A 47,593-nucleotide genomic window follows, 5' to 3' on the forward strand; every position below is an offset into this window, starting at 1 on the left:
CGAGCCAGCCTCGGAGCTGCCGGCGACGTCGATGGTCACGACGCTGGGGCTGGCCTTGGCGGCCGCGGCGGTGACCGCTGTGACGTTCTTCGGGTTGTTGATGACCACGTCGCCCTGCGGGGTGGTGCTCGACGAGGCCGCTGCCGTGGGATTGGAATTCATCACGTAGTTGGCGCCCACTGCGCCGCCCGCGCCGATGAAGGCGGCGGCGACCATGCCCACGATCAGGGCACCGGAGGTGAACTTCTTCGGCGCGTTGTTCCGGGCCGGGGGCAGCGGTGCACCGAAGGCGGAGGCGTGTTCCTCGGCGGTCGGGGTGCCGTAGGGCGAACCGCCCTGCGGCGCGGAGTTCCAGGCATGCGCCGGCTGCTGCGCCGCGGCCGGGGCCCCGTAGGGATGCTGCGGCTGCGCGCCGGCTGCCGGACCCTGGGCCGATGCGTCCGGTGCCGATGCGTCCTGGCCCGGGTTGCCCGAGTGGCGCGGCAGTGCCTGCGTCGGATCCGCGGCCCCCTCGATGCGGGAGACCGGCTGCGTGCCCTCGGTGCCTGCGGACGCGTCGCCCGATCCGTTGGCGGGGGTGCTCGGCGGGGTCGCGGGCCGCGGCGGCACGGCACCGGATTCCGGCTGCCGTTCCGGATCTCGCCCGGTGCCCGGCTGCTCAAACTGGTTCTCGCTCATGACTGTTCTTCCCATCCCTGACGGTGGATTCCTCTGCGTTTCCTGGTTACAACTATGCCCGCAAGGGCTGTGGCGGCGAAAAGGAGAACCTGAGTGTCGGCTGTGAGAAGGTGTGATTCGGAAACCGCCTGCCCCGTGCACCGGCGATTCTGTGGACTCGCGCGTTTCACCCACCTAGAATCAACATCGACAGCAGAAACCGGAGAGTTGCATGGAATCATGCAACGATACGCGCATTTTCTGCGGCCGACCATGCAAGGGTGAAGGAAAACCATGAAATCGCTCCCCCGGCGGATGGCACTTGTTGCCTCCGCAGGAATCTTGTCCCTGTTCATGCTTGCACCCCCGGCCCTGGCCGACTCCCCCGTGCAGATCCCTCCGGGGCAGTTCGTCGTGGACCAGGCCAACGTCCTGGGTTCGGACGCCTCCGAGGTCGAGGACGCGGTGAAGCAGCTGCAACGGGACACCGGCCAGTCGCTCTACGTCATCTACGTCGACACCTTCAGCAACCCGGACGACCCCGCGGCCTGGATCGAAAAGGTTGCCGAGTCCAAGAACATGGGCACCAGCGACATGGTGCTGGCCGTCGCAACGCAGCAGCGCTTCGGCACGTTGGTCACCAACGACCGCAGCGAACTGCACGAATTCCAGCAGGACATCTTCAACCAGATGGTCAAGCCGGAGTTGTCCGACGATGAGTGGGCAGCAGCTGCCCTGGGCGCGGTCACCGGCATCGAAAACGTCTCCAACGGCAAGACCCCCGACGGCGACGAAGCAGCCACCGGCTCGAACGGTTCGGGCTCCAACGGCGGATCCGGCGGCGGCACCGCCGGCTGGCTGCTGGTCGGCGGCGTGGTGGTCGTCGGCGGCGCGACCGCCTGGGCGCTGACGCGCCGCAAGAAGCTCCCCGCGCAGCTCCCGCAGGTGGCCACCGGTCCCGACGGCAAGCCGCTGGACCCCCTGGCGTCGCTGGGCATCCCGGAATTGCGCACCAAGGCCGGCAGCCTGCTCATTGCCGCCGACGACGCCATCCGCTCCTCCGAGCAGGAGGTCGGCTTCGCCCAGGCGCAATTCGGCGAGGCCGCCATCAAGCCCTTCGCCGAGGACATCGAGACGGCCAAGACCCACATGTCCGAGTCCTTCAAGCTGCAGCAGCAATTGGACGACGAGATCCCCGACACCGAGGAAGAACAGCGTTCCTGGCTCGGTGAGATCATCCGCCGCTGCGAGGCCGTCAACGAGACCCTCGAGCAGCACACCGAGGAATTCGCCTCGCTGCGCGAGCTGGAAAAGAACGCGCCGGAGGCCGCCGCCTCGCTCAAGGCCCGGATCGTGCCGCTGCGCCAGCGCGTCGGCTCCGTCCAGTCCCAGCTCACCGAGTTCGCAGCCCGCTACACCGACAGCGCGCTGAACCAGGTCCACACCAACATCGCCGAGGCCACCGAACGGCTGGACTTCGCCGACACCGCGGTGTCCACCGCCGAGGCGAAGATCGCCGCGGCCGAAACCGCCGAGGCCGCCGTTGCGGTCCGTGCCGGGGAGGACGCCGTGCACCAGGCCACCGTGCTGCTCGATGCCGTTGCGCACGCCGGGGACGACCTGGACAAGGCCCGCACCGACCTCGAGTCCCTGGTCTCCACCGCCGCCCAGGACCTGGCCCAGGGACGCGCCCTGGTCGCCAACGGTTCCAACCCGGAGCTGGCCGGATCCGTCGCCGCCCTGGAATCCGCGCTGTCCTCGGTCCAGGCGCAGGTCGGCACCGGACGGGTGGACCCGGTCGCCTTGCTGGCCGAAGTCGACGCCGGGCTTCGCCCGCTGAACGAGCAGCTGAACCAGATCCGCGATGCTCAGGAACGCAACCGCCGTGCGGCCGACCAGCTGCAGGCGGCCATCCGCTCCGCGCAAATGAAGATCAGCGGCACCGACGACTTCATCCGCGCCCGTCGCGGCGGCGTCGGGGCCACGGCCCGCACCCGGCTGGCAGAAGCCCAGCGAAACCTCGAGGAAGCGCTGCGCCTGGCCTCCTCCGACCCGGTCAATGCCCTGTCCTACGCCGAACACGCCTCGGCGCTGGCCGACCAGGCCGCCCGCGAGGCGGAGAACGACGTCAACGGCTTCGGCGGCGGGTTCGGCGGCGGCCGGGGCGGAAGCAACGGCCTGGGCGGCGCCATCCTCGGCGGCATCCTCATCGATTCCATCCTGCGCGGCGGCTCGCACTCCGGTGATTCCGGCGGAGGCATCTTCGGCGGCGGCGGGTTCGGCGGATTCGGCGGCGGCGGCGGAGGTGGCTTCGGCGGCGGATTCGGCGATGGCGCGGGAGGAAACTTCTAGGCGGCAGCACCCCAGCACCGGAACCGACCGCCCCGGTCGGTGCCACGGATCCCGGCTACCGACCGGGACCCCACAGATTGCAGTACTGCGTTTCCGGCACCGGAAGCGCGACAGAAATCAACCAGTCAGTCAACGAAAGGTCTCACCGTGGCAAAGCAGTCTATTTTTGGTCGTGTCGCCCAGCTGGCCAAGGCCAACATCAACGCCATGCTCGACTCGGCCGAGGATCCCCAGAAGATGCTCGACCAGATGGTCCGCGACTACACCGACAACATCGCTGAGGCCGAAACCGCCGTCGCCCAGACCATCGGCAACCTGCGCATGATCGAGGAAGACTACAACGAGGATGTCCAGGCGTCCTCCGACTGGGGCAGCAAGGCCCTGGCCGCCTCGGGCAAGGCCGACGATTTCCGCTCCGCCGGCGACACCGCCAACGCCGACAAGTTCGATTCGCTGGCCAAGGTCGCCATCCAGCGCCAGATGCAGGCCGAGTCCGAGGCGAAGTCCTCGGAGCCGACCATCACCTCGCAGCGCGAAATTGTGGAGAAGCTCAAGTCCGGCCTGGATGCCATGAAGTCCAAGCGCCAGGAACTGGTTTCCAAGCGCGACGAGCTTGTGGCCCGCGCCAAGTCCGCCCAGGCGCAGAACCAGGTGCAGGAGGCCGTGAAGTCCATCGACATCATGGATCCTTCCAGCGAGGTGGGCCGCTTCGAGGAAAAGATCCGTCGCGAAGAGGCCCGCGTGCGCGGCGCCGCCGAGCTTGCCTCCTCGTCGCTGGACGCGCAGTTCAACTCGCTGGAGGACATGGGCGAGCAGACCGAGATCGAGGCACGCCTGGCCGCGCTGAAGGCGCCGAAGACCGCGCCTTCGATCACCACCGGCGCGGACGAGTAACCAACCCCGCACCCACGCGCCGCGGCGGCCCCGTGTCCGCCGGCCAAAAGGACGGACGGGTGCCTTGCACACCGGGATGATTCCGGTTCGCAGGGCCCTCGCCCGTCCTTTTGCCGTCCCGCCGCAAACCCGGCCCGGGAGCCCCGACTGCGCCCCCCTGCCCTCACCGGCCACGATCCCGCATTCATTTTTCGGTTATCCACAGATTTGCAAACCCTCTGGATACGAACCCGGCGGATCGGGCATGCTCAAAGGCATGAACACCGAGCAGTTCACCCAGCTCCTGGGCCAAGGCCGCGGACACACCGGCCAGGGCTCCACGCCCGGCCAACCCATGTCCCGGGCCGATCGCTTGCGCCTGTTGCTCGCCGCCGAGGAATTCTTCGTTGCCACCGCCACCGAACTGGCCACCGGGTCAACCTCTCCCACTGAGGCCGCCATGGTCGCACTGATCGTCGAACGTGCCCACCGGCGCACAACCTACACCCAGATCCTCGCCGCACAATCCGCCCAGCGCACTCTGGCCCACGAGTTGCCGCTCGAAACCATGGAGCAGCTCTCCGCCATCGTGGCCGACCCCGCACCGTTCCTGGCGGGGAAGAGCTCCCTGCCCGCCGACCCGCTGACGGCGCCGATCGGGCGGCGGCCCCACAAGGACACTGCGGACTTCCTGCAGCACCTGTTGGGGACCGCATACTTCGAGGTCCGTGACCGGATCAATGCCGCCACTGCGCTGGCACCCCACGTGGACGTCAACGGGATCAGCCGCCCGGCCCGCTACCCCAAGCTCTCCGAGGACGCCCAGTCGGGGACGGTTGATCCCAGGCACGCGATCCAGCTGGCGAAGAAGATGGACAAGGTTGCACCCGTCATCAAAAAGCAACCCAAGGCCGAGGAACTCGCCACCACCTTGGAGGACAAGGTCCTGGATTCGTTGCGCACCCAGGGTCCCCAGGCGACCGGCAAGCTCGTCACCGCCTGGCAGCGTCACCTGGAGGAATCTGCCCCCAGCGAGCCCAGCGACGAAGAGATCGACGCCAAGACCGGAATCTTCCTGACCCGCCGCACCGAGCACTTCTCGTACTTCAACCTATGCATGCTTAACGTGGACGCGGAGATCTTCCTGTCGCACTTCGCCAATGCGGACAACGCGCGCACCGCTGCGGGCAACAGGGACGGTCTTGCCCGCGATGCCGCGGCCCGGGCCCAAGGCCCCGTAGGCCAGGACGGCAGCGCGACGGATCTGAACGACGCGCGTCCGATTCCCGCCTGGGCGGTTGCCCCGGATGCCCCGGATGCCCCGACAAACGATCGCTCCCAGGCCGCCGACACGGACCCAGGGTTCGCCGTCACCAAGGACGACAAGGCCAAGGAAGCCACCAAGACCACCATTGGCGAAGAGCAGGACGCGCCTGCCCTAGGGATTCCCGAAGAGGCCCCGACAGGGCAATGGCAGGAAGATGCTTCCCGCCTTGACGGATTGACACCGGCACGTCGCCACCTCCAATCAATCCTCAACGCGCTGCAAAGCGTCGGTGGTTCCGCCACGGGCGGCAAGGGCCGGGCCAGGGCGACTTTGGTGGTCCACTGCCAACTCGAAACACTTCTTGGGCTGGCCGAACGAGCCGGCATCAGCGCCCACGGGCTGGACATCAGCCCCGGGCAACTCAGACGGATGTTGTGCGACGCAGGCGTATTGCCAGCCACATTCAACGGCGAGAGCCAGATCCTGGATCTGGGCCGGGAACAGCGGTTCGTCCCGGATTACATGCGGGAGGGCATCCTCGCCAGGGACGGCGGATGCCTGGTTCCGGGATGTGCGGTGCCGCCGGAGCACTGCGAAATGTGCCATATCGACTCGTGGGAGGACGGCGGGGTGACGAGTGTGGAAAATATCGGCCCCGGTTGCAGCTCGCACCACCATGATTTCCACTCCGGGAAGATTCAACTGGTCCGGGACGGCGATGGCTTGCCCGCGGTCTTGTTGCCCAAGTACCTCGATCCGGAACGGATCCCGCGTCGCAACGACTACTGGCAGCACCGGAGGCAAACCAACCCCATGCTCTACTAGCCGCGGTCCTGCATGCCACCGCCTCGACTGGGTGCCAAGATTCGGAAAACCTTTCAGGCGCAAGAAAGGCCCTGCGGATCCGTGGATCTGCAGGGCCTTCGTTGTGGAGATGGGGAGAATTGAACTCCCGTCCGATGTGGTGTTGCCAGGTCTTCTCCGGGCGCAGTTTGCGTTGGATTTTCTCTGCCCCAGTCGTCTTGCAAACAAGCGGCTGGTCCGGGCACAGTTACCTAAATTATGCGGGTCGTTCCGGTAACACTAACTTCCCGCAGTGGCTATCTAAATGACGTAAGGAACAGGGGCGATAGCATCCCCTGGCTTACGGACTGTCTGGCTGCTTAGGCAGCGAGAGCGAAGTCAGTGCGCTTTGAGTCGGCACTTATTGTTTTGCAAAGATCGTTAACGAGATAACTTTGCATCCTCGGCCCGCTTCACATGTCGCGACTCACACCGTCGAAACCGATCATCCCCGTATTTTGTTGTCAATGAGCAGCTTGCGCTGCCCCAACCACACGGATCAACCGTGCATATCTAGTCTAACGCACATTCGCGTCAGGTCTATTCCTTTGGCACGGCCAGGCCTAGTCGCGCACCCCGCGGTTTCGTTCCCGCATGGTGCGCAGCGCTTCGCGGTTGTCCTGTTTCTCACGCAAGGATTGGCGTTTGTCGTATTCCTTCTTGCCCCTGGCCACACCGATTTCGATCTTCGCGCGCCCGTTCTTGAAGTACAGGCTCAGCGGCACGATCGTCAGACCGGCCTCGTTGATCTTCCGCTCGATCTTCAGGAGCTCCATGCGGTGCAGCAGCAGCTTGCGTCGCCGCCGTGCGGCGTGGTTCGTCCACGAACCGTTGAGGTACTCCGGAATGTAGACGTTCTCGATGTACAACTCGTTGCGGTAGAACTGCCCAAACCCGTCGACCAGCGATGCCTTGCCCTCACGCAGCGACTTGACCTCGGTCCCGCTGAGTACCATGCCAGCCTCGTAGGTATCGAGAATCTCGAAGTCGTGTCGGGCCTTGCGGTTGCTTGCAATGATCCGTTCTTGCGGGTCTTTCTTAGACACGTTGGCTTCTCCTCTCCGCGAGTGGTTTCTTCACTTGGCGAGCTTATAGCTTACCGCTAGAGAAGTCCCAATGGGTTTACGGCTGTACCGTTGACGATGGTCTCAAAGTGCATGTGGCAGCCGGTGGAATTGCCCGTGGTGCCGACGTAGCCGATGAGCTGGCCCTGCCTGACGTTCTGCCCCACGCTCACAACCACGCGCTGCATGTGGTGGTAGTTTGTCGCCAGGGCCCTGCCCTTGACCACGCCATGGCTGATGGTGACCTTGTTTCCGGAGGTTCCACCCCAGCCAGCCATCCACACTTCGCCGTCAGCAGCGGCATGCACCGGAGAACCACACTGGCCGCCGAAGCCCCAGTCGACGCCGGCGTGCACGTAGCCGCCACGGCCCCCGTAGTCGATCGTTCCGGACGGAGTGGGTCGCCAGCCAAAGCCCGAGGTCTGGCGTCCACCGGAGACCGGCTTGATCAGGCCCCACGAGCTACGTTCCTGGGGAACGGCTTGCGGCTTCGGGGCCACGTATTGTGGCTTGACGTAGGTGTCCTTCTTTTTCTGCCGCGCAGCTTCTTCCTTGGCCTTCTTGGCTCTCGCTGCTTCCTCGCGCTCCCACTTGGCCTTTGCCTCGGCGATGCGCTTGCGTTCGGCCTCCGCGGCCTTGCGCTTGCGTTCGGCTTCCTCACGGATCAGCCGTTCCTGCCGCTCCTTGATGTCCGCATTTACCTGTGCCTTTTCGACTTCTTCGGCACGCAGTCTTTGCTGGATTCGCGGACGCTGGGCCAAGAGCTCGGCACTCAAGGCGTCGGTCTGGGTGATGATGCCGTCGAGCGACTGCTTCTTCGATTCCGCATCGTCTCGGGCTACTTGTTCACGCGCCAGCGCAGCGTCGGCGGCGGACTTGAGGTCGGTGATTTCGGCTTCAACCGCCGCCAACCGCAACTTGGCGTTCGCGTCGGTGGCGGATTGCTCGGAGAGGGCATCAAGCGCCGCGTTCTGCGAACGCATGGCCTGGTCGGCTAGGTCCATCCCTGCTGCCAGGTTGCCGTCGGACGTCGCGTTCAACAGCAAGGACAGGTCGGACGAGACCCCTCCACGTTTGTAGGCCTCAGTGGCGATCTGGCCAATGATTTGCTTGGAGTCCTCCAGCTTCGCCTTGCCCTCGGCAATCTTCACGTTCAGCTGGTCGCGGGTTTCGCGGGCAGCCTGCACCCGACGGGCGAGGTCCGCCGCTTCGTCGGAAGCTCGGCGCACCCTGCCCTGGGCATCGGCCAAGGCTTGCTCGGCAGCGGGAAGCTGCGCCTGCAATCCACGGAGTTTTGCGTCGGTGGCCTTGATATCACCGTCAAGGACTTCAAGATCCTCGGAGAGATTGTCAATGTTCTGCTCTACCTGGACCTTGCGGTCATCTAGCTCATCGGCGTGGGCGCCTACGCCTCCGGAAACCAGGAGTGCGATTGAAAGCGCACCCACGGCCCCTGAACGCGCAATCCGGCACCATACTGCTTTGGCTAACATAAATGTCCTTTGAGTCCTATGGGAAGCGAGTCTGACATGAGGAAGCGACGCACTAAACCTTCAAGTAGCGTCGCAAGGTTACCAACGACGATACACCAGCCAGAACCACACCCAGCAGGATCAGCCATGGCGCGACCATGAATACCTCGCCGGTGGAAATGAACGCCGTGTCCTTGTAGTCCAGTGCCAGCTTGTCGTCGATAAGGAATCTCACCGCAGCCCACAAGACCCCGGAGGCCAGCAGCGCACCAATCAGCGCGGAGATAACACCTTCCAGGACAAAGGGTAGTTGGAGTGAGGATTTCGAGGCGCCAACCAAGCGCATGATGCCGGTTTCACGGCGGCGCAGGTAGGCCGATAGGCGAATCGTCGTGCCCACAAGCAGCACGGCACACAGGATCATCACCCCGGCAATGCCGATGGCGACGAAGGAAGCGATATTGATGATGGAGAAGATCTTTTCCAGTAACTCCCGTTGGTCTACGACCACGTCCACGCCGTCCATCGACGAGAAGAGTTCCTTGATGATCTGGTATTTCTCCGGATCGACCAGCGAAACGCGGAACGACTCGGGCAGTTGGTCCGCCGTGACCGTTTCGCTCATCGAGGAGTTCTCGAACTGTTCGCGGAAGTGGGTGAGCGCCTGCTCCTTCGATTCGTACTCGAAGTTCTCCACGTATGGCTTGACGGCCGCCGAGCCCAGCATGGACTCGATTTCGCCGCGCTGGCCTTCCGTGACCGCGCCCTCGGCGCAGTTGGTACCTTCGTTGTGTTCACCGCAGAGGTAGATGGCCACCTGGACCTTGTCGTACCAGTAGCCCTTCATCTGCGTGATCTGCATCTGCATCAGGGCAGCGGTGCCCACGAACGTCAACGAAATGAAGGTGACCAAGACGACGGATACGACCATGGAAAGGTTGCGGCGGAGGCCTGAGCCTACTTCGCCAAGAATGAATCCGAGTTTCATGGCATGTCGTCCTCAGTGTCGAACGGTGCAAAGGCCTGGTTACCTGTCGACGGTTTTTGCCATGTGCTGTGATCGGCCTGCCGCAATTCGCGCGTGCCGTCCTGGTTGATCACCGGGATCATCGAGGTGTATTCGCCGGCGCTTTCATCGCGCATGATCTTGCCGAGTGAAAGCTCGACGACCCGGCGTCGCATTGAGTTGACGATGCCGTCATCGTGCGTGGCCATGATCACCGTGGTGCCGTTTTGGTTGATCCGGTCCAGCACGTTCATGATCCCGACGCTCGTTGCTGGGTCCAGGTTTCCCGTGGGCTCGTCAGCGAGCAGGATCTGTGGTTTGTTGGCAATGGCGCGGGCTATGGCCACGCGCTGTTGTTCACCGCCGGAAAGTTCGTCGGGCTGGCGCTTTTCCTTGCCTTCGAGGCCTACAAGTTTCAAGACCTCGGGCACGTGGTCGCGAATGGCGCTTCGGCTTTCCCCGACCACCTGCATCGCAAAGGCGACGTTCTCAAACACGTTTTTCTGCGGCAACAGGCGGAAGTCCTGGAACACGACGCCGATGCCTCGGCGCAGCTTGGGCACGCGCCACGAGGGGATACGTGCAACGTTCTGCCCGGCAACGTGCACCGAACCACCGGTTGCAACGATTTCGCGAAGGATCAGGCGGAGGAATGTGGACTTGCCGGAGCCAGAGGCCCCCACAAGAAACGCGAAGTCACCGCGGTCAATCTCAATGGTTACGTCGTCGAGGCCAGGGCGCGCATTCTCCGAACCAAGGCGTGACTTTTGGTCATAGACCATCGTGACGTTTTCGAATCTAATCATCGCAGCTCTGCCCGCGGGATCGCCGGCGCATGATCCAGGCACGGGACTTGGTTGAAGGAAGTTGCAAAGCCAGCCCTTGAACTCTATCCGTCCCGGCGGCACACTTCCGGGACTAAAAGCGGGTGTGTCACGAAACTGTGAGTCCGATGGGCGCGCGCTGCGTATCCGATCCGTGACGGTCAACCGCGGACAGCGGGCTCACCACCGCGCTGGCAAGTCTCCCGCTAACGCAACGACGTGCCCGCTCCCGGCGCAGGGATCGATGACCTCGTGAACGACCGGGAACCGGCGCTATCCCAGCAACAACGGCGCTTCCGTCGCGGACTGGACCTGTTCGGGGGTGACACCGGGAGCGCATTCGATCAACCGAAGCCCTGCATCCGTGATGTCGATGACGGCGAGATCTGTGATGATGCGTTGCACCACCGCACGGCCGGTCAGCGGCAGGGAGCATTCGTTGACGATCTTCGCGCTACCGTCCTTGGCCACATGCTCCATCAGGACAATCACGCGCTTGGCACCGTGGACCAGGTCCATGGCTCCTCCTGGGCCCTTGACCATCTTGCCCGGAATCATCCAGTTGGCCAGGTCTCCGGCGGCGGAAACCTGCATGGCACCGAGGATTGCTGCATCGATCTTGCCGCCGCGGATCATCGCGAAGCTGGTGGCCGAATCGAAGTAGCTGGCGCCGGGAAGCACCGTCACGGTTTCCTTCCCGGCATTGATCAGGTCGGGATCGACATCTGCCTCGGCGGGATAAGGGCCAACGCCAAGGATCCCATTTTCCGATTGGAGCACCAACGTGCGGTCGGCCGGAACATAGTTCGGCACGAGCGTGGGCAGCCCGATCCCCAGGTTCACGTATGCACCGTCCGGCAGTTCAAGCGCGGCGCGTGCCGCCATTTCATTGCGTGACCAAGACATTGCCTAGGCCTCCTTCGTCAGCGGCCGGTCGCCCGATGCAGCGCTTGCTGCCTGCACGGTGCGCTTTTCAATTGGCTTTTCGATGTCGGTTCCGACCTCGACCACGCGGTGGACGAAGACCCCGGGCAGGTGGATTGCATCGGGATCGAGTTCGCCAGGCTCGACCAGGTGCTCCACCTCGGCAATGCAGATCTTCCCTGCCATCGCCGCTACGGGCGAAAATTGCCGGGCGGCCTTGTTGAACACGAGGTTTCCATGACGGTCTCCGTAGGCCGCATGCACCAGGGCATAATCGGTGACGATGGATTCTTCAAGGACAAATGTCTTGGTTTCCCCGCCCGGCGCAAAGTCACGCTGGTCCTTGGGTTGGGAGGCCTGGACGATTTCTCCGTCTGGCCCGTATCGCTGGGGCAGCCCGCCCTCGGCCACCTGGGTGCCGACGCCGGTGCGTGTGTAGAAGGCCGCAATTCCGGCTCCGCCCGCGCGCAGTTTCTCGGCGAGCGTTCCCTGCGGGGTCAGCTCGAGCTCCAGTTCGCCCTTGAGGTAGCGGCGCGCAAATTCCTTGTTCTCCCCGACGTAGGAGGACGTCATCTTCGAAATCCGGCCGGCACCCAGCAAAATCCCCAGACCGTGCTCGTCGGTTCCGCAATTGTTCGAGACGACCTTGAGGTCTCCCACCCCGCTTTCCAGTACCGCACGGATCAGTGCGTTGGGGTTTCCCGAGAGTCCAAAGCCTCCCACCGCGATGGAGGCAGATTCGGGAATGTCCGCTACTGCGGCGCCGGCAGATTCATAGGTCTTGTCTAACATTCCTGCACTCCTGGGATTGCGGATGGACGATACCCGGAGACCACATACCGGTTGGCGCGAAGCACCCCTGCTTGGTGCTTGGCATCGCATGACCTGCGTGTGGTTCCTTAGCCACATCGTAGGACGTCCAAGCGGGAAATTCACCCATAGGGCCCAATGGGCCGCCGAACGGGTCGGCCGGCCTCCCGAGATTGCGGCCAGGCTTTCGCCCATGCGCCCATGTTCCTGCCTCCAGGCAGACAACGAAGGAGGTCCCACAGGCACATGGTCAAAATGTGTCTGCGGGACCTCCTTCGCGTTGGTGCGTGTTTAGGCCCCCGGGCGGCGCTGCGCGGCGCGCCAGCGGATCCCGGCGTCGATGAAGTCGTCGATTTCGCCATCGAGCACCGAAGAGGTGTTTCCAACCTCGTGCTCGGTGCGCAGGTCCTTGACCATTTGGTAGGGGTTGAGCACGTAGGAGCGCATCTGGTCGCCCCACGAAGCCTTCACGTCGCCGGCCATCTGCTTCTTTTGTGCGTCCTGTTCGGCCTTCTTCACGAGCAACAGTCGCGACTGCAGAACGCGCAGCGCGGCCGCGCGGTTCTGGATCTGCGACTTTTCGTTCTGCATCGACACCACGATGCCCGTGGGGATGTGGGTCATGCGCACCGCGGAGTCGGTGGTGTTCACGGACTGCCCGCCGGGGCCCGAGGAACGGTACACATCGACGCGGATCTCATTTTCCGGGATCTCGATGGAGTCGTTTTGCTCGATCAGCGGGATGACCTCGACCGCGGCGAAGGATGTCTGGCGGCGGCCCTGGTTGTCGAAAGGCGAGATGCGCACCAGGCGGTGGGTTCCGGCCTCGACCGACAGCGTGCCGAATGCGTACGGGGCGTTGACCTCGAAGGTCGCTGACTTCAGGCCGGCCTCTTCGGCGTATGAGGTGTCCATGACCCGGGTGGAGTAGCCGTGCTTTTCCGCCCAACGCAGGTACATGCGCATCAGCATCTCGGCGAAATCGGCTGCGTCCACGCCTCCGGCCCCGGCACGGATGGTGACGACGGCCTCGCGCGAATCAAATTCGCCGGAGAGCAGGGTCACCACTTCCAAGTCGGCCAATGCCTTGCGCACCGACTTGAATTCGGTCTCGGCCTCCTGCAAGGTGTCGGCGTCGCCTTCCATTTCCGCGAGTTCGACGAGCACTTCCAGATCCTCGATGCGGTTGTGGATGACGGTCAGTCGCTCAAGCTCGGATTGGCGGTGCGAAAGCTTGGAGGTGACGACCTGCGCGGCGGCCGGGTTGTCCCAAAGATCGGGAACGCCGGCTTCCTCGGAGAGCATTTCAATGTCCGCACGGATGCGCGGCACATCGGAGACCTCTTCAATGGAGGCATAGGTGGAGCGCAGTGATTTGATTTCGGCAGAAAAGTCAGTTGAAGCCATGGTAGTTTCCAGCCTACGACATTTGCGGGGTCAGGCATTGCCCCGGCCGGCGATTGTGGCCAATGCGTCCGGGAACGCCGGAGCTGTGCCGCGGTTCGGATCCGGCCTGCTGGCGATCCCGGCGAGCGCCGTGGCCCAGGTCCAGCCGGCTGGCCCAGTACCCACAGCCCCGCACCCACAGCCCAGTGCCCGCGGAGCAGCGATTCAGCGCGAAAGCAGCGTCCGGGCGTAGGCGTCCACCCGGATATTCACGCCGCCCGGGACCACCCAGCCGATGATCGGCGGATGCACGACCGCACCGAGCCGCACATGTGCGGTGACTGCATCCGGTTCAACCCCGGCGGCAACGATGTGCAGGTTGGAAAAGCCCGCCCCGGCGTTGACGTCACCGAGGTATTTTTCCGCAGCGTGCCGGACCTCGGATGGCTGCAGGCGGAGCGTGGCGATGTCCTCGCCCCCGGCGGTGAGCTCGAAGTTGTCGGCCGCCGCAGCGACCGCACCGTCGGCCACCGACAGGAGCTTGTGCGCCTGGACGTTGACCGCCGTGGCGGCGAGCACGACGCTGATGGCTAGCAGGGCGATCGCTACCATTCCGATGATCAGCACCATGGACTGGCCCGCTTCGCGCCCCGGAGGAATCATGGTTCGCACCGTGCTCCGGTGGCCCCCGGAGGCTGGCCAGGGTGCGAGAGTGTCCCCCGGGCGGGGCTTCGCGCGTATTCCCGTGCGGCTACCCATATCGATCGACCCGCTGGGTTGCGTCGGATTGGACGCTGCCGGTGCGCCAACTCCAGCCCTCGGGGAGCAGCGGGAGGACCGTTTCAATGGACACATGGACCGTCACGGTGCTTCCCGCACTCAGGCAGGTGCCCCGGCAGCTGTAGGTGAAATGCGTGCGGCCGGGCCCGACCTCCATGTTGGCCGCGGCGCGTTGCACGGCATCGGCCGCCCTTGCACGGCCCTGGCCTTCGGTTTGGGCGGTGACGAAGACCTTGGCGGCGTGGTCCGCCGCTCCCACCGCGGCGTAGCTGGCCGCCTGGACGTGCGCGGCGCCCACCACCAGATAGACCAGCGGCACCAGCAGCAGCACCACCAGGAAGATGAATTCGATGATGGACGAGCCGTCCTGTGCGCCGCGGGAGGCCCGACGACGCAGGCAGGTTGCTGCGGGGCCGGCCGCGGTTGTGGCCCGGATCGGGGCGGCGGGACGGCATGCGTTACCCGGTCGCCGGTGCCGGGAACCGACCTCCCGGGGAACGGCGTGCCCTCGTGCCCTATCCATAGCGCACCGACTCCCCCCGGACCACGAACTCGCCCATGAAGGGGACCATACCGAAGAGCGGGATTCCTGCCCGCACGGTGATCCGCACGCCCGGTGTGCCGCCGATGTCGATGGGGGTGGCGTGCACATTGGAAGCGAACCGGTCGCTGAGCGCCCCGCGGATCAGTTCCTGGGTGCGGCGCACCCCGTCGCCGGGCCCGCGGTCGGCCAGGGTTCCGTATCTGGCGCCGGCCGCCGCGGCATCCATGAGCGTGTTGCGCACATGCAGCGCAAAAGTCAGCTGCAAGATGCCCATGAACACCGCGATCAGCAGCGCGGAGACCATCACGAATTCGGCGACCGCCGAACCTTGCTGGTTCTCCTGCGTGCCGTGCTTCCGGGATTCGATGGGCCGTGGCATGCGCGCGTCGCTAGCCCATCCCCGCAACCCGGTCGATCGCTTGGTTGAACAGCTCTTCCAGGCGCGGGCCGGCGATGGCCAGGAGCGCCGCAACAAGCAACGCGCTCATTAAAGTGATCATGACCCAACCCGGGACATCCCCGCGTTCGTTGCGCTTGATGCTTCCGGCCAGGTCCATGGTGTGGGTGCCGACCCACAGTCCCATGCCGATGACCATCAACCCGATCCTGTCTGCGATCCTCATGTTCCTTCTCCTTGCTGGATTGCCCCGCGGCCTTCACTGCCGCGGGAGCCTGGTGCTACATGATGCGATGTCTTGCCACGTGTCTCCGGTCCCTCCCCTCCCGGGGGCACGTCGCCGACCCGAGGGACGCGGCGATGGCCATCGGTTCCCGGGCAGCTTCGTCGGTGCCCCGGCCTGTGTGGCCTTGCCGCCTTCCGGTGGGCGGTTTGCGGTGTGATTCCTCCTGTCAGTAGTTCATGTCGATCAGCGCGAGCCCCGGGAACACCGCAAAAACGATGGTCAGCGGCAGCACGCCGAAAACTATGGGCACCATCATGCCGATTTCCTTCTTCCCCGCCGATTCCATCAGCTCGCGCTTGGCCGCGTCGCGCACGTCCTGGGCCTGGGCCCGCATCACCGCGGCGATCGGGGTCCCGCGTTCGGCCGCCACGGTGATCGCGTCGACGAATCGGGTCATGGCCGTCAACTGGATCCGGTCCGACATCTCCGCCAGTGCATCGGCCAGGGTTGCCCCGGCGCGCACGTGGGCCAGCGTCAGCGCGAATTCCTCGCTGAGCGCCCCCCTTGAGGTGCGGGCCACCCGTTCGATGGATCCCACGGTGCTCTCCCCCGCGGCCACGGCCAACGCCATGAGTTCGGCGATCGTGGGGAACTGGGCCAGGATCCGCCTGCTGCGCCGGGTGGTCTGCTCCCCCAGGTACCAGTCGCGCAGCAGGTAGCCTCCGACGGCGCAAAAGACCAGCACGAGGAACGCAAACATCGGGTTGAAGCGCCCGGCCACGAGGTTCGCGGCCAGCATCGCGGCACCGGCCAGGGTCAGCCCGGCGGACCACAGCAGCTGCTGGGCGCGGAAATCCAGCACGCTGATACCCAGCCCGGCCCGGGCCAGCCTCCGGGCCATGGCCTCGTTGCTGGGGTTCAGGCGTTGGGACATCCTGGCCACGTCGGCCAGCATGGGACCAAGGATGCGGCCCAGCGGGCCGAAGGGCGTCTGCGCCGCGAAGGACTCGTTGAGCATCCGTGATCCGCTGCGCCCGGCACGCAGGTGCGGGGCCACGCGTTGGGCGAAGGTGACCGGGCGCATCGCCGGGATCCGCACCAGCACCAGCCACAGCCCGCTGCCCAGGGACAGCCCGAGGACCAGCGACAGGATCATGGCGGTGCTCATCGGAACACCCGTTCTTCCTCGGGCAGCCGGCCGATGCGCATCATCGTCCGGTAGCAAATGAACGAGACGACAAGCCCTCCGATGAGCACGAGTATTCCGGTGACCGAGGAGTAGGCGATGACCGCCGCCGGCTGTCCGGCCAGCAGCAGGAGGATGACCCAGGGGGCGGCGATGGCCAGGCGGGCCGCGGACACCGTCCAGGACTGTCTGGCCTCGAGTTCCCCGCGGGTGCGGGCCGAGTCGCGCAGGAAGGAGCTGAGGGTGCCGAGCATCTCGCCCAGGTCGGTGCCGCCGACCTCGCGGGTGATGCGCAGGGCCTCGACGATCTTGTCGGCCACCGGGTCGGCCAGGCGCGCGGCGAGGGCCTCGAGGGAGTCGTTGAAGCGGGCCGTGGCCCGGTAGTCCAGGCCGAAGTCGGTGAAGGCCGGGCGCAGCGCTTCGGGCCCCTGCGATCCCAGTTGCGTCAGCGCCTCGGGCAGCGACATCCCTGCCCGGATCGCCGAGCGCAGGTGGTCCACCACGTCGGGCCATTGCTCGCGCAGGTTTGCCGCGCGCTTGGCCCCCTGGCGGCGCACCAGCGCCCAGGGCGCGCCGGCCCCGAACCCGGCGAAGGTCAGCGCGATCAGCGGGGCACCGGTGAGGATCAGCACGATGAGCCCGACGATGACCGCGGCGGTGATCGAGGCGGAGATGAAGCCGCCGCGGGTGACCTTGTCCAGCCCCGCATGCAGCAGCAGGGTCTCGATGCGCCCGTTGCCGACCCTCGCGCCGGGGTGCGCCGCGGCGGTGAAGGAACGGAAGACCAGCAGCAGCCCGAACCCGAGGGTCAGTCCCAGGAAGACGCTCATGCCACGATCCGTCCCAGTTCGGCCACGTCGATCCCCGCGTCGATGAGCTTTTGATGGGCCAGGTCCGCCGTCGGGGCCAGTGTCAGCTGCCCGTCGAGGTGTTCGAACAGCGTGGTGGTCTCGATGGCCCCGTTTTCCACGCGGCGGCCCAAGGCCATGATTTCCCCGACGAAGCGCCTGCCCGCCGCGTCCCGGCGGCAGTGCACCACCAGGTCCAGGCATGCAGCGACCGTGGGAACGACAAAGGCCGAGGAAATATTCTCCCCGGCCAGCAGCGGCAGCGTGCAGATCTTTGTCAGCGCGTCGTGGGCGGAGTTCGCGTGGATCGTCGAAAGCCCGGGCATCCCGCTATTGAGTGCGATGAGCATGTCCAGTGATTCCGCCTCGCGGACCTCGCCGATGACCAGCCGGTCCGGGCGCATCCGCAGCGCCTCCTTGACCAGGCGGCGCATGTTGATTTCCCCGTTTCCCTCCAGGTTTTGCTGCCTGGTCTGCAGGGCCACCACGTCGCGCAGGTTGATCTTCAGCTCGAAGATCTCCTCGATGGTGACCACGCGCTCGCGGCTGCCGATCGAGGAGGCCAGGCAGTTGAGCATCGTGGTCTTTCCCGCCTGCGTGGCCCCGGAGACCAGCACGTTCAGCCCCGCCCCGACGGCGACATCCAGGTAGTGTGCGGCCTGCCGGGACAGCGAACCGAGTTCGACCAGGTGCTCGAGCCTGCTGGCCCGGGCGATGAACTTCCGGATGTTCACTGCCCAGTGCTTGCTGGTGATGTCCGGGATGACCACGTGCAGGCGGGAGCCGTCGGCCAGCTGGCAGTCCACGAACGGCTGGGACAGGTCCAGGCGGCGGCCCGAGGACTTGAGCATGCGCTCCACCAGTGCCGGGACCTCGGCCTCGGAAAGCCGGATGGAGGTCAGCTCGGAGGTTCCCCCGCGCGCGCAAAAGACCTCGTGGGGTCCGTTGAGCCAGATTTCCTCGACGTCGGGATCATCCAGCAGGGGCTGGAGGGCGCCGAGCCCGGCCACCGCGTCCATGATGCGGCGCCGGGCCAGGCCCAGTTCCCCCAGCGCCGGGAGCACCCCCAGCAAGGAGCGTTCGTCGTAGTCGCGAACCACGTCGTCCACCAACCGGCGGACCTCCCCCACCTGGGTGGAGGGGTCAAGCCCGTTCCTGCGGATGAGTTCGCGTACCTCATCCTCAACTATCGCCAGTCCGTCCGCCATCGTGCATCCCTGCCGTGACCGGCTCCCGGCCGGTGGCCGGGAGCCATGCCGTTCGCCAAGGCGTGCGGGGGCCGGTGCTTGGGATGGCCTCGCGAGGCACCCCGGAGTGCTGGTGAGCGGCAATATCCAGTTAGTTTCATGACGCAATACCGCGACCATACCCGGGTGCCGGGGCGGCTACAAGGCTCCGGCCGGATCTGTGGAGAAACTCCCGGGGCGCAGCGGGTTCCGTCCACAGGGGGTGCCGCGTTTCCGCGGGCCGGGCGCCGGGCGGTCCTACCGTGGGGGAAGGGGAATCGGGACCGCGGTTCGGCAACGCGCGGCGAAAGGCGGGTGGGCACAAGGCTCATGGGAGGGAAACTGTTCATCAGGCTCGTCTCGGCGGCCCTGGGCCGGCCGGTGCTGGTGGAGCTGGAAGCCGCGGAGCCTCTCGGCGGACCGGTGCTGGCCGCTGCCCTGGCCAGGCGCTGGCCACAGCTGCGCTGGCATGCCGGCGGGAGGCCGCTGGAGCAGATCGCGCAGCTGCCCAGCCAGGGGCGGTTGCTGCTGTGCGATGTGCCCGCTGCACCCGCGGGCCTTGCTCCCCGCAGATGGCAGGGCGCGGCCGGCGGGATCGAGCCGGCGGTGCTGGTGGTGTTGCGCGGTCCGGATCCCGGCGGGACGCTGCCGCTGCGTCGCGGCCTGTGGGCCCTGGGCCGCGGGGAGGTCGACTTGCCGATCGGGGACCTTCGGCTCTCGCGCCGCCATGCGCTGGTCCGGGTGACCGACACCTCCATCGTGCTCAGCGACGAGGGATCGGCCAACGGGGTCTGGTTCGCCCAGACCCCGATCCTGGAGCGGCGCCTGTTGATCGGGGACACCTTCAGCGCGGGCGACAGCAGCTTCGGGGTGCTGCCGCCCGGCGGGCTGTCGGCCGGGTCCTCCCGATGGCCGCTGCAGCCGGTGCCGATCGCCGCGGAGGAACCGGGCAGCCGGTTGGCGATGATGCTGGTTGGGGCGTTGGCACCGCTGGGGCTGGGCGTGGGCCTGTTCCTGATGACCCGCAGCGTGTTCTTCCTGGCCTTCTCCGCGATTTCCCTGGTGACCGGCGGGTTGCCGGCGTTGCTGGTGCTCCGTGGGAAGTCCGGCTTCCGGCGCGCCTGGGCCCGGGCCACAACTGCCGATGCGAAGCGCCGCGAGGACCTGGCCCCTGCGCTGGGAGCGGTTGCGGCCGGGCTGGCCGCCGGGAGTGCGGTGGATGACGACGGATTCCCCGCAATCGTGCTGGGGCACGGACGGCTGGCCGCCTGGTTGTGCACCGCCTCGGGGGCCGCCCCTCCGGATCCGCGACCCGGCCGCGGGCATCGGGAGCGGGGCCGGGGGTCGCGGGGGCGTGCGCGCGGGAAGCCGCGATCCAGACCCGGGAACTCGAGCGGGGCGGCGGGCGACGCGGACAGCGAACCGGTGGTGGATCCCGGCATCTTGTCCGATTCCCCGGTTCCGCTGGCCCTGCAGGCGGGTTCGGCCGTGTGGTTCCAGGGCCCCGAATCGGCGTGGGGTCCGGTGCTGCGCGCGGTGCTGGTGCGCTGGCTTCCGTTGCTCGCCTCCGGCTCCCTGCGCGTGGTGGTGCGTGGACCCGCCGGCTTCCTTCCCTCGGAATTCGCGATGCTGCCCGGTGTCCAGGTCGGCGGGGCCGACGCGCCGATTGCCCCGGATCCGCGGCCGACGGTCGTGCTGCTGACCACGCCCGGGCCTCACCCGGCAGCGGTCGGCGCGGTCGCAGCGCCCGGGCAGTCACAGGGTGCCGCGGGCCCCGGTGCGCCCGCCTCCATCCACTGCGGTGGCCCGGCACCCGTGCCCGGGGCCGAGGTCCACATCGACTGCTCCACCGGCCGGATCCAGTTGCGGGGCCTGGGCAGCGAACTGAACCCCTGGCTGCTCTCCGCACCCCCGGCAGGGATCCGGAAGTCCCGCCGCTTCCCCGGCGTCCGCACACGCCACTCGCGAAGCCGGCGGTCCCCGGAGAGCGGGGCGCCGCCGCACGGCGCCCGGGAGCCGTCCCTGCACGTGCTCACCGAAGGCATCGGGTTGCCCGTCCTGGCCCGCGCGGTCTCACGCATGCTGCCCTGGGTCGAGGCAGGCTCGGAGACCGACGGGGAAAGCGGCACGGGTTCCGGGCCCGGTGCCATCGTCGGGGACACCGATGCCGGCCCGCTGCGCGTGGACCTGGATGCCGACGGGCCGCACCTCCTGGTCGCCGGGACCACCGGGTCGGGCAAGTCCGAGCTGCTGCGCACCCTGGTGCTGGGCCTTGCCGCGGATTCGGGGCCCGATGAACTGGCCTTCATGCTCGTGGATTTCAAGGGCGGGGCGACATTGGCGCCGCTGCGCGGATTGCCGCACGTGCAGCTTTTCGTCTCCGACCTGGACGCCGCCGAGGCCGAACGGATCCTGGAACTGCTCGGCAACGAGCTGCACCGCCGCGAGGCCTTCCTGGCGGCGCATGCGGCCACCGACCACAGGGACTACCTGCGCTCGCGCGCGCCGGGCGATCTCCCGCTGCCCCGGCTGGTGGTGCTCATCGACGAATTCCGCGTCTTTGCCACCGAGCTGCCCGAGGCCCTGGAGCGGGTCATCCACATCGCCACCGTCGGACGGTCGCTGGGGATCCACCTGGTGCTGAGCACGCAGCGGCCCGCCGGGACCGTCAGCGCGCCGCTGCGGGCCAACATCGGCTCGGTCATCGCGTTGCGCACCATCGGCGAGGCCGAATCCATCGACCTTGTCGGCTCTCCGGTGGCGGCCCGGCTGGATCCCTCCGCCCCGGGCCTGGCGTATTTCCGGCGCGGCGGCGGCGCCCCGGTGGGCTTCCGGGCCCGGGTGAACGCCCGCCCCAGCGTCCCGGCCCGGCTGCGGGCCTTCGGGGCCGACCTGGGCGAAATGCTGTTCTCCGAGCAGCTGCCGCATGCCGGATCCGGGCCGGGGCCCGCCGACACCGGGGCGCCGGATGCCGAAGCCTCCCAAGGTTCCGACGCGGAGCTGGCGGAGGCGGTGCGGCGCATCGTGCGGGGGCACCGGGATATCGAGCCCGCTCCGAACCCGTTTTCCGCCGCGCTTCCGGCGTCCCTGCCCGCGATCGGCCGTGCGGTGCTGCGGCAGGTGCCAGGTGGAGCCGGAGCCATCGGGCTGGTTGACCGCCCGAAGCTGCCCCAGCCAGGTCCCCTGGTCTTTGACCCGCGCACCACCACCAGGCTGATGGTGTGCGGGCTGCCGGCCTCGGGCATCGAGAAGGTTCCCGGCCTGTTGCTGCACGCGGTGAACCGCCAATCCTGGCGCATGCCGACGCTGCTGCTCGACGGCAATGGGACCCACGGCGCGCTGCGCGGCCACCCGGCGGTGGGCGGCTACTTCGGCCCCGGCGACTCGTGGCGCATCAACGAGTTGCTCCTGCAGCTGGGTGATCCCGCGTGCGTGGAGCCGATGCTGCTGCTGGTGTGCGGGCTCGGCGGTTGGGCCCAGGCACTGGAGGGAAGCGCGTTCATGCGCCTCGAGGCGCAGCTGGCGGCGTTCGCCCGCACCGCCCCCGAGCTGGGCCGCGCCCTGGTGGTGAGCGGGGACAGGGATCTGGCCGGTTCGCGGGCTGCATCGCTGTGCGAGACCCGTTGGTATTTCCCGCGCGGCGCCGGACCAGAGGTCCTCATGGGATGGCCGCAGCTGCGCAAGGTGGCCCCGCGGGTGGGCCGGGGCGTGCTGCTGGGGCCCGATGAACCGCAGCGCGGCACGGCATTCCAATTGCTCGACGACGCGGCGAGCCTGCCGCTGCCCGGCGGGGAGGTGCCCGGCGCGTGGTTGCGTTCCGTGCCGTTGCCCGAATCCCTGGCCGCCGACCAGCTGCCGGCGCTGCCTCCGGGGCCACAGGCGGCTCCGGAACTGGCCATCGGACTCTGCGGCCCGGACAACCGCGCCTTCGTGTGGGCGCCGGGCCCCTGCGGGCTGGTCATAGGGCACGAGGGTTCGGGCAAGTCCACGTTGCTGAGGCACCTGGCCTCGCTGGGCGATGCGGATACCGGCCACACCGTGCACCTGGGCCTTGGGGACGAGCTGCCGGTGCAGGCCGAGGAATTCATGCAAGTCCACCCGAAGGCGGCGCGGGTGCTGATTGATCGCGCGGACTTGCGCGTGGCCCGGGCTGCGCGGGCCGCCGAGGTGCTGCTGGGTGCCGGGCTCCAACTGGTGCTCAGCGCCGAACCCGGTTCACGGTTGCTGTTCGAGTTGGGGCTCTCGACGGTGGTGCGCGATGCGCGTTCGTTCCTCGTGCTTGATCCGCAGTTCGGTGCGGACGCCGATCCCAGCGGCTTCAGGTTGCCGCCGGCCACCGTGAGCGTGCGCGGCCGTGCCATGGTCGCGGACCGGGGAACGATCCGCCAGGTCCAATGCGTGAATCGGGTTCCGTGAGCCATCCGTCCCCGCGGCGCGGAACAGGAGAATCAGGGTTGGTTGCCGGTCCCGGGGTGCGCCGTGGGCCGGTCGCCCAGGAACGCGGTGGTGCGCGGGTCAAAGAGCAGCACCACGACCACCGCCGCAGGCACCAGCCACAGCCACGCCACCAACACGTCGACCGGCATGGCGATCTGCAAGGCCAGGATGATCTGGAAGACCTGCCAGACCAGGACGGCCGCACGCGTCCAGGCCCGGGCCCGGAAGAAGTGGTGGGCCACCAGCAGCTGCCAGGCACCGGCCGCAATGATCAGCACCAGCATGAAGATCCGTGCCCCCATGCCCAACTCGCCCGTCTGGCCCAGGGACAGGGCATAGGTCAGCGCGTAGGCCAGCACCGCGAGCCCCTCGAGGACCAGAAGCGCCGAAATCACCAGCACCGAGATCGGGCGGCGTGGGATCGCGGGGCGGCTGGACTGGGGCACTGGCTGGTTCATCACGCCTCAAATCTAGTACGGCCACCACCGGCGAAGCCAAAGCGGAAGCAGGGTCCTCGTGTGACAAAGACCCCGCAACGGGCCAAAAAACACCCTTGTCACGACGGAACAAACCTGTTAGCGGGAGCCGCAAAACGGGTGCTTGTGACCAAGCACTCAAGGAAGCAAAGGTATTTGCAACACGGGACCCTTGTTTACGTGAACGTAACATGAAAACCTTGTTAGGCAGTCGTTCGGGTATGGCAATTTTCCCGCCGCACTGCTTTTGCCCGGCCTCACGGCCCAGGGCGATCCCCCTCACTTTTCCTACCCCCAAGGAGCATCAACAAGCATGGATTGGCGTAGCCGCGCGGCCTGTCTGGACAAGGACCCGGAACTCTTTTTCCCCGTCGGGAACACCGGACCGGCCCTGCTCCAGATTGAAGAAGCCAAGAGTGTCTGCCGACGGTGCCCCGTGGTGGACACCTGCTTGGCATGGGCCATCGAGTCAGGCCAGGATGCCGGGGTCTGGGGCGGAATGAGCGAAGACGAGCGCCGGGCGCTGAAGCGCCGGGCAGCACGGGCCCGTCGAGCCTCCTAGGTCGATTGGTGCTCCACAGCACACCAAGGTGAGGGGTCGGTTCCACTGGAACCGACCCCTCACCTGCATCTGGGCCCCGATGCCCGCCCGCACCGGCCGGGCAAGAACCACGTGCCGCCCGTGTGGCACACTCCCCCAAGTCCCCAACCACTGGTTACGATCGATAAGTGACAGCGCCACACTCCGACCCCCGCCTAGGCACGATCCTCGATGAACGCTATCGACTCGATGCCCGCATTGCCGACGGCGGCATGTCCACCGTCTACCGAGCCACGGACCTGCGGCTGCACCGCACGGTTGCCGTGAAGGTCCTGCACGCCCACCTGGCCTCCGACCCGGTCATCCTGGAACGCTTCGAGGCCGAGGCGATCATCGCCGCGGGGCTGACCCACGACAACATCGTGGGCATCCGCGACCACCACGTCTCCGGGTCCACCGCGTACCTGGTCATGGAATTCGTGCGCGGGCTGAACCTGAGCCAGTCGCTGAAATCCCGTGGCCGCTACACCCCGCGCCAAGCGCTGGTGGTGCTGCAGGCGATCTGCACCGGGCTGTCTGTGGCGCACGAGGAAGGCATCGTGCACCGCGACATGAAGCCGGCCAACGTGTTGATTTCCGACGAGGGGCGCATCAAGGTCGCCGACTTCGGGCTGGCCCGGGCAGCCACCGCGCACACCAACGCCACCAACTTCCTCGGCACCGCCGCCTACATCTCCCCCGAGCTGGCCAAGGGCGAACCTGCAGACGAACGCAGCGACATCTACGCCGTGGGCATCATCGCCTACGAGCTGCTCACCGGCCGCCAGCCCTTCACCTCGGACAGCGCCTACGGGCTGGCGTTCAAGCACATCAACGACGACGTCCCGCCGCCCTCGGCACTCGTGCCCGGCCTGTCGGGCGAGCTCGACGAGCTGGTCGCCTACTGCACCAACAAGGACCCCGAGGACCGTCCGCAGAACGCCTCGTTCCTGCTCAGCGACCTCAAGCAGATCCACGACTCGCTCTCCCCCGCACAGCTGGACCTGGGATCCGAGACCCTCGGCGGGCTCAAGGACCTGATCCCCCCGGCGACCTCGGCGCACACCTCGGTGCACGAGGCCCTGGCCCAGGCCCAGGAGTACCGCGATTCCGCCGCGGCCGGGCGGGCCGCCAACGGCGCCGACGCGACGATGGCGTTGCCGTCCGCTTCCGGGGGTGCCGAGGACCACTCGGCCGAGGACGCCACCCGCGCGCTGGGCGTGGCCGGTGACCAAACCACCGTCCTGGGCGGCGCCGGGCACACCCGGGCCCTCGACGAAAGCTGGGACCACGCCCAGGCCGTGCCTTCCCACACCGAAGCCATGGAGTCCGGGCCGCAGCGTCCGGTGTCCGCCCGGCAGGCCAGGAAGAACGCCAAGGCGGCGGCAATCGCGTGGAAGAAGGATGCGCAGATCCCGACGCACCAGCTGGCGCCCCGGACCCCGGCGCGCCGCAAGTGGATCCTCGGGATCATGCTGGTGCTGCTGGCCTCCATCGTGGCCGCGGCCTCGCTGTTCTTCGGCATGGGCCCGGGCGCACCCTTCCAGATCCCCACGCTGAAGGGAGCCTCCGCCGGCCAGGCGGTCGACCAGCTGGCGGCCACCGGTGTCCAGGCAGGCACCCGCGAGGTATTCGACGACAAGCTTGAGCGTGGCCTCGTGGTTGGAAGTGAACCCGCCGCAGGGGAAACGATCCGTCGATTTCAGGGCCTGACGCTGATGGTCTCCAAGGGCCCCGAACTCTTTGCCGTCCCCAACCTGACCGGCCGCAAGCAGGCCGATGCCGAGGCCGACCTGAAGTTGGCGTCCCTGGCCGCGGGCAAGGTCACGCAGAAGTACTCCGAAGAGGTCGCCAAGGGCGTGGTGCTGAAGCAGGATCCGGACTCCGGGGAGAAGCTGCGCCGCGGCACCAAGGTTGCGCTGGTCGTTTCGCGCGGCCCGGCGCCCGTGGACGTCCCCTCCCTGGCCGGGATGACGCCGAAGGCTGCCGATGCCACATTGGAGAAGGCCGGGCTGAAGGGCAAGAACGCCGGCAGGGAATACAGCGCCAGGGTGGAAGCCGGGCAGATCCTGTCGCAGAAGCCCGCCGGCGGGCAGCTGGAGCGCGGTTCAACGGTCGAATACGTCGTCTCGCGCGGTCCGCGGATGATCGAGGTGCCCGACATGCAGGGCCGCCAGCTGGCCCAGGCGCGCCAGGAGCTTGAGGCGCTGGGCTTCAAGGTCGAGGTCGAGGAGTTCCTCGGCGGGTTCTTCGGGACCGTTCGCTCCCAGTCCCCCGCCGGCGGCAGCGCCCCGGAGGGCTCGACCATCAAGCTCGTGGTCGTCTAGGGCAGCAGCAGCGTTGCATCGATCGCCATCGTTCGGTAATTGACGTGCGGGATCTCTTTGGTGAAAATTATCTATTCCTAATTGCCATCCGCCTATCCGTTTCGCGCGATCATATGCCGATGACTAACTCCAATCTCGGCCACCACCAAGTTACTCGTTGGCCCATGGTTTTCGATTACCGTCAGCCCGAATCCAAGGAATGCACATCAACGCTCATGCCCACTGCTGCCTGGAATGACTGCGAAGTTATCCTTTGTTCGAGCCCACAGACTCATTTCTTGAGCACCCCCACGCGTCGCTTGGCCATACACGAAGCCAGCGAAAGTCAACGGATAAGCAACGGTCAGGTTGAAAGCTCCCGGGATGGCTCGTGGTTAGGCCCCGAGCTTCGCAAACAGTGCCGTCGCGCCTGCCCACAGCCCTGATCCCATGGCACCCACGGCAACTTCGCCGGTTCGCTCTTTGAGCCACATCATTGCACGTTGGAATCGAGGCAGGTCTTGATCGATATCTCCGCGGCCCGCTGATTCGAGCGTGTGTGCGATTGCCATCGCTTCGTCGTGTTCAGTGCCTTCGACGTCCCGTGCGTCGTTTCGGACCGCAGCGGCCAGCTCGAGGAGGAAATCACCATTGAAAATGGTGTCTCCGCCTGCGACTATTTGGACGCCCCCGTTGTTGATGTTGCCAGGACCATGAATCACATTCATGATCTGCGGGCTCGCGATCGCTTTGTCATACTCGCGTTGGGTGATGGCAATCGTTGTCGGAGGTTCCCCCAGAAGGATTTGGATGTACCCCCAGTCCTTAGTTTTGGTATAGCCTCGCCCGTTCATCCAACGCACGACCTCTATCAATTCCAGCGAACCAATTGCTTTCCGCAAATCCGGACCAATTGGAACTGGTGTAGCCGGCCCCGCACTCAAGCTGAAAATCTCTGCGGCCAGCGTCTCTGCAATCTCGCTGCAATATTCATCGGTGAGCCGCCGACGCGTAACGTATTTCCAGCGCATCCTTCCCGAAACAACTGCAGCCGCCATGAACGACGTCCACAAAATAAAAGATAAATCCATAGCCATTCCTGCCCGCCACTGGTGTTAAAGTATGTTGAGCTTATCGAAGTTGCCCGACTTCTAATCAACGAATCGATTATGAGGGCTAGATGTTGCCTAAACTGCGTCGTAGCTAGGCAGGGTGCTTCGAGCGCGTGCGATCTACTTGAAGACCGCCAAGGTCCACAAACACCGAAGGCACAAAACGCCGATGGCCGGGTTCCGCTCCCCCGAGGGGGGGAAGGAACCCGGCCATCGTGCATGGGCCGAAGGTGGCGTTAGCCGCGCTGACCGGCCTTGGCCAGCGCACCGGAAACCAGGAAGGCCATCTCCAGGGACTGCTTGTGGTTCAGGCGCGGGTCGCAGACCGACTCGTAGAGGTCGTCGAACTGCTCCTGGCGGATCGGGTCGGCACCGCCCAGGCACTCGGCCACGTCGTCGCCGGTCATCTCCACGTGCAGGCCACCCGGGAAGGTGCCCAGCGCGTCGTGGACCTCGAAGAAGCCGCGGACCTCGTCCATGACGTCGTCGAACTTGCGGGTCTTGTAGCCGTTCTCGGAGGTGACGGTGTTCCCGTGCATCGGGTCGGTGACCCAGAGGACCTGGGCGCCGGAGGCGGTGACCTTCTCGACCAGGTTCGGCAGCTTCTCGCGGATGTTGCCCGCACCCATGCGGGTGATGAAGGTCAGGCGGCCCGGCTCGCGGTTCGGGTCGAGCTTGTCGATGAGCGCCAGGGCGTCCTCGGGGGTGGTGGTCGGGCCGAGCTTGACGCCGATCGGGTTGCGCACCCGCGAGAGGAAGTCCACGTGCGCGCCGTCCAGCTGGCGGGTGCGCTCACCGATCCACAGGAAGTGGCCGGAGGTGTCGTAGGGCTGGGAGGTGCGCGAGTCGGTGCGGGTCAGCGCGCGCTCGTAGTCCAGCAGCAGGGCCTCGTGGGAGGCGAAGAACTCGGTGCGCTTCAGCGCCTCGAAGTCGGCGCCGCAGGCGTCCATGAACTTCACCGCGCGGTCGATCTCCCCGGCGAGCTGCTCGTAGGCGGTGTGCGCCGGGTTCGCCATGAAGCCCTTGTTCCAGGAATGCACGCTGCGCAGGTCGGCAAAGCCGCCCTGGGTGAAGGCGCGGATCAGGTTCAGCGTGGCGGAGGAGGTGTTGTAGGCCTCGACCATGCGGCGCGGGTCGTGCGCGCGGGATTCGGGGGTGAAGTCGTAGCCGTTGACGATGTCGCCGCGGAAGGCCGGCAGCGTCACCCCGTCGCGGGTCTCGTCGTTGGAGGAACGCGGCTTGGCGAACTGGCCCGCCATGCGCCCCATCTTGATGACCGGCATCGAGGCGCCGTAGGTCAGCACGACGGCCATCTGCAGGATGGTCTTCACGCGGGCGGAGATCTTGTCGGCGGTGGCGCCGTCGAAGGTCTCGGCGCAGTCGCCGCCCTGGAGCAGGAAGGCCTTGCCCTGGGCCGCGGCGGCCAGGCGCTCGCGCAGGATGTCCACCTCGCCGGCGAAGACCAGCGGCGGGCGGGAACCGAGCTCGCGGACGGACTCGGCATAATGCGGGCTCTCGCTCCACGTCGGCTGCTGGGCAATGGGCAGGGTGCGCCAGATGTCCAGGGCGGGGTCCGCTGCCGGACCCGCCGGGGATTGTCCGGGCATTGAGGAAGTCGAAGATAGCTGAGTCACCCCTCTAGGGTAAACCGCCCCGGGGCTCGGCGGGCATTTTGCACGTAACCGTCCGACGCGGGGCGTTCACAGTGCCGCGCACCGGCACCGGGCGCTACTTCTTCTTGCCGCTCGCGCGGCGCTCGGCATCCAGCTTCGCCTTCACCGTGGCGGCGTAGGTATCCACGTATTCCTGGCCGGACAGGCGCATGATCGCGTACATGATCTCGTCCACCACCGAGCGCTGCACGAAGCGGTCCTCGCTCATCCCGGCGTAGCGGGAGAAGTCCAGCGGCTCGCCGATGATCATGCCCACGCGGCGGATGGTCGGCACCCGCTTGCCGATGGGCTGGACCTTGTCGGTGCCGATCATCGCGACCGGGATCACCGGGACCCCGGCCTCCAGGGCGAGCTTCGCGACCCCCAGCTTGCCGCGGTAGAGCCGGCCGTCGGGGCTGCGGGTGCCCTCGGGGTAGATGCCCAGCAGGGATCCGTCGACCAGCGCCTGGGCACCGGCACCGAGCGAGTTCGCGCTGGCGGCCCCGCCGGAGCGGTCCATCGGGATCTGGTTGATCATGCGGAAGAACCAGGCGGTGATCCGGCCCTTGGGGCCCTTGCCGGTGAAGTAGTCCATCTTCGCCAGGAAGATCACCGTGCGGTCCACGGCCACGGGCAGGAAGATCGAGTCCGAGACCGAGAGGTGGTTGCTGGCCAGGATTGCGCCGCCCTCGGCCGGGATGTTCTCCAGCCCCTTGACCCAGGGGCGGAAGAACACGTTCACCAGCGGCCCGACGATGAACCTCTTCATGAATTGGTAGAACATTTCCGTGGGTGCCTTCCGGGCCGAGGTGCGGGGTGCGGTGGGTGTTCGCGGTGCTCCCTCCGGAATCCGCGCGCCCAGGGCCCGCGGACCCGGCGGGGAATGCCGGGTTCTCAGTTAGGCTCTAACTGTAGGCAAAAAACGCCATCGGTCACACTCGGCACGACGCAGGCACCGGGTGCAGCTCCGCGGCGAACCTCCGATTCCCATCCAGGAGCACGCACCAGATGCCAGAGACACCAGGGTCCGCCGGCCCCAATGCACCGTTCCACCACGACGGGACGAACGGCGAGGCGGTGTTGGTGCTGCACGGGTTCACGGCAGGGCCGGCCGGGCTGCTGCCCTGGGCGCGCGCCCTGGCCGGGGCCGGCTACACCGTTGACCTGCCGCTGCTGCCCGGGCACGGCACCAGTTGGCAGGACCTGGCCGGCACCAGGTACACGCAGATCCTCGAGGCGGTGCACCAGCGGTACGCGGCGCTGGCCGCCACGCATTCACGCGTCTTTGTCGCGGGCCTGTCGATGGGAGGTGCGCTGGCGCTGAACCTGGCCTCGACCCACGCGGTGGCCGGGCTTGCCCTGGTGAACCCGGGGCTGACCATCGCTTCCCCGCTGGCCCCGTTCACCGGGGCGCTGCGCTTCGTGGCCCCGAGCGTCGCGGCCATCGCCAACGACATCGCCAAGCCCGGCGGCAACGAGCACGCCTACGACCGCACCCCGGTGGCCGGGGTGCACGAGCTGCGCAAGCTTTTCAAGGACACCGCCGCGCGGCTGGGGTCCATCACCGCGCCGGTGCTCGTGTTCCGCTCGGACACCGACCACGTGGTGCCCGAATCCAGCCTTCGGGTGCTGCGCGCCGGGCTCAAGCCCGGTGTCCACCTTGAGGTGAAACGGTTGACGCGCAGCTACCACGTGGCCACGCTTGACCATGAGGCGGAAGAGATTTTCGCCCGCACCATCGAGTTCTTTCAGGAAGTGGACACCAGCAGGCCATGACCAACCCGTTTCACGAGCCGGCCGAATCCGGCGATTCCGACGACGCCGTCTGGGAGGACCTGGTCCGCCGCCTGGAGGCGGACCCCGCCGCTGCCCCCGACGCGCCCCCGGGCGACTCCCCCGGGACCGACGCCTCCGGGACCGTGCTGCCCGGCGCCAACACGCCGCGGGGCGTGGACCCGCAGCTGTTCCGGATGCACCCGGCACTCACCGGGCCGCGGGACTACGAGGGGCCCGAGGACGATGACGACGGCGCATTCATCCCCGAGGAACCCCCGGCACTGGGATCGGGCAACCCGCTGCTGAACCTGGCCTGGATCTGCGCCGCCGGGGCGCCGATGGCGCTGTTGCTGCTGGCCATCTTCTGGCGCCGGGCGCCGATGCCGCTGTGGATCGGGCTGGTGGTCATCGCCGTTGCCGCCGCGGTGTTCCTCTTCGCCCGGTTGCCGCGGCACCGCCAGGACGACGACGACGGGGCACGCGTCTAGCGCATGCGTCCCCTGGCGCAGCGCCGGCCCCCGCGACGGATCCCTCACGGGCGCGGGAACCACTGCGCCGCACGGCGGCGGGGTTTGTTGCGAAGCCGGGCAAATACCCGTAAGTTACTAGTGAGTAAAGAATGTGACCCGAACCACTAAGATGGGTGGTGAGGGGATCGATGGGGGTTGGCTGGCTCGCACCGCCCCGCCCCGGAACCGAAGGAGCGCAAAATGCAGGAACTAGTAGTCCCTCCGCTGGTGGAGAACACTCCGCAGACCAACATCACCGACCTGCTCCTGCGCCACGCCCGCTCCGCGGCCGACCCGGCGCTGCTGGCCAAGCCCGGCCCGAACGGCACCTGGATCGACATCCCCGCCTCCGAATTCGCCGCCGACGCCGCGGCCCTGGCCAAGGGCTTCATCGCCTCCGGCATCGAACCGGGGGCCCGCATCGGCCTGATGGCCCGCACCCGCTACGAATGGACGCTGGTGGATTTCGCCATCTGGTTCGCCGGCTGCGTCACGGTCCCGGTCTACGAGACCTCCTCCCCCGGGCAGGTCGCCTGGATCCTGGGCGACTCCCACGCGGTGGCCGCCATCGTCGAGGCCCCGCACCACGAGAACGTCGTGCGCCAGGCCGCCCACCAGGAAGGGCTCGACGAGCTGAAGCACGTCTGGCAGATCGAGGGCAACGGGCTCGATGCGCTGCGCGCCGCGGGCAAGGAGGTGGACGACGCGGTGCTCGAGGAGCGCAGGAGCGCCGCCGGGCTGGACTCGCTGGCCACCATCATCTACACCTCGGGCACCACCGGGCGGCCCAAGGGCTGCGAGCTGACGCACTCGAACTTCGTCGAGCTCAGCGACAACGCCGCCGCCGAGCTTCCCGAAGTCGTCTTCCCGGGCGCGGCGACCATCATGTTCCTGCCGCTGGCCCACGTCTTCGCCCGCTACATCTCGGTGCTCGCCGTGGCCGGCGGGGTCAAGGTGGCCCACACCGCCGACGTGAAGAACCTGCTGCCGGACCTGCAGTCCTTCCAGCCCAACTTCATCCTCGCGGTGCCGCGCGTGTTCGAGAAGGTGTACAACTCCTCGATGCTCAAGGCCGAGGACGCCGGCAAGGGCAAGATCTTCCACGCCGGCGCCGACACCGCCATCGCCTACTCGCGCGCCGAACAGGAGGGCAAGGTCCCGCTGGGCCTCAAGCTCAAGCACAGGCTCTTCGACGTGCTGCTGTACGGCAAGATCCGGGCCGCCATGGGCGGGAAGGTCGTGCACGCGGTCTCCGGCGGCGCCCCGCTGGGCGAGCGCCTGGGGCACTTCTTCCACGGCATCGGCCTGACGGTGCTGGAGGGCTACGGGTTGACCGAGACCACCGCCCCGATCACGGTGAACACCCCCAAGCACCTGAAGATCGGCACCGTGGGACGCCCGCTGCCGGGCAACGGCGTGAAGATCGCCGCGGACGGGGAGATCCTGGCCAAGGGCTTCTGCGTGATGCGCGGCTACTACAACCGGCCGGACCTGACCGAGGAGACCTTCGTCGACGGCTGGTTCCGCACCGGGGACATCGGCGAACTGGATGCCGACGGATTCCTGAGGATCACCGGGCGCAAGAAGGAAATCATCGTCACCGCCAGCGGCAAGAACGTGATCCCGGCACTGCTGGAGGACCAGATCCGCGCCGATTCCCTGGTGTCCCAGTGCGTCGTCGTCGGGGACGCACGCCCGTTCATCGCGGCACTCATCACCCTGGACGCCGAGGCCCTGCCGGGCTGGCTGGCCCGCCACCAGCTGCCCGCCGGCACCACCGTCGCCCAGGCCGCGGAACTTCCGCAGGTCCGCGACGCCATCGCCGCGCTGGTTCAGAAGGCCAACACCGCGGTCTCGCGGGCCGAGGCGATCAAGGAGTTCCGCATCGTGCCCACCGACTTCACCGAGGACTCCGGGCACCTGACCCCGTCGCTGAAGATCAAGCGCGCCCAGGTGCTCAAGGACTACGACTCGGTGCTCGAGGAGATCTACTCCGCCGCCAAGCCGCGCGCCTAGCAGCTTCGTCGGCAGCAACAAAGCGCCGTGGGGCGGACACCTTCCGGTGTCCGCCCCACGGCGCCTTCGCGTGCCCCACCGGCGAGCGGTGGCGCCCGGGCACCGGATGCCCGGGCGAACCCCCTACAGCGGGGCGGATGCGCCCGCCGGGATCTCCAGTCCCAGCAGCGCGTTTTCCACGACCTCGCTCAGCGCCGGGTGGATCCAGAACTGCCCGCGGGCCATGGTCGCCACGTCCAGCCCGGTGGCCATGGCCTGGATCAGCGGCTGGATCAGCAGCGAAGCCTCGTGCCCCATGATGTGGGCGCCCAGCAGCAACCCGGTGTCCCGGTGGGCCAGCAGCTTCACGATGCCCTCGGAATCCTCCATGGCCCAGCCGTAGGCGGTGGACCCGTAGGGCTGGATGACCGAGAGCACCGCGTCGGCACCGTGTTCGGCCCGCGCCTGGGCCTCGGTGGCGCCGACGTAGGCGATCTGCGGGTTGCTGAACACCGCGGCCGGCACGGCGCGGCGGTCCATGGGCCGCATCGCGCCGGGGTTCTCCAGGTTGTGGATCACCACGCGCGCCTCGCGGTTGGCCACGTGCTTGAGCTGCTCGGTGTTGGCCGCGTCGCCGAGGCCGAAGATGCCCTCCACGGGAAGGCCGTCGGCCACCACGCGCTGGTACTCGTCCACCACCAGCGAGCCGTCCTCGCGCAGCTCGAACCCGAGCTCCGCGACCCCGAGGGCATCGGTGTTGGGCGTGCGCCCGGTGGCGACCAGCACCACGTCGGCCTCGAGGTCCAGGGGCTGCCCGTCGCGCTCCAGGCGGACGACCAGCGAATCGTCGCGCTGCTCGATTCCCTGCAGCCCCGCGTTGAGCTCGACGCCCCAGCGCGCGGATGCTGCCTGCGTGAAGGCCGCGGAGATGTCGGCGTCCTGCCGGCGCATCAGCGCGCCGGAGCGGTTGACCTGGGTGACATCGCTGCCCAGCGCGGAGAAGACGGCCGCGAATTCGCTGGCGATGTAGCCGCCGCCGAGGATCACCAGGCGCTGGGGCAGCGCGTCGAGGCGCATGATGGTGTCCGAGGTGTGCACCCCGGGCAGGTCGATCCCCTCGACCTGCGGCAGCACCGGGCGCGAGCCGGTGGCGATCACGATGTTGTCGGCGGTGATGCTCTGGCCGCTGGCGGTGTTCAGCTCGTTGCGCGAGACGAACCGGACATGCTCGGTGTAGAGCGTGACGTTTTCCAGTTCGTGGGCGCGGTAGTTCTTGCCGGCCTCGGAGATGGCGTCGATGCGCCCGAAGATCCGATCCCGCATCGCCGCCCAGTCGGCCCCGTCGAAGCTCATCGACACGCCCAGGGCCTTGGCCTCGGCCACGGATGCGGCCAGCTGCGCCGGGTAGACGAACATCTTGGTGGGGATGCAGCCGACATTCAGGCAGGTGCCGCCGAAGGTTCCGGCATCGATGATCGCCACCTTCCGCCCGTCCCAGTGCTCGGTGATCAGCGAGTTTCCGGATCCCGATCCGATGATGGCGAGGTCGTAGTGTGCCATGTGGTGTTTGGTGCTCCTTCAAGGATGGTGGTCAGTTCGTCGACAAGTTGGCCCAGGGCCCGCCGCGTCGCCCGCTTCGGGGCGGGTCTTCCGGAGGCGGACAGGCCCAGCGCCGCGTCGAAGGGCAGCAGGATCACCGGCCGGTCGAGGTCCGCCGGGAGCACCAGCTCCCCGCCGTCCCCGGCCCCGAGGTTTACAACCACGAGTGTGCGTGCGGGTATTCCCGGCCTGCCGTTGGCCTCCAGCCAGAGCAGCTTCTCGCCCAGCGTTGCGGTGAGGTCCGGGTCCCCCGGGGAAACGAGCACCAGCGCGTCGGTGTCATCGAGCATTCCGGCGAACGCTGCCCGGAGCAGGCCCGGTCCGCCCGTGCGGATCCGCCAGCCGCTTCCCTCGATCCGGGGCGCCAATGCGGCCGCCAGCGTCGTGGCGCCGGCGTGCTCCTCCAGGGAGAGGAGCGTGATGACCCGGTGGTCCCGGGCGGGCACTGCTGCATCCGGCAGGGGCGCGGGAACCGGGTCCAGGGGCCGGCCGGGATCCGGCGTGCCGCCGTGGCCCGGGCCGCCGTCGTCCTCCGGCAATTCCTCGGTTTCCGCCTCGGCATCGGATTCCGCTGCGTCCGCGGCCGTGTCTCCGGCAGCGGGAGCCCCGGCGTCCTTCCGGCCGCCGGGATCGGCGGGTGCCGGGTGCCCCTCGTCCGGGGGCCCGTCGCCGGTTGGCCCGTCGGGGCTCGATGCGGCGGGGATTGGTGGCTCGGGCGTTGGCGCCGCGGTCGACGCCGCATCCTCGGTTGCCGACCCTTCGGTGGCCTCCTGCCCCGGTGCCGGCGGCAAGGGGTCGGTGGCTCCGCCGGAGGTTGGCGCGGCGGGCCCGGACGTCCTGTCGCCGGCGCTGCCCGCGGAATCGGCCGGGGCGGCTCCCGTTTCCGGGGCAACCCGACCTGCCCGCCGCGCGAGCCATCGTGCAATGAGGCCTGTCCGCTTGCTGGCCATGGGGCCCACTCCTTACCAGCGGCTCCCCTGGCTCGGTTTGCCGCCACATGTTTCCTGCCCCTGGCGCATCCACTGGCAGTTCGCACCATAACACGCGAACGGGGATGGACCGTGCCGCGGCCCCGGTGTCGGGGTGCGGCGGGTCCATCCCCGTGCGCATCAGGTGCCCTGGTGCCGGCCCGCCGTTGCGGGCCGGCGAGGGCGGCTAGGCCGTCTCGATGACCAGCAGCAGATCCCCGCCCTGCACCTGGGAGGTGCCGGAGATCGCCAGGCGGGCCACGGTGCCGGCCACCGTGGAGGTGATTCCGGCTTCCATCTTCATGGCCTCGATGGTGGCGACCGTGCCGCCGACCTCGATCCGGTCGCCCACCGCGACCTGCGGGGTCACCGCACCGGCAAACGGCGCGGCAACGTGGTTCGGGTTCCCCGCGTCGGCCTTCTCGGCGACGACCACGGTGGACTCCACCGAGTTGTCGCGCACCAAAAGCTGGCGCGACTGGCCGTTGAGCAGCACCGTGACGGTGCGCATGCCCTTCTCGTCGGACTCGGAGATCGACTGCAGGATCACCAGCAGGCGCACGCCCTTGCCCAGCGAGACCACGTGTTCGCGGCCCTTGACCAACCCGTAGAGGTAGTCGCGGGTGTGCAGCGTGGAGACGTCGCCGTAGTTTTCGACGGTCGCCTCGTAGTCACGGGTCGGTCCGGCGAAGAGCAGGCGGTTGAGCGTGGCGCGCCGGGTGTCCGAATCCTTGTTCAGCGCGGCGGAGTCCTCGGCCGAAAGCTCCTCGACGTGCGGGCGCACGACGCGGCCCTCGAGGGCCTTGGAACGGAACGGCTCGGGCCATCCGCCCGGCGGGTTGCCGAGCTCGCCGGAGAGGAACTGGATGACCGAGTCCGGGATGTCGAAGGACTTCGGGTCGCGCGCGAACTCGTCCGGGTCGACGCCCATGCCCACCAGCTGCAGGGCGAGGTCGCCGACCACCTTGGAGGACGGGGTGACCTTCACCAGGCGGCCCAGGATGTGGTTCGCCGCGGTGTACATGTCCTCGATGGCCTCGAAGCGCTCCCCCAGGCCCAGCGCGATGGCCTGCTGGCGCAGGTTCGACAGCTGGCCGCCGGGGATCTCGTGGCGGTAGACCCGTCCGGTCGGCGCGGCAAGCCCGGACTCGAACGGTGCGTACATGGTGCGCACCGATTCCCAGTACGGCTCCAGGGAGGCCGCGGCCTCCAGGGAGATGCCGGTGTCGCGCTCGGTGTTCTCCAGCGCGGCCACCAGTGCCGAGGCGGAGGGCTGGGAGGTGGTCCCGGCCATGGATGCGGCGGCAACGTCCACCGCGTCTACACCCGCGTTGATGGCAGCCATGAGCGTGGCCATCTGGCCGCCCGCGGTGTCGTGGGTGTGCAGGTGCACCGGAAGGTCGAAGCGTTCGCGCAGCGCGGTGACCAGCTTGGCGGCCGCGGCGGGGCGCAACAGCCCGGCCATGTCCTTGATGGCCAGGATGTGTGCGCCGGCATCGACGATTTCCTGGGCCAGGTTCAGGTAGTAGTCGAGGGTGTACAGGTCCTCGGCCGGGTCCAGCAGGTTGCCGGTGTAGCACAGGGCCACCTCGGCCACCGCGGTGCCGGTGGCGCGGACCGCCTTGATGGCCGGGGCCATCTGCGAGACGTCGTTCAGCGCATCGAAGATGCGGAAGATGTCGATGCCGGTGGCGGCGGCTTCCTTCACGAACGCGTCGGTGACCTCGGTCGGGTACGGGGTGTAGCCCACGGTGTTGCGTCCGCGCAGCAGCATCTGCAGCGGGATGTTGGGCAGCTCGGCACGCAGCAGCGCCAGGCGCTTCCACGGGTCCTCGCCCAAGAAGCGCAGCGACACGTCGTAGGTCGCGCCTCCCCAGACCTCCATGGAGAACAGCTGCGGCAAAACGTGCGCGTAGGCCGGGGCCGCGGCCAGCAGGTCGCGGGTGCGCACGCGGGTGGCCAGCAGCGACTGGTGGGCGTCGCGGAAGGTGGTGTCGGTGACGGCCACGGCGGTCTCCGCACGCAGGGCCTTGGCGAAGCCCTCCGGGCCGAGTTCCAGCAGGCGCTGGCGCCAGCCGTCGGCCGGGGTCTGGTCCGAGGGACCGTCGAACGGGCTGCGCTCCGGCTCGGAGGCCTTGTCCCCCGGGAAGGAGGGAAGCTTCTTGCGCGGGTCGATGCCTTCCACGCGTTCCCCGTTGGGCTGGTTGACGGTGACCTCGGCCAGGAAGGACAGGGCCTTGGTGCCGCGGTCCTGGGACTTGCGCCCGGCCAGCAGCTCGGGGTGCTTGTCGATGAAGTCGGTGGCGACCTCCCCGGCCAGGAATGCCGGGTCGTCCAGCACGTTCTGCAGGAACGGGATGTTGGTGGTGACCCCGCGAACACGGAATTCGGCCAGCGCGCGCCGCAGCCGGGCAGCGGCCGTGGCGAAGTCGCGGCCGCGGCAAGTGAGCTTGACCAGCATCGAGTCGAAGTGCGGGGAGACCTCGGCACCGGTGTAGATGGTGCCGCCGTCCAGGCGCACCCCGGAGCCGCCGGCCGAGCGGTACACCGTGATCGTGCCGACGTCCGGGCGGAACCCGTTGGCCGGGTCCTCGGTGGTGATGCGCGACTGCATGGCGACGCCGCGGATCTGCAGCTCGTCCTGGCGGATGCCCAGGTCTTCGAGCGTGGCGCCGGCGGCAATGCGCATCTGCGCCTGCACCAGGTCGACGTCGGTGATTTCCTCGGTGACGGTGTGCTCGACCTGGATGCGCGGGTTCATCTCGATGAACACGTGCTGTCCTGCGCGCTCGCCCTCGGTGTCCACGAGGAACTCCACGGTGCCGGCGTTTTGGTAGTTCAGTGCCTTGGCGAACTTGACCGCGTCCTTGTAGAGCGCCTGGCGGATGGACTCGTCCAGGTTCGGCGCCGGGGCGATCTCGATGACCTTCTGGTGGCGGCGCTGCAGCGAGCAGTCCCGCTCAAAGAGATGCACGACGTTTCCGTGCTCGTCGGCAAGGATCTGCACCTCGATGTGGCGCGGACGCAGCACCGCCTGTTCGACGAACATCGTGTCGTCGCCAAAGGCGCTTGCGGCTTCGCGCATCGCTGCGGAGAGCGATTCGGCCAGCTGGTCGCGGGTGTCAACGCGGCGCATGCCGCGGCCGCCTCCGCCGGCCACTGCCTTGACGAAGACCGGGAAGCCGATCTTGTCCGCCTCCGCGGTGAGGTACTCGACATCGGAGCTGGGTTCCGAGGACTGCAGCACCGGGATGCCCGCGGCACGGGCAGCACGCAGGGCCTCCACCTTGTTTCCGGCCAGTTCAAGGATCTCGGCCGCCGGGCCGATGAACTTGATGCCCGCTTCCGCCGCTGCGCGCGAGAGGTGGGGGTTTTCGGCCAGGAATCCGTAGCCCGGGTAAATGGCATCCGCGCCGGCTTCCTTGGCGACACGGATGACTTCTGCAACATCCAGGTACGCACGGACCGGATGGCCCTCCTGGCCGATCTGGTACGCCTCATCTGACTTCTGGCGGTGGATCGAATTGCGATCCTCGTACGGGTAGACGGCGACGGTCTTCGCGCCCAGCTCATAGCCGGCACGGAAGGCGCGAATTGCGATCTCGCCGCGGTTGGCTACCAAGATCTTCTTAAACATGGCGCTCCTGCGAAATGATAATCGGGGGTGAAAACGCACGCGATTCTGGGTCTGAACCGGTGCCTCGTGGCGGGTGTCGGCCTAAGTGCGGCGTCCCAAAATCACACCCTACCGTGATCGGCCACACGTCCGGCAAAAGATTGCGCCGGGCACGAAACAGTGGTGTCAATCGGTCATTTTTCCCCGTGGCGGCAAAGGAAGCAGAACCCGATTATGATGTTATGGGAACCAGTCGTTACATCGCGAGCAACTAACAGTAGAAAAGGGCGTGGTCCGTTCCGTGCAGGTAGTGAGCATTAGCAGCCTTAAAGGTGGCGTAGGGAAGACCTCCGTTACATTGGGGCTCGCTTCGGCCGCCCTTGCAGCTGGTATCCCCACACTCGTCATCGATCTGGATCCCCATGCCGATGCCAGCACCGGCCTGGGCGTGCGTGCCGACGGCAAGATGACCATCGGGCGGATGCTGAAGGCCTCCCGCAAGGCAAGCTTGTCCGACAACATCGTTTCCAGCTCGTGGCAGGCCAAGGCCGTCTCCAAGCGGTCGCTGACCCGTGTCCCGGTGCTCGATGTGGCCGTGGGCGATGCCTACACCGGCATCTACGACCGCCCCGACCTGCGTGCCCGCGACCTGCGCCGGCTGACGCAACTGCTGGGCAAGACCTCCGGCTACTCCCTGGTCCTCATCGATTGCCCGCCCTCGCTGAACGGCTTGACCCGCATGGCGTGGAGCGCGAGCGACCGCATCCTGCTCGTTGCGGAGCCTTCGCTGTTCTCGGTCGCGGGGACCGAACGCACGCAGCGTGCCCTGGAAATGTTCCGCAAGGAGTATGCCCCGGATCTCGGGCGCATCGACGTGGTGGCCAACCGCGTGCGCAAGGATTCGGACGAGCACCGCTTCCGGTTGACCGAGATGCGCTCCATGTTCGGTGCCTCCGTGTTGAGCCCCGAGCTTCCGGAATTCTCCGACTGGCAGCAGATCCAGGGCGCCGCGTACTCCGTGCACCAGTGGCCGGGCCAGCCGGCCCAGAGGACCGCCGGGCTCTTCGACGAGTTGCTGCGCAACATCACCGACACGGCAGCAAAGCCCGGTCGCGCATAGCCCGGTCGGGTTTCCGCATCCGAAACACGAAAACCGCTCCATGGACCACCGGCATTGCCGGCCGGACCTAGGGGCGGTTTCTTGTTGGCGGCCCGTCTTGTGCCGGCACGGCCGTCCTGACGCCAAAAGGGTGCAGGCCGGATGCCTCCGGTTGGCGCCCTGGGGCGTTTCGGTGGCTTCCGGCCTGCATTCGTGGATTCTTGGGAGCTCGGGGCTAGCTGGCCGAACGCTTGGCGGCCCGGCGCTGGGCCAGTTCGTCTTCCGGGAAGCCCGAGGCGCGCTCGCTGGGCAGCTGCGACAGAGATCCCTCAACCTCACGCCACACGCGCCCCACGGCGATCCCGAACACTCCCTGGCCTCCCTGCACCAAATCAATGACCTCATCTGCCGAGGTGCACTCGTACACGGAGGCGCCGTCGCTCATCAAAGTGATCTGGGCCAGGTCCTCGACACCGTGCTCGCGCAGGTGCCCGACAGCGGTCCGGATCTGCTGCAGCGAGACGCCGGTGTCCAAGAGGCGCTTGACGACCTTGAGGACCAGGATGTCACGGAAGCCGTAGAGTCGTTGGGTGCCCGACCCGCTGGCTCCGCGCACCGCCGGTTCCACCAGTCCGGTGCGTGCCCAGTAGTCGAGCTGGCGGTAGGTGATGCCTGCGGCCTTGCAGACGATGGGGCCCCGGTACCCGGCGTCCTCGTCGAGGACCGGCAGGTCCTCGGTGAACAGGAGCCCCTGGGTATTGTGATGGGACGCGGCATGCCGCAGGGGCTTCGCGTTTTGGTCGTCCGTGGGATTCATTGGAATCTCCTTGCTCAAGCATCCCCGTGAGGGAAGGAGGGATGCCGGGGCGTCGAGCGACTTCGTTGCGAGTGAAACCGAAAACCGTCCGTGGCATACCTTGGGAAACTTATGCTTCGACGGTACGACTACATTGGGGCTGCGTCAAAGACCTTCAAGCTTTACTTGAGGCGTGTCGCGGACGGTCGTCTATTTATCGAAATCTTCAGGCTCGACCTCGTTGAGGAATTCACGGAATTCCCGCACCTGGTCCTCCTCGCCCTCGGCGACCTCGGAATCGTCCGAAACCATCACCGAGGCCTCGTCAAGGACACTCTCGTCGCACAGGATCGGGCACTGCGCGCGCAGCGCCAGCGCGATGGCGTCCGAGGACCGCGCATCGACACGGACGTCGTCGGCAAAGACCAGTTCCGCGGTGAATACCGCGTTGAGGACCGAGACGATTTCCACGCGCACCAGGGGCGCGTGCAGCGCCTGCAAGGTGGAGATCATCAGGTCATGGGTCAGCGGCCGCGGCGGGACGATCCCCTGCTGGAACATGGCAATGGCCGAGGCCTCCGGGGCACCGATCCAGATCGGCAGGTGGCGTTGGGTATTGGCTTCCTTGAGCAGGACAAGCGGCTGGTTGGAGGGAAGTTCAATGCGAACTCCCACAACTTCAAGTTCATGCATGGTTCGCTCCTTACTCGGGCGGCTGCAAGCTGCAGCTGCCGTGGCCGACCTAATGATCCAGTTTGGCAATCGCCCCATTGACGAGCGCACCGTGCAATGCCATGCAGGCATCGCTGATTTCCCGGGCGGTCTCGGCGGCACGCGCACGCGATGCCACGTCGCCCCGGCTCATGTGCGGTGCCACGACTCGTTCGACCAAGCCGACTTCACGGTCTGCGGCCGCTCGGAAGGCGCGCAGGTGGCGTGGTTCGATGCCGTGCGCTGCCAGTGCCGCGGAGGCCGCGGCGATCCTTTGTGCGTGCTCATCGAAGCGGTCGTTCTCCGGCACGATCATGCCAAAGGCCAACAAGTCATCGACCAACTCGGCGCTGGCACCGCACAGGCCCTGCAACTCGGCCTTGGTCACCGGACGGGTCCGGGCCACCAGGTCCTGGGTCATCTGTTCGCTGATGCTGCGCGGAGCAAGCGTGTGGCCGCCGGGCAGCTGGTCGGGGCGTTCACCCCGGTCAACGGCGTCCAGGTAGTCCTTGATGACCTTCAGCGGCAGGTACTGGTCCCGTTGAAGGCCCAGGATGAAACGCAGTCGACCCACGTCGTCGGGCAGGTACTTGCGGTACCCCGCGGACGTGCGTTGCGGGGTCAGCAGGCCCTTTTCCTCGAGGAAGCGAATTTTCGACGCAGTCACCTGCGGGAATTCATCATGAAGCTCCGACAGCACCTCACCGATATTGAGCGCGACGGCGCGTTGGCCGTCGCCGGCCACTACTGCCAGTCGCGGGTTTCGGGCTGCCTGATTCACTAAGTTGTCCTGCTTAGTCGCGGGTGTTGGCCGGGTTGTTGGGCAGCGAGTTGTAGAAGGTCAGACGGAACTTGCCGATCTGCACTTCCGAGCCGTTGGCCAAGCGCACCGAGTCGACCCGGTCGTTGTTGACGTAGGTCCCGTTCAGCGAACCACTGTCCACGACGCTGAATCCGTTGGCGTCGCGAATGAACTTGGCATGCTTGCGCGAGACCGTGACGTCGTCGAGGAACACTGCGGCGTCCGGGTGGCGTCCTGCCTGTGTCACGTCCTGGTCCAGGAGGAAGCGTGCGCCCTGGTTCGGTCCGGAGTGTGCGATCAGCAACGCGGAACCGTGCGGCAGTGCGGAAACGGCTGCGCGCTCTTCGGGGCTCAGGCCATAGAAAACTACAGGTTCCCGCGTTACCGGTGGCAAGGCAATTCCCGTAGTTTCGGTTGACGTCTCTTGCTGCTGGTTAGGCACCTGAGCTTCAGCCATTTCCGGTCCTCCCAAAATTCTTTCTCGTAATTCCCTTTGGACGCTGCCCCACCCCAAATTGGGGCAATCGTCCCATCACCAGATTAGCCTACTAGCCGCCAACGGGTTTTCGAGAATAACGTCGCAGTAAATCTCCGCAGTTGCGTGTTCGGCATGGGAGGATGCAATTATGGCTGATTCCGAGAACCACGCTCCGTCCACGACGACGGCCTCGCCCAAATCCGACCCGAAGCCCCGGTGGGGCCTCCGGCTTGGACTCGGTGCAGCAGCACTGGTGTTGCTGGCAATTGTCTACTTTGTTGTACGCCTATTCCTGCCCGTTTGGTGGGCCACCCGAATTGGAAATCAAACGCAGGGCTCGATCACCAGCGGGATCCTACTTGGCCTTATCTACGGCTTTGTGTTCACCTTTGTTCCATTGCTGATTGCGTGGCAGGCCCGGTACAAGAAGGTCTCATGGCCGTGGAAGTCCGTGATCGTGCTGGTGGCCGTCTTGGTGGCGATACCGAACCTGCTGACCTTGAGCATCTACGCAAACTCCTCCAGCTCTGCCACCAAGGCCAGGACCATGATCGACACCAGCGCCACCTGGTTCCCGTCGTGGAGCATCGGCGGTGCAATCGCCGGTTTGGTGCTGTTCATGGGCATTGCCGCGTTCTGGCACCTGTGGCACTCGCGCGGCAAGAAGATCAAGGCCATGAAATCCGACATCAAGGCGCGGAGCACCGCCCAGGCGGCATCCTCGAACCCCGGGTTGCCGAACACGCCGGGTCGCCCGGCTCCGGCCTCCGAGGCCGGTCTGGGTGAGGCGCAGTCTCCCACCTTGTCGCCGGACCAGCGCGCCGGCGACTCCAAGCCGTCCAGCTAACCGCCACGGCCCCCAGCCACACCCCAAGGCGCCCCACCAGGCCTCTCCCCGTTGACGACGGTGAGCCGCAAGTGGTGGAGCGCGTTGCTGTTGCCCGTGCGGCGAGGCTGCCACCACCCGCCGGCGCTCGTCGGCTGCGGGGCATCTGGCGGGACTTCTCCGTCCCTCGAGCCAAGACACCGGGGAAACGGCCTGCACGCCGGCCAGGCGGCAACAATCCAGCGATGGGCCCCAAGGCAAGCGCCTCCGGGGCGTTGCCTGGGTGTTGGCAGCCCAAGTAGCGAATCGGAAAACCGCAGAAGTGCGCAGCGGCGCTCGATCTGTGCGGGTCCGGATCCAGCCAGATGCTGCTGGTTCCGTCGGTGGCTGCGGACGCGTGCGAGTGTGGGCGCGTCCAAATAATCGCAAGGTGCGCCAGCTGGCGCAGCTTCCCCAGGGTTGAAACATAAACTGAACATATATTCCAACAATGTGGCGATGCCAATCTTACAAGCCAGGGGAGCTAAGCGTCCGAGCCGTGGGCCAGGCTGACAATTTTAATTGCTTGCATCGGCCACTGGTCGGTTCACTGTTTCGTCCAGACCTCGCATTCCTTTTCGACGTTGAACGACTCGCCCTTTCTGACGGTGACGACCGCTCCGGCTGCGGTATAGATAATGAAGTTGTTGGCGATGATCTTGCCATTGGGCGTGGCACGCTCCCAATAGCAGTCGCTGATCTTCTTGCTGCTGCGGTAGGTTCCGGCTGGGATGTCTTTGCCTACGACATAGTCGCCGTGGGTGAACTTTGCCCCCGTGGCCCATGCCGCGAGTTCCTTGTGGAATGGGGCCTTCGGGCACAGCTCAGCCGCTGCTTCCAGCCACGGCAGGGGTATCGTGCCCCAGTCCTCTTCGTAGGCAGGAGGTACGGCGCAGTGTTCCATGGCCGTGGCATAGGCGTTCACGGGTACTTCGTCGCCATCCCAGTGCTCGTTCGCGATCTTGGCGATCCGAGACTCTTCCTTGGTCGGTTCCCACTCGGCCGTAGCGACGTACTCGACAGAGCAGGTGGTGAATTCCTTGAACGATTTGCTCTTCCACACCTCGCTGAGTTCAGCGAAGCTGTCGTGGACGTTGCCGTCACCGTATTCCCCGTTGTTGCAGGAAATCTCCCAAGGGGGGTCAACACCTGCGGTCTCCGGGCCCCACAAGGGATTGCCGAATGTCAGCTCTATAATCTGCCCAGGCTCCACAACGCGTCCCGCCGCAGGCACTTGCTCCACCACAATCAGGCGCTTCAGCTCCTCGGCGCCAAGAGCCTGGTCATCCTTGACGACGACATCATCTTCCAGGAAGGATTCGACGACGTAACCGCCCGCGGAGAGAAGCCCCGCGCCTTCGAATGCCGAGAGGCCTACGACTGCCGGCACCCGCACGATCCCCGCCACCGCTCCGTTCGAGGGGGCAGCGATAACCGGCGACGGGTCCCCGGAGCTCGGCCCAGCACCTTCACCGACTGCTGCACTGCATCCGACGAGCAGCAGTGAGCCGCAAGCCAGCAGGCCCAGAGCAGTTTTGACGCTCTTCATGTAAAACATGACGCTCCCCCAACCAGTGGTCAACTAAAAATCAGGATCTTGATTCTTTTCGCCGCGCTCGCCGTGTACCTCATCGAACTTTTCGTGATGGGTCTTGAAAGACGGGTGTGCGGCGAGCTGCCCTATCGGCGGCGGGATCTCGAAGTCTGAATCATCCGGGTGTGGGATCTTCTGTTCGTGGCCTACCTCACCGCTGGGGCCAACGACACGAAGAGTGCGCTTGCTGGGTGAATTTGCTTGGAGCCTGTCCTGAATGTCGTGGCTACCTGCTTCAAGATTAACGCCGGCCAGCCACGCGATCGCCCTAATCGTGCAATCACAAGGAGTCGACTTGTATGTGCCGTTGCGGATCTGGTTCAGCGTCCCATACACGATCTGATGCCCAGCCGCTGGCGCCTTCAATGCGAGCTGTCGCGCCGACGTGCCGTGGTGTTGAATCGCCACGTCGACTAGCTCGTGAAGCGTTGATGGTTGTTTCACGGCTTTGAGTCTTCCTAGATCGTCGGCACTTGCTCAAGTGGCACAAGCTGGTTTCTGACAAGTAGCCAGTACATCCTTGCAGGTCTGGTGCCAACTTTCCCACTTGTGGCATTGACCATGCATGTATGCAATTGTGCATAGTGAAATTGTCAGACCGAAGAAGGAAGGGATGCTGATCATGCGAAGCAATCGCAAGCACTTGGACCTCGAACGATATGAGTTCTGGATGCGCGTCAAGAATCCGGGCGCTCTCCGGCGCCAGAGGGTGGGGCGCATTTCTGCGTTAAGTTAAGCTGTTGCCCCGCCGGGCCCCGGACGCGCCAGCCACCGGTGGGCGCATGGTGCACCAGCCCCAGGTCAGGATGTCCGAAGTCTTCGCACCCAGTTAGACCTGCACCTGCCACACCATCGAGTCGATCCGGAACGGCTCACCCCTTCGGCACCCGCAGCTCTGTCTCCCACCACGCGAAGCGCTCGAACCACCTGACAGGCTCGGCCACCACCTTCCAGGCGCGGTCGTGCCGGCGAACCCGCAACGGCTGGCCGGCAGTCGTCCACTGCACCTCGATACCTTCCATGGGAACGAACATACGATATCGGACCGACCAACCAGGTTCGCACAGGTACTCGCCCCGCGGATTCAACTCTTCGAAATCGTGGGCACTTTCGGTTCCGGTAGACCAACAGCAATCCCAGGAAACCAGCGGAAGTGACGCCATGCCCCCGGACATGGAAAAACCCCGGCAGTTCAACGCTACTTCGTTGATCTGCCGGGGTTGTAACCGGTCGGGCTAGCGGGATTCGAACCCGATTAGGTTGGGCGGCCAGAACTCGCCTGCATCCCTTTGTTTACGCGGAAGTTGGGCGAAACATTGCCCCATTAGTCCATCCGTTCGTTTTGAATAGAGCCGCTTGATTCCAATGGAAAAAACCAGCCTGTTCCCACTGGGAACAGCATCCGGCTAGCAGCTAAGCCCGCACGCTGGCCCCAGATGGCAGGTACGCCCGCACTAATGCCAGCGTGACGCCCAGCTCCTGTGAATAAAAAGTGGACTGTCTGACATGCCTTCGGCGGCCGCGTACTCACGGTCAT

At 66.6% G+C, this 47,593-nt stretch carries 40 protein-coding genes and 1 other RNA gene (1 of these 41 running past the window's edge); 11 read left to right on the forward strand and 30 right to left on the reverse strand.

Features of this window, described 5'->3' with window-relative positions; all coding sequences use genetic code 11:
• Window positions 1–678: the beginning of a S1C family serine protease gene (locus BLJ79_RS04845; protein WP_071213550.1), read on the reverse strand. 972 nt of this gene lie to the left of the window's left edge; the window shows 678 of its 1,650 coding nt (coding positions 1–678); its start codon is at window positions 676–678; its stop codon lies off the left edge, out of view.
• 273 nt (window positions 679–951) lie between these two features.
• On the opposite strand from BLJ79_RS04845, the gene BLJ79_RS04850 reads away from it, so the two are divergent.
• From BLJ79_RS04850 to BLJ79_RS04860, 3 genes are all read left to right on the forward strand, one after another.
• Window positions 952–3,009, forward strand: coding sequence for a TPM domain-containing protein (locus tag BLJ79_RS04850; RefSeq protein ID WP_071213551.1), 2,058 nt, complete (start codon window positions 952–954; stop codon window positions 3,007–3,009).
• Window positions 3,010–3,156: 147 nt separating this feature from the next.
• Window positions 3,157–3,903, forward strand: coding sequence for a PspA/IM30 family protein (locus BLJ79_RS04855; RefSeq protein WP_071213552.1), 747 nt, complete (start codon window positions 3,157–3,159; stop codon window positions 3,901–3,903).
• A 256-nt stretch (window positions 3,904–4,159) separates the two neighbouring features.
• Window positions 4,160–5,974: an HNH endonuclease signature motif containing protein gene (locus BLJ79_RS04860; RefSeq protein ID WP_175475390.1), complete on the forward strand. Its 1,815-nt coding sequence runs from the start codon at window positions 4,160–4,162 to the stop codon at window positions 5,972–5,974.
• A 101-nt stretch (window positions 5,975–6,075) separates the two neighbouring features.
• Here BLJ79_RS04860 and ssrA read toward each other — a convergent pair.
• From ssrA to BLJ79_RS04935, 15 genes are all read right to left on the reverse strand, one after another.
• Window positions 6,076–6,445: a transfer-messenger RNA gene (gene ssrA / locus BLJ79_RS04865) on the reverse strand.
• A 110-nt stretch (window positions 6,446–6,555) separates the two neighbouring features.
• The gene (smpB, locus tag BLJ79_RS04870) at window positions 6,556–7,038 is read right to left on the reverse strand and encodes an SsrA-binding protein SmpB (RefSeq protein WP_083411005.1); all 483 of its coding nucleotides are present in this window, start codon (window positions 7,036–7,038) and stop codon (window positions 6,556–6,558) included.
• Between the two features lie 56 nt (window positions 7,039–7,094).
• Window positions 7,095–8,504: a peptidoglycan DD-metalloendopeptidase family protein gene (locus BLJ79_RS04875; RefSeq protein WP_286135264.1), complete on the reverse strand. Its 1,410-nt coding sequence runs from the start codon at window positions 8,502–8,504 to the stop codon at window positions 7,095–7,097.
• 97 nt (window positions 8,505–8,601) lie between these two features.
• A complete protein-coding gene (gene ftsX / locus BLJ79_RS04880; RefSeq protein WP_071213555.1) occupies window positions 8,602–9,516 on the reverse strand; it encodes a permease-like cell division protein FtsX in 915 nt (304 codons plus the stop codon).
• Window positions 9,513–10,340 (reverse strand): cell division ATP-binding protein FtsE, encoded by an 828-nt coding sequence (gene ftsE, locus BLJ79_RS04885; RefSeq protein ID WP_071213556.1) that lies wholly within the window; start codon window positions 10,338–10,340, stop codon window positions 9,513–9,515. Before ftsE ends, ftsX begins: the two co-directional genes overlap by 4 nt.
• A gap of 291 nt (window positions 10,341–10,631) precedes the next feature.
• Window positions 10,632–11,264, reverse strand: coding sequence for a CoA transferase subunit B (locus BLJ79_RS04890; RefSeq protein WP_071213557.1), 633 nt, complete (start codon window positions 11,262–11,264; stop codon window positions 10,632–10,634).
• 3 nt (window positions 11,265–11,267) lie between these two features.
• Window positions 11,268–12,074: a CoA transferase subunit A gene (locus BLJ79_RS04895; RefSeq protein WP_071213558.1), complete on the reverse strand. Its 807-nt coding sequence runs from the start codon at window positions 12,072–12,074 to the stop codon at window positions 11,268–11,270.
• 309 nt (window positions 12,075–12,383) lie between these two features.
• The gene (gene prfB / locus BLJ79_RS04900; protein ID WP_071213559.1) at window positions 12,384–13,499 is read right to left on the reverse strand and encodes a peptide chain release factor 2; all 1,116 of its coding nucleotides are present in this window, start codon (window positions 13,497–13,499) and stop codon (window positions 12,384–12,386) included.
• 204 nt (window positions 13,500–13,703) lie between these two features.
• Window positions 13,704–14,141 carry a hypothetical protein gene (locus tag BLJ79_RS04905; protein WP_071213560.1) on the reverse strand — a complete coding sequence of 146 codons (438 nt, stop codon included), beginning with the start codon at window positions 14,139–14,141 and terminating at the stop codon, window positions 13,704–13,706.
• Between the two features lie 88 nt (window positions 14,142–14,229).
• Window positions 14,230–14,781, reverse strand: a complete 552-nt coding sequence (locus BLJ79_RS04910) for a hypothetical protein (RefSeq protein WP_139194725.1) — start codon at window positions 14,779–14,781, stop codon at window positions 14,230–14,232.
• Entirely contained in the window at window positions 14,774–15,181 is a 408-nt protein-coding gene (locus BLJ79_RS04915; RefSeq protein WP_071213561.1) for a TadE family protein, read from the reverse strand. The genes BLJ79_RS04910 and BLJ79_RS04915 overlap by 8 nt, the downstream gene beginning before the upstream one ends.
• Window positions 15,182–15,191: 10 nt before the next feature.
• Entirely contained in the window at window positions 15,192–15,386 is a 195-nt protein-coding gene (locus BLJ79_RS04920) for a hypothetical protein (protein WP_071213616.1), read from the reverse strand.
• Window positions 15,387–15,651: 265 nt separating this feature from the next.
• A complete protein-coding gene (locus tag BLJ79_RS04925) occupies window positions 15,652–16,593 on the reverse strand; it encodes a type II secretion system F family protein (RefSeq protein ID WP_071213562.1) in 942 nt (313 codons plus the stop codon).
• Complete coding sequence (locus BLJ79_RS04930) at window positions 16,590–17,441, reverse strand: type II secretion system F family protein (protein ID WP_071213563.1); 852 nt, start codon at window positions 17,439–17,441, stop codon at window positions 16,590–16,592. Before BLJ79_RS04930 ends, BLJ79_RS04925 begins: the two co-directional genes overlap by 4 nt.
• Complete coding sequence (locus BLJ79_RS04935) at window positions 17,438–18,667, reverse strand: TadA family conjugal transfer-associated ATPase (RefSeq protein WP_071213564.1); 1,230 nt, start codon at window positions 18,665–18,667, stop codon at window positions 17,438–17,440. The genes BLJ79_RS04930 and BLJ79_RS04935 overlap by 4 nt, the downstream gene beginning before the upstream one ends.
• A gap of 348 nt (window positions 18,668–19,015) precedes the next feature.
• Here BLJ79_RS04935 and BLJ79_RS04940 point away from each other — a divergent pair, with 348 nt between their 5' ends.
• Window positions 19,016–23,101 (forward strand): FtsK/SpoIIIE domain-containing protein, encoded by a 4,086-nt coding sequence (locus BLJ79_RS04940; protein WP_071213565.1) that lies wholly within the window; start codon window positions 19,016–19,018, stop codon window positions 23,099–23,101.
• Between the two features lie 32 nt (window positions 23,102–23,133).
• On the opposite strand, the gene BLJ79_RS04945 is transcribed toward BLJ79_RS04940, so the two are convergent.
• The gene (locus BLJ79_RS04945; RefSeq protein ID WP_139194727.1) at window positions 23,134–23,583 is read right to left on the reverse strand and encodes a hypothetical protein; all 450 of its coding nucleotides are present in this window, start codon (window positions 23,581–23,583) and stop codon (window positions 23,134–23,136) included.
• 328 nt (window positions 23,584–23,911) lie between these two features.
• On the opposite strand from BLJ79_RS04945, the gene BLJ79_RS04950 reads away from it, so the two are divergent.
• Window positions 23,912–24,160 carry a WhiB family transcriptional regulator gene (locus BLJ79_RS04950; protein ID WP_007271814.1) on the forward strand — a complete coding sequence of 83 codons (249 nt, stop codon included), beginning with the start codon at window positions 23,912–23,914 and terminating at the stop codon, window positions 24,158–24,160.
• Window positions 24,161–24,327: 167 nt separating this feature from the next.
• Window positions 24,328–26,505 carry a Stk1 family PASTA domain-containing Ser/Thr kinase gene (locus tag BLJ79_RS04955; RefSeq protein WP_071213566.1) on the forward strand — a complete coding sequence of 726 codons (2,178 nt, stop codon included), beginning with the start codon at window positions 24,328–24,330 and terminating at the stop codon, window positions 26,503–26,505.
• 374 nt (window positions 26,506–26,879) lie between these two features.
• On the opposite strand, the gene BLJ79_RS04960 is transcribed toward BLJ79_RS04955, so the two are convergent.
• The 3 genes from BLJ79_RS04960 to BLJ79_RS04970 all read right to left on the reverse strand — a co-directional run bounded on the left by BLJ79_RS04960 (window position 26,880) and on the right by BLJ79_RS04970 (window position 30,032).
• On the reverse strand, window positions 26,880–27,575 hold the full coding sequence (locus BLJ79_RS04960) for a hypothetical protein (RefSeq protein WP_071213567.1): 696 nt from the start codon (window positions 27,573–27,575) through the stop codon (window positions 26,880–26,882).
• A 257-nt stretch (window positions 27,576–27,832) separates the two neighbouring features.
• Window positions 27,833–29,203, reverse strand: coding sequence for a class II 3-deoxy-7-phosphoheptulonate synthase (locus tag BLJ79_RS04965; RefSeq protein ID WP_071213568.1), 1,371 nt, complete (start codon window positions 29,201–29,203; stop codon window positions 27,833–27,835).
• Between the two features lie 121 nt (window positions 29,204–29,324).
• Window positions 29,325–30,032, reverse strand: a complete 708-nt coding sequence (locus BLJ79_RS04970; protein ID WP_071213569.1) for a lysophospholipid acyltransferase family protein — start codon at window positions 30,030–30,032, stop codon at window positions 29,325–29,327.
• Between the two features lie 224 nt (window positions 30,033–30,256).
• Between BLJ79_RS04970 and BLJ79_RS04975 the strand changes: the two genes are divergently transcribed.
• The 3 genes from BLJ79_RS04975 (at window position 30,257) to BLJ79_RS04985 (ending at window position 33,549) form a co-directional block, all read left to right on the forward strand.
• Window positions 30,257–31,024, forward strand: coding sequence for an alpha/beta hydrolase (locus BLJ79_RS04975; RefSeq protein WP_071213570.1), 768 nt, complete (start codon window positions 30,257–30,259; stop codon window positions 31,022–31,024).
• Window positions 31,021–31,512 (forward strand): hypothetical protein, encoded by a 492-nt coding sequence (locus tag BLJ79_RS04980; protein ID WP_071213571.1) that lies wholly within the window; start codon window positions 31,021–31,023, stop codon window positions 31,510–31,512. The genes BLJ79_RS04975 and BLJ79_RS04980 overlap by 4 nt, the downstream gene beginning before the upstream one ends.
• A gap of 222 nt (window positions 31,513–31,734) precedes the next feature.
• The gene (locus tag BLJ79_RS04985) at window positions 31,735–33,549 is read left to right on the forward strand and encodes an AMP-dependent synthetase/ligase (RefSeq protein ID WP_071213572.1); all 1,815 of its coding nucleotides are present in this window, start codon (window positions 31,735–31,737) and stop codon (window positions 33,547–33,549) included.
• Between the two features lie 123 nt (window positions 33,550–33,672).
• Here the strand turns inward: BLJ79_RS04985 and BLJ79_RS04990 are convergent, their stop codons facing one another.
• The 3 genes from BLJ79_RS04990 to BLJ79_RS05000 all read right to left on the reverse strand — a co-directional run bounded on the left by BLJ79_RS04990 (window position 33,673) and on the right by BLJ79_RS05000 (window position 39,732).
• On the reverse strand, window positions 33,673–35,088 hold the full coding sequence (locus BLJ79_RS04990; RefSeq protein ID WP_071213573.1) for a mycothione reductase: 1,416 nt from the start codon (window positions 35,086–35,088) through the stop codon (window positions 33,673–33,675).
• Window positions 35,037–36,077: a hypothetical protein gene (locus BLJ79_RS04995; protein WP_071213574.1), complete on the reverse strand. Its 1,041-nt coding sequence runs from the start codon at window positions 36,075–36,077 to the stop codon at window positions 35,037–35,039. The genes BLJ79_RS04990 and BLJ79_RS04995 overlap by 52 nt, the downstream gene beginning before the upstream one ends.
• 205 nt (window positions 36,078–36,282) lie before the next feature.
• On the reverse strand, window positions 36,283–39,732 hold the full coding sequence (locus BLJ79_RS05000; RefSeq protein ID WP_071213575.1) for a pyruvate carboxylase: 3,450 nt from the start codon (window positions 39,730–39,732) through the stop codon (window positions 36,283–36,285).
• Window positions 39,733–40,012: 280 nt separating this feature from the next.
• Between BLJ79_RS05000 and BLJ79_RS05005 the strand changes: the two genes are divergently transcribed.
• Window positions 40,013–40,831, forward strand: coding sequence for a ParA family protein (locus BLJ79_RS05005; RefSeq protein WP_071213618.1), 819 nt, complete (start codon window positions 40,013–40,015; stop codon window positions 40,829–40,831).
• A gap of 214 nt (window positions 40,832–41,045) precedes the next feature.
• Here the strand turns inward: BLJ79_RS05005 and BLJ79_RS05010 are convergent, their stop codons facing one another.
• The 4 genes from BLJ79_RS05010 to BLJ79_RS05025 form a co-directional block, all read right to left on the reverse strand.
• Window positions 41,046–41,627, reverse strand: a complete 582-nt coding sequence (locus BLJ79_RS05010; protein ID WP_071213576.1) for a MerR family transcriptional regulator — start codon at window positions 41,625–41,627, stop codon at window positions 41,046–41,048.
• 189 nt (window positions 41,628–41,816) lie between these two features.
• A complete protein-coding gene (locus BLJ79_RS05015) occupies window positions 41,817–42,299 on the reverse strand; it encodes a bifunctional nuclease family protein (RefSeq protein ID WP_071213577.1) in 483 nt (160 codons plus the stop codon).
• 49 nt (window positions 42,300–42,348) lie between these two features.
• A complete protein-coding gene (gene ftsR, locus BLJ79_RS05020; protein ID WP_498685483.1) occupies window positions 42,349–43,071 on the reverse strand; it encodes a transcriptional regulator FtsR in 723 nt (240 codons plus the stop codon).
• A 40-nt stretch (window positions 43,072–43,111) separates the two neighbouring features.
• Window positions 43,112–43,576: an FHA domain-containing protein gene (locus tag BLJ79_RS05025; protein ID WP_071213579.1), complete on the reverse strand. Its 465-nt coding sequence runs from the start codon at window positions 43,574–43,576 to the stop codon at window positions 43,112–43,114.
• Window positions 43,577–43,745: 169 nt separating this feature from the next.
• Here BLJ79_RS05025 and BLJ79_RS05030 point away from each other — a divergent pair, with 169 nt between their 5' ends.
• A complete protein-coding gene (locus BLJ79_RS05030) occupies window positions 43,746–44,444 on the forward strand; it encodes a hypothetical protein (RefSeq protein WP_071213580.1) in 699 nt (232 codons plus the stop codon).
• 565 nt (window positions 44,445–45,009) lie between these two features.
• Here the strand turns inward: BLJ79_RS05030 and BLJ79_RS05035 are convergent.
• The 3 genes from BLJ79_RS05035 to BLJ79_RS23280 all read right to left on the reverse strand — a co-directional run bounded on the left by BLJ79_RS05035 (window position 45,010) and on the right by BLJ79_RS23280 (window position 47,078).
• Window positions 45,010–46,020, reverse strand: a complete 1,011-nt coding sequence (locus BLJ79_RS05035) for a PASTA domain-containing protein (RefSeq protein ID WP_139194728.1) — start codon at window positions 46,018–46,020, stop codon at window positions 45,010–45,012.
• 24 nt (window positions 46,021–46,044) lie between these two features.
• Window positions 46,045–46,500 carry a hypothetical protein gene (locus tag BLJ79_RS05040; protein WP_071213582.1) on the reverse strand — a complete coding sequence of 152 codons (456 nt, stop codon included), beginning with the start codon at window positions 46,498–46,500 and terminating at the stop codon, window positions 46,045–46,047.
• Window positions 46,501–46,928: 428 nt separating this feature from the next.
• Window positions 46,929–47,078 (reverse strand): hypothetical protein, encoded by a 150-nt coding sequence (locus tag BLJ79_RS23280; protein WP_175475392.1) that lies wholly within the window; start codon window positions 47,076–47,078, stop codon window positions 46,929–46,931.
• Between the last annotated feature and the right edge of the window lie 515 nt (window positions 47,079–47,593).

The sequence above is a fragment of the Arthrobacter sp. UCD-GKA genome, from assembly GCF_001863355.1.
Lineage (GTDB): Bacteria > Actinomycetota > Actinomycetes > Actinomycetales > Micrococcaceae > Paeniglutamicibacter.

Bases quoted from the DNA above. Each gene is read 5' to 3' on its own strand.
- BLJ79_RS05015 (WP_071213577.1), bottom strand. From the start codon at position 42,299: ATGCATGAACTTGAAGTTGTGGGAGTTCGCATTGAACTTCCCTCCAAC.
- BLJ79_RS04990 (WP_071213573.1), bottom strand. From the start codon at position 35,088: ATGGCACACTACGACCTCGCCATCATCGGATCGGGATCCGGAAACTCG.
- BLJ79_RS04860 (WP_175475390.1), top strand. From the start codon at position 4,160: ATGAACACCGAGCAGTTCACCCAGCTCCTGGGCCAAGGCCGCGGACAC.
- prfB (WP_071213559.1), bottom strand. From the start codon at position 13,499: ATGGCTTCAACTGACTTTTCTGCCGAAATCAAATCACTGCGCTCCACC.
- ftsX (WP_071213555.1), bottom strand. From the start codon at position 9,516: ATGAAACTCGGATTCATTCTTGGCGAAGTAGGCTCAGGCCTCCGCCGC.
- BLJ79_RS05000 (WP_071213575.1), bottom strand. From the start codon at position 39,732: ATGTTTAAGAAGATCTTGGTAGCCAACCGCGGCGAGATCGCAATTCGC.
- BLJ79_RS04970 (WP_071213569.1), bottom strand. From the start codon at position 30,032: ATGTTCTACCAATTCATGAAGAGGTTCATCGTCGGGCCGCTGGTGAAC.
- BLJ79_RS04975 (WP_071213570.1), top strand. From the start codon at position 30,257: ATGCCAGAGACACCAGGGTCCGCCGGCCCCAATGCACCGTTCCACCAC.
- BLJ79_RS23280 (WP_175475392.1), bottom strand. From the start codon at position 47,078: ATGGAAGGTATCGAGGTGCAGTGGACGACTGCCGGCCAGCCGTTGCGG.
- BLJ79_RS04980 (WP_071213571.1), top strand. From the start codon at position 31,021: ATGACCAACCCGTTTCACGAGCCGGCCGAATCCGGCGATTCCGACGAC.
- BLJ79_RS04890 (WP_071213557.1), bottom strand. From the start codon at position 11,264: ATGTCTTGGTCACGCAATGAAATGGCGGCACGCGCCGCGCTTGAACTG.
- BLJ79_RS04995 (WP_071213574.1), bottom strand. From the start codon at position 36,077: ATGGCCAGCAAGCGGACAGGCCTCATTGCACGATGGCTCGCGCGGCGG.
- BLJ79_RS04950 (WP_007271814.1), top strand. From the start codon at position 23,912: ATGGATTGGCGTAGCCGCGCGGCCTGTCTGGACAAGGACCCGGAACTC.
- BLJ79_RS04895 (WP_071213558.1), bottom strand. From the start codon at position 12,074: ATGTTAGACAAGACCTATGAATCTGCCGGCGCCGCAGTAGCGGACATT.
- BLJ79_RS04910 (WP_139194725.1), bottom strand. From the start codon at position 14,781: ATGGATAGGGCACGAGGGCACGCCGTTCCCCGGGAGGTCGGTTCCCGG.
- BLJ79_RS04940 (WP_071213565.1), top strand. From the start codon at position 19,016: ATGGGAGGGAAACTGTTCATCAGGCTCGTCTCGGCGGCCCTGGGCCGG.
- BLJ79_RS04920 (WP_071213616.1), bottom strand. From the start codon at position 15,386: ATGGGACTGTGGGTCGGCACCCACACCATGGACCTGGCCGGAAGCATC.
- BLJ79_RS05030 (WP_071213580.1), top strand. From the start codon at position 43,746: ATGGCTGATTCCGAGAACCACGCTCCGTCCACGACGACGGCCTCGCCC.
- ftsE (WP_071213556.1), bottom strand. From the start codon at position 10,340: ATGATTAGATTCGAAAACGTCACGATGGTCTATGACCAAAAGTCACGC.
- BLJ79_RS04935 (WP_071213564.1), bottom strand. From the start codon at position 18,667: ATGGCGGACGGACTGGCGATAGTTGAGGATGAGGTACGCGAACTCATC.
- BLJ79_RS04915 (WP_071213561.1), bottom strand. From the start codon at position 15,181: ATGCCACGGCCCATCGAATCCCGGAAGCACGGCACGCAGGAGAACCAG.
- BLJ79_RS04850 (WP_071213551.1), top strand. From the start codon at position 952: ATGAAATCGCTCCCCCGGCGGATGGCACTTGTTGCCTCCGCAGGAATC.
- BLJ79_RS04965 (WP_071213568.1), bottom strand. From the start codon at position 29,203: ATGCCCGGACAATCCCCGGCGGGTCCGGCAGCGGACCCCGCCCTGGAC.
- BLJ79_RS04985 (WP_071213572.1), top strand. From the start codon at position 31,735: ATGCAGGAACTAGTAGTCCCTCCGCTGGTGGAGAACACTCCGCAGACC.
- BLJ79_RS04905 (WP_071213560.1), bottom strand. From the start codon at position 14,141: ATGATTCCTCCGGGGCGCGAAGCGGGCCAGTCCATGGTGCTGATCATC.
- BLJ79_RS05035 (WP_139194728.1), bottom strand. From the start codon at position 46,020: ATGTTTTACATGAAGAGCGTCAAAACTGCTCTGGGCCTGCTGGCTTGC.
- BLJ79_RS05025 (WP_071213579.1), bottom strand. From the start codon at position 43,576: ATGGCTGAAGCTCAGGTGCCTAACCAGCAGCAAGAGACGTCAACCGAA.
- BLJ79_RS04930 (WP_071213563.1), bottom strand. From the start codon at position 17,441: ATGAGCGTCTTCCTGGGACTGACCCTCGGGTTCGGGCTGCTGCTGGTC.
- BLJ79_RS05010 (WP_071213576.1), bottom strand. From the start codon at position 41,627: ATGAATCCCACGGACGACCAAAACGCGAAGCCCCTGCGGCATGCCGCG.
- BLJ79_RS04925 (WP_071213562.1), bottom strand. From the start codon at position 16,593: ATGAGCACCGCCATGATCCTGTCGCTGGTCCTCGGGCTGTCCCTGGGC.
- BLJ79_RS04960 (WP_071213567.1), bottom strand. From the start codon at position 27,575: ATGGATTTATCTTTTATTTTGTGGACGTCGTTCATGGCGGCTGCAGTT.